The 56,146-nt window shown below is 45.0% G+C and carries 48 protein-coding genes, 1 pseudogene and 1 other annotated feature; of the genes and pseudogenes, 12 read left to right on the forward strand and 37 right to left on the reverse strand.

Going from position 1 to position 56,146, the window contains the following annotated elements:
• Positions 1 to 399: 399 nt before the first annotated feature.
• The 4 genes from PH235_RS13650 to PH235_RS13665 all read right to left on the reverse strand — a co-directional run bounded on the left by PH235_RS13650 (position 400) and on the right by PH235_RS13665 (position 3,411).
• Positions 400 to 1,746: a glucose-6-phosphate isomerase gene (locus PH235_RS13650; protein WP_272162846.1), complete on the reverse strand. Its 1,347-nt coding sequence runs from the start codon at positions 1,744 to 1,746 to the stop codon at positions 400 to 402.
• Between the two features lie 56 nt (positions 1,747 to 1,802).
• Positions 1,803 to 2,189, reverse strand: coding sequence for a hypothetical protein (locus PH235_RS13655; RefSeq protein ID WP_119092521.1), 387 nt, complete (start codon positions 2,187 to 2,189; stop codon positions 1,803 to 1,805).
• Positions 2,186 to 2,617 (reverse strand): CvfD/Ygs/GSP13 family RNA-binding post-transcriptional regulator, encoded by a 432-nt coding sequence (locus PH235_RS13660; protein ID WP_272162847.1) that lies wholly within the window; start codon positions 2,615 to 2,617, stop codon positions 2,186 to 2,188. Before PH235_RS13660 ends, PH235_RS13655 begins: the two co-directional genes overlap by 4 nt.
• A gap of 209 nt (positions 2,618 to 2,826) precedes the next feature.
• Positions 2,827 to 3,411, reverse strand: coding sequence for a peptidylprolyl isomerase (locus PH235_RS13665; RefSeq protein WP_272162848.1), 585 nt, complete (start codon positions 3,409 to 3,411; stop codon positions 2,827 to 2,829).
• Positions 3,412 to 3,577: 166 nt separating this feature from the next.
• Here PH235_RS13665 and PH235_RS13670 point away from each other — a divergent pair, with 166 nt between their 5' ends.
• The 3 genes from PH235_RS13670 (at position 3,578) to PH235_RS13680 (ending at position 5,820) form a co-directional block, all read left to right on the forward strand.
• Positions 3,578 to 4,087 carry a divergent PAP2 family protein gene (locus PH235_RS13670; protein ID WP_272162849.1) on the forward strand — a complete coding sequence of 170 codons (510 nt, stop codon included), beginning with the start codon at positions 3,578 to 3,580 and terminating at the stop codon, positions 4,085 to 4,087.
• 52 nt (positions 4,088 to 4,139) lie between these two features.
• On the forward strand, positions 4,140 to 5,129 hold the full coding sequence (locus PH235_RS13675) for an NAD(P)/FAD-dependent oxidoreductase (RefSeq protein ID WP_272162850.1): 990 nt from the start codon (positions 4,140 to 4,142) through the stop codon (positions 5,127 to 5,129).
• Positions 5,130 to 5,313: 184 nt separating this feature from the next.
• Positions 5,314 to 5,820 (forward strand): phosphatidylglycerophosphatase A family protein, encoded by a 507-nt coding sequence (locus PH235_RS13680; protein WP_272162851.1) that lies wholly within the window; start codon positions 5,314 to 5,316, stop codon positions 5,818 to 5,820.
• Positions 5,821 to 5,974: 154 nt separating this feature from the next.
• On the opposite strand, the gene PH235_RS13685 is transcribed toward PH235_RS13680, so the two are convergent.
• The 8 genes from PH235_RS13685 to PH235_RS13720 all read right to left on the reverse strand — a co-directional run bounded on the left by PH235_RS13685 (position 5,975) and on the right by PH235_RS13720 (position 12,561).
• A complete protein-coding gene (locus PH235_RS13685) occupies positions 5,975 to 6,607 on the reverse strand; it encodes a TIGR01906 family membrane protein (protein ID WP_272162852.1) in 633 nt (210 codons plus the stop codon).
• A gap of 2 nt (positions 6,608 to 6,609) precedes the next feature.
• On the reverse strand, positions 6,610 to 7,377 hold the full coding sequence (locus PH235_RS13690) for a TIGR01457 family HAD-type hydrolase (protein WP_272162888.1): 768 nt from the start codon (positions 7,375 to 7,377) through the stop codon (positions 6,610 to 6,612).
• Positions 7,378 to 7,393: 16 nt separating this feature from the next.
• On the reverse strand, positions 7,394 to 8,119 hold the full coding sequence (locus PH235_RS13695; RefSeq protein WP_272162853.1) for a YutD family protein: 726 nt from the start codon (positions 8,117 to 8,119) through the stop codon (positions 7,394 to 7,396).
• 9 nt (positions 8,120 to 8,128) lie between these two features.
• Positions 8,129 to 9,517 carry a bifunctional metallophosphatase/5'-nucleotidase gene (locus PH235_RS13700; RefSeq protein WP_272162854.1) on the reverse strand — a complete coding sequence of 463 codons (1,389 nt, stop codon included), beginning with the start codon at positions 9,515 to 9,517 and terminating at the stop codon, positions 8,129 to 8,131.
• Between the two features lie 39 nt (positions 9,518 to 9,556).
• Complete coding sequence (gene ybaK / locus PH235_RS13705; protein ID WP_334223644.1) at positions 9,557 to 10,054, reverse strand: Cys-tRNA(Pro) deacylase; 498 nt, start codon at positions 10,052 to 10,054, stop codon at positions 9,557 to 9,559.
• Positions 10,055 to 10,210: 156 nt separating this feature from the next.
• Positions 10,211 to 10,615, reverse strand: coding sequence for a MarR family winged helix-turn-helix transcriptional regulator (locus PH235_RS13710; RefSeq protein WP_334223645.1), 405 nt, complete (start codon positions 10,613 to 10,615; stop codon positions 10,211 to 10,213).
• A 193-nt stretch (positions 10,616 to 10,808) separates the two neighbouring features.
• Positions 10,809 to 11,906, reverse strand: coding sequence for an RNA-guided endonuclease InsQ/TnpB family protein (locus tag PH235_RS13715; RefSeq protein ID WP_272162856.1), 1,098 nt, complete (start codon positions 11,904 to 11,906; stop codon positions 10,809 to 10,811).
• Between the two features lie 256 nt (positions 11,907 to 12,162).
• On the reverse strand, positions 12,163 to 12,561 hold the full coding sequence (locus tag PH235_RS13720; protein ID WP_272162857.1) for a hypothetical protein: 399 nt from the start codon (positions 12,559 to 12,561) through the stop codon (positions 12,163 to 12,165).
• A gap of 169 nt (positions 12,562 to 12,730) precedes the next feature.
• On the opposite strand from PH235_RS13720, the gene PH235_RS13725 reads away from it, so the two are divergent.
• The gene (locus PH235_RS13725; RefSeq protein WP_272162858.1) at positions 12,731 to 13,093 is read left to right on the forward strand and encodes a YbaN family protein; all 363 of its coding nucleotides are present in this window, start codon (positions 12,731 to 12,733) and stop codon (positions 13,091 to 13,093) included.
• 29 nt (positions 13,094 to 13,122) lie between these two features.
• On the opposite strand, the gene PH235_RS13730 is transcribed toward PH235_RS13725, so the two are convergent.
• Positions 13,123 to 14,817, reverse strand: a complete 1,695-nt coding sequence (locus tag PH235_RS13730) for a peptidase M20 (RefSeq protein ID WP_272162859.1) — start codon at positions 14,815 to 14,817, stop codon at positions 13,123 to 13,125.
• Between the two features lie 11 nt (positions 14,818 to 14,828).
• Positions 14,829 to 15,674: a dimethylarginine dimethylaminohydrolase family protein gene (locus PH235_RS13735; RefSeq protein WP_272162860.1), complete on the reverse strand. Its 846-nt coding sequence runs from the start codon at positions 15,672 to 15,674 to the stop codon at positions 14,829 to 14,831.
• Positions 15,675 to 15,992: 318 nt separating this feature from the next.
• Between PH235_RS13735 and PH235_RS13740 the strand changes: the two genes are divergently transcribed.
• Positions 15,993 to 16,871, forward strand: coding sequence for a LysR family transcriptional regulator (locus PH235_RS13740; RefSeq protein ID WP_272162861.1), 879 nt, complete (start codon positions 15,993 to 15,995; stop codon positions 16,869 to 16,871).
• A gap of 79 nt (positions 16,872 to 16,950) precedes the next feature.
• On the opposite strand, the pseudogene PH235_RS13745 reads toward PH235_RS13740, so the two are convergent.
• From PH235_RS13745 to PH235_RS13755, 3 genes and pseudogenes are all read right to left on the reverse strand, one after another.
• Positions 16,951 to 17,368: pseudogene (locus PH235_RS13745) on the reverse strand (HD domain-containing protein).
• A 79-nt stretch (positions 17,369 to 17,447) separates the two neighbouring features.
• Entirely contained in the window at positions 17,448 to 17,687 is a 240-nt protein-coding gene (locus PH235_RS13750; protein ID WP_272162862.1) for a SemiSWEET family sugar transporter, read from the reverse strand.
• 22 nt (positions 17,688 to 17,709) lie between these two features.
• Complete coding sequence (locus PH235_RS13755) at positions 17,710 to 17,922, reverse strand: hypothetical protein (RefSeq protein WP_272162863.1); 213 nt, start codon at positions 17,920 to 17,922, stop codon at positions 17,710 to 17,712.
• Positions 17,923 to 18,050: 128 nt separating this feature from the next.
• Between PH235_RS13755 and PH235_RS13760 the strand changes: the two genes are divergently transcribed.
• Positions 18,051 to 18,944 carry a LysR family transcriptional regulator gene (locus tag PH235_RS13760; RefSeq protein WP_272162864.1) on the forward strand — a complete coding sequence of 298 codons (894 nt, stop codon included), beginning with the start codon at positions 18,051 to 18,053 and terminating at the stop codon, positions 18,942 to 18,944.
• A gap of 127 nt (positions 18,945 to 19,071) precedes the next feature.
• Here the strand turns inward: PH235_RS13760 and PH235_RS13765 are convergent, their stop codons facing one another.
• The 3 genes from PH235_RS13765 to PH235_RS13775 form a co-directional block, all read right to left on the reverse strand.
• Positions 19,072 to 27,840, reverse strand: a complete 8,769-nt coding sequence (locus PH235_RS13765) for a GH36-type glycosyl hydrolase domain-containing protein (protein WP_272162865.1) — start codon at positions 27,838 to 27,840, stop codon at positions 19,072 to 19,074.
• Positions 27,841 to 28,090: 250 nt separating this feature from the next.
• Positions 28,091 to 28,237 (reverse strand): lmo0937 family membrane protein, encoded by a 147-nt coding sequence (locus tag PH235_RS13770; RefSeq protein ID WP_143033135.1) that lies wholly within the window; start codon positions 28,235 to 28,237, stop codon positions 28,091 to 28,093.
• Between the two features lie 412 nt (positions 28,238 to 28,649).
• On the reverse strand, positions 28,650 to 29,090 hold the full coding sequence (locus tag PH235_RS13775) for an OsmC family protein (RefSeq protein ID WP_272162866.1): 441 nt from the start codon (positions 29,088 to 29,090) through the stop codon (positions 28,650 to 28,652).
• Positions 29,091 to 29,320: 230 nt separating this feature from the next.
• On the opposite strand from PH235_RS13775, the gene PH235_RS13780 reads away from it, so the two are divergent.
• Positions 29,321 to 29,941, forward strand: coding sequence for a metal-dependent hydrolase (locus PH235_RS13780; protein WP_272162867.1), 621 nt, complete (start codon positions 29,321 to 29,323; stop codon positions 29,939 to 29,941).
• Positions 29,942 to 30,215: 274 nt separating this feature from the next.
• On the opposite strand, the gene folE is transcribed toward PH235_RS13780, so the two are convergent.
• The 8 genes from folE to PH235_RS13820 form a co-directional block, all read right to left on the reverse strand.
• Entirely contained in the window at positions 30,216 to 30,827 is a 612-nt protein-coding gene (folE, locus tag PH235_RS13785) for a GTP cyclohydrolase I FolE (protein WP_272162868.1), read from the reverse strand.
• Between the two features lie 3 nt (positions 30,828 to 30,830).
• Positions 30,831 to 31,496, reverse strand: a complete 666-nt coding sequence (queE, locus tag PH235_RS13790; RefSeq protein WP_272162869.1) for a putative 7-carboxy-7-deazaguanine synthase QueE — start codon at positions 31,494 to 31,496, stop codon at positions 30,831 to 30,833.
• Positions 31,497 to 31,928 carry a 6-carboxytetrahydropterin synthase QueD gene (gene queD / locus PH235_RS13795; protein ID WP_272162870.1) on the reverse strand — a complete coding sequence of 144 codons (432 nt, stop codon included), beginning with the start codon at positions 31,926 to 31,928 and terminating at the stop codon, positions 31,497 to 31,499.
• 324 nt (positions 31,929 to 32,252) lie between these two features.
• Positions 32,253 to 32,582 carry a DUF2500 family protein gene (locus PH235_RS13800; protein ID WP_272162871.1) on the reverse strand — a complete coding sequence of 110 codons (330 nt, stop codon included), beginning with the start codon at positions 32,580 to 32,582 and terminating at the stop codon, positions 32,253 to 32,255.
• A 115-nt stretch (positions 32,583 to 32,697) separates the two neighbouring features.
• Positions 32,698 to 34,080: a glycoside hydrolase family 1 protein gene (locus PH235_RS13805; protein ID WP_272162872.1), complete on the reverse strand. Its 1,383-nt coding sequence runs from the start codon at positions 34,078 to 34,080 to the stop codon at positions 32,698 to 32,700.
• Positions 34,081 to 34,082: 2 nt separating this feature from the next.
• A complete protein-coding gene (locus PH235_RS13810) occupies positions 34,083 to 35,432 on the reverse strand; it encodes a PTS sugar transporter subunit IIC (RefSeq protein ID WP_272162873.1) in 1,350 nt (449 codons plus the stop codon).
• 89 nt (positions 35,433 to 35,521) lie between these two features.
• Positions 35,522 to 36,505 (reverse strand): AraC family transcriptional regulator, encoded by a 984-nt coding sequence (locus tag PH235_RS13815; protein WP_272162874.1) that lies wholly within the window; start codon positions 36,503 to 36,505, stop codon positions 35,522 to 35,524.
• Between the two features lie 415 nt (positions 36,506 to 36,920).
• Complete coding sequence (locus PH235_RS13820) at positions 36,921 to 38,435, reverse strand: glycoside hydrolase family 1 protein (protein WP_272162875.1); 1,515 nt, start codon at positions 38,433 to 38,435, stop codon at positions 36,921 to 36,923.
• 258 nt (positions 38,436 to 38,693) lie between these two features.
• Here PH235_RS13820 and PH235_RS13825 point away from each other — a divergent pair, with 258 nt between their 5' ends.
• The 4 genes from PH235_RS13825 to PH235_RS13840 all read left to right on the forward strand — a co-directional run bounded on the left by PH235_RS13825 (position 38,694) and on the right by PH235_RS13840 (position 42,970).
• Positions 38,694 to 39,305: a DUF1349 domain-containing protein gene (locus PH235_RS13825; RefSeq protein WP_272162876.1), complete on the forward strand. Its 612-nt coding sequence runs from the start codon at positions 38,694 to 38,696 to the stop codon at positions 39,303 to 39,305.
• A gap of 172 nt (positions 39,306 to 39,477) precedes the next feature.
• Positions 39,478 to 40,368, forward strand: a complete 891-nt coding sequence (locus PH235_RS13830; protein WP_272162877.1) for a MurR/RpiR family transcriptional regulator — start codon at positions 39,478 to 39,480, stop codon at positions 40,366 to 40,368.
• A 67-nt stretch (positions 40,369 to 40,435) separates the two neighbouring features.
• Positions 40,436 to 41,893 carry a glycoside hydrolase family 1 protein gene (locus PH235_RS13835; protein WP_443080892.1) on the forward strand — a complete coding sequence of 486 codons (1,458 nt, stop codon included), beginning with the start codon at positions 40,436 to 40,438 and terminating at the stop codon, positions 41,891 to 41,893.
• Positions 41,894 to 42,451: 558 nt separating this feature from the next.
• Entirely contained in the window at positions 42,452 to 42,970 is a 519-nt protein-coding gene (locus PH235_RS13840; RefSeq protein WP_272162878.1) for a CarD family transcriptional regulator, read from the forward strand.
• Positions 42,971 to 43,167: 197 nt separating this feature from the next.
• Here the strand turns inward: PH235_RS13840 and PH235_RS13845 are convergent, their stop codons facing one another.
• From PH235_RS13845 to PH235_RS13880, 8 genes are all read right to left on the reverse strand, one after another.
• Entirely contained in the window at positions 43,168 to 44,094 is a 927-nt protein-coding gene (locus tag PH235_RS13845; RefSeq protein ID WP_272162879.1) for an ROK family protein, read from the reverse strand.
• Complete coding sequence (locus PH235_RS13850; protein WP_272162880.1) at positions 44,091 to 45,254, reverse strand: helix-turn-helix domain-containing protein; 1,164 nt, start codon at positions 45,252 to 45,254, stop codon at positions 44,091 to 44,093. The genes PH235_RS13845 and PH235_RS13850 overlap by 4 nt, the downstream gene beginning before the upstream one ends.
• A gap of 28 nt (positions 45,255 to 45,282) precedes the next feature.
• Complete coding sequence (locus tag PH235_RS13855; protein ID WP_272162881.1) at positions 45,283 to 46,476, reverse strand: MFS transporter; 1,194 nt, start codon at positions 46,474 to 46,476, stop codon at positions 45,283 to 45,285.
• The gene (locus PH235_RS13860; protein ID WP_272162882.1) at positions 46,469 to 48,052 is read right to left on the reverse strand and encodes an alpha-N-arabinofuranosidase; all 1,584 of its coding nucleotides are present in this window, start codon (positions 48,050 to 48,052) and stop codon (positions 46,469 to 46,471) included. Before PH235_RS13860 ends, PH235_RS13855 begins: the two co-directional genes overlap by 8 nt.
• 350 nt (positions 48,053 to 48,402) lie before the next feature.
• On the reverse strand, positions 48,403 to 48,981 hold the full coding sequence (gene gfa, locus PH235_RS13865) for an S-(hydroxymethyl)glutathione synthase (protein WP_272162883.1): 579 nt from the start codon (positions 48,979 to 48,981) through the stop codon (positions 48,403 to 48,405).
• A 90-nt stretch (positions 48,982 to 49,071) separates the two neighbouring features.
• Positions 49,072 to 50,187 (reverse strand): S-(hydroxymethyl)glutathione dehydrogenase/class III alcohol dehydrogenase, encoded by a 1,116-nt coding sequence (locus PH235_RS13870; protein WP_272162539.1) that lies wholly within the window; start codon positions 50,185 to 50,187, stop codon positions 49,072 to 49,074.
• A 615-nt stretch (positions 50,188 to 50,802) separates the two neighbouring features.
• The gene (locus tag PH235_RS13875; protein WP_272162884.1) at positions 50,803 to 51,831 is read right to left on the reverse strand and encodes a 3-deoxy-7-phosphoheptulonate synthase; all 1,029 of its coding nucleotides are present in this window, start codon (positions 51,829 to 51,831) and stop codon (positions 50,803 to 50,805) included.
• 57 nt (positions 51,832 to 51,888) lie between these two features.
• Positions 51,889 to 52,131, reverse strand: a binding site (T-box leader).
• A gap of 87 nt (positions 52,132 to 52,218) precedes the next feature.
• Complete coding sequence (locus PH235_RS13880) at positions 52,219 to 53,595, reverse strand: 6-phospho-beta-glucosidase (protein WP_272162885.1); 1,377 nt, start codon at positions 53,593 to 53,595, stop codon at positions 52,219 to 52,221.
• Positions 53,596 to 53,860: 265 nt separating this feature from the next.
• Between PH235_RS13880 and PH235_RS13885 the strand changes: the two genes are divergently transcribed.
• Positions 53,861 to 54,754, forward strand: coding sequence for a MurR/RpiR family transcriptional regulator (locus tag PH235_RS13885; protein ID WP_272162886.1), 894 nt, complete (start codon positions 53,861 to 53,863; stop codon positions 54,752 to 54,754).
• A gap of 184 nt (positions 54,755 to 54,938) precedes the next feature.
• Here the strand turns inward: PH235_RS13885 and nadA are convergent, their stop codons facing one another.
• Positions 54,939 to 55,889 (reverse strand): quinolinate synthase NadA, encoded by a 951-nt coding sequence (gene nadA, locus PH235_RS13890; protein WP_272162887.1) that lies wholly within the window; start codon positions 55,887 to 55,889, stop codon positions 54,939 to 54,941.
• Between the last annotated feature and the right edge of the window lie 257 nt (positions 55,890 to 56,146).

Here is a 56,146-nt window from a genome sequence, read left to right on the forward strand (position 1 = left end):
GCAACTTTCATATGATAACATCGTTTTATCTTGCTGTCAACAATGATTCTTATCTTGCCGCTGCCTTACAAAAGACAACTTCATAATACTATCATCATTTCAAACCTGTGTCAAACAGATTTCAGAACAAAACGCATCGGATTACCGAGGAACTAAACTTTACCACAAAAATGTAAGCCTTGTCAACAGCAGTGCATCAGTATTATTATGGATTTTCCATTTGTTATTTGAAAAACAAAATCCAGCGGACTACTTAACTCCGGTAAAGCTATCCTCGTCGGGAATTCCAATACAATCCACTCACACTCCTCCGGAAAGCCGCCACTCTTTAGTGCAATTTAAACTTTTTCGGCACAAAAAAAGCGGACAACGAATCGTCCGCTCCAAGCAATTTGTATCTTATAATCTGTCGTTTAATTCCTTAGCCAATTCTTCGAATCCTGGTTTGCCAAGTAGAGCAAACATGTTTTTCTTGTAAGCTTCAACACCTGGTTGGTCGAATGGATTCACGCCATTCAGGTAACCAGAGATACCTACTGCGATTTCGAAGAAGTATACAAGATAGCCTAATGAATAAGCATCCATCGCAGGCATAGTAACCAACAAGTTTGGTACGCCGCCGTCTGTATGAGCCAACAATGTTCCTTGGTAAGCTTTTGTATTAACGAAATCAACATCTTTGCCTTCAAGGTAGCCTAAACCGTCCAAGTCTTCTGCGCTTAAAGGAATTTGGATCGTTTTGCGTGGATTCGAAACTTTAACGACTGTCTCAAAGATATTTCTTTGTCCATCTTGGATGGATTGGCCGATTGAGTGCAAATCAGTCGAGAAGTTCGCGCTGGTTGGATAAATACCTTTTTGGTCTTTACCTTCGGATTCGCCGAACAGTTGTTTCCACCATTCTGACAGATATTGCATGCCTGGCTCATAGTTAGCCAAAATCTCAGTCACTTTGCCTTTACGGTAAAGGATGTTCCGGATAGCTGCGTATTGGTAGGCTACGTTAGTTGTCAAATCAGGATTCATGTATGCTTCACGGGCATCAGCAGCACCTTGCATCAACGCATCGATATCAGCTCCGCTGACAGCGATCGGAAGAAGGCCAACTGGTGTCAATACAGTGAAACGTCCACCAACATCATCAGGAATTACGAAAGTTTCGTATCCTTCCATGTCCGCTTCATGCTTCGCTGCGCCTCTTGCTTTGTCTGTGGTAGAGTAAATGCGTTTTACTGCTTCTTCTTTACCATATTTTTTGATCAACAATTCTTTGAAGACGCGGAAAGCAATCGCCGGTTCAGTTGTTGTACCTGATTTTGAAATCATGTTCACTGAGAAATCACGATCCCCGATCACTTCGATCAAGTCAGCTAAATAAGTTGAGCTGATGCTGTTTCCTGCAAAGAAAATTTGTGGTGTTTTGCGGTCTGCAGTTGTCTGAACATTGTAGAAAGTGTTGTTCAGGAAATCAATTGCAGCACGAGCTCCTAAATAAGAACCTCCGATACCGATAACAACCAAAACTTCTGAATCGGATTGGATTTTTTTCGCTGCCGCTTTGATGCGCGCGAATTCTTCTTTGTCATAATCTTTAGGAAGATCGATCCAGCCTGTGAAGTCGCTCCCTGGGCCTGTACCTTCACGAAGCGCTTTGTCAGCAGCTGTTACTTGGTACTGGATGTAGTCCAATTCGTGTTGCGCAAAAAATTCCAAAGCTTTAGAGTAATCAAATTGAATGTGTGACATTTAATATCCTCCTAATTTGTTTATATAAAATGATTACTGATATGAAATACGGCACCTTAATGGTAGATAGGTACGCTGTCCAATTCCAAGTCAGTAAGTATTTCCGAGATTTCCGAAGATTTTTTCCATGCGAACTTGCCTGGTTCGTTCAGTAAGCTGTCCAAATCGGAAGGTTTTTCTAATGAATCGAAAACAAATAGAGGCATGTTTTTGCCATTCCCTCTCATATTCGTCAAGTCAAGCAATCGCAATGACTCAGATTCAATGTCAACATGGGCCAGCAAGACTTCCATTATAGATCCTAAAGGGGATTTTCCGCTTTCGGATAAGTTTACACTAGGTAGGCTGTAGGATTCGTTTTCTGTATTTACCAGAAAGTAAGTCGCCCCCGCCTCATTAGTGACCATAATAGTCCCTGCCACTATGTTTTCTTTTATCATCATGAATGTCCCCTTTCACCGGAAGTCGTATAGACAGGATTATTCCCTGTCGATTTCCTGACTTTCTCGTCTTCTTTGGCCTCTTCGATCCAGGTAGGCATCATTTCTTTCAAGGTCTCAAAACCAATTTGCGGTAAGTATCTTCTTTTTCTTTTCTTTCTTTTTGCCGGGTAACACGGTGTCGCCAACTTTTCCATAGCTCTGAGAGACAGGCTTATTTTCCCTGTGTACTCATCGATATCTATGATTTTGGCTTCCACTTCATCATCAATTTGAATGAATTCGTCAAGGTTGGTCACATACCCATGCCTGCATTCGGATATATGGATCAGGCCTTGCGTATTCTTGTCTAATGAAATGAACACGCCATATGATTGGATACCTGTTACATTGCCTGCAATTATGTCTCCGATTTTATATTCCATTTTCATTCATAATTCCCCTCACAGTACCATATAATTATACCACGTGCCTAGATGAAAGGATAGAATTTCTGATGCAACTTTGATCAGAAGCAACTCTTAGGCGGCGTCATAGCGATTACTACCTTGAAAACACTCCAGTAGTGTTAGGAGTGGCAGAAACAAGATAATCTTATCCATGAAGAAAAAGGGGCATTTTTTGTGCCCCTTCTATACTATTATAAAATCGTGATGCTCTCGATGACAACGTCTTCGACAGGTTTGTCTTGAGCGCCTTTTTTCACGCCTTCGATAGCGTAGACTGTGTCCATGCCGGCTTCCACTTGTCCGAATACGGTATGTTTTTGATCCAACCAAGGTGTTCCGCCGTTTGCAGCGTAAGCATCGATGATTTCTTTAGGCCATCCGCCAGCTTCCAATTGAGCTAGCATTGTCATGGGCACTTCTTTAGCGGTAACGATGAAAAATTGGCTTCCGTTTGTGTTCGGGCCAGCATTCGCCATCGACAACGCACCATTCAGGTTGAAAAGACTCGTCGAGAATTCATCTTCAAAAGATTCGCCCCAAACACTTGAACCGCCCATACCAGTTCCTGTAGGATCGCCGCCTTGGATCATGAAGTCATTGATGACGCGGTGGAAAATGATGCCGTCATAATAGCCGCTTTCAGCTAGACCCAAGAAGTTTTCGACTGTTTTTGGCGCCAAATCAGGGAACAAACGGATTGTGATATCCCCTTTATTTGTTTTCATAATGACTTTCTTATCGTTATCTGTTGCTTGTAATTGTGGAAATAAACTCATTATTCATCCTCCTTTTTTTTACATTTTACCACAATATGCAAAAGATTAATCCCCCGATTATCCAAAAATGAAAATTCAGCCCGTTTTTTCTTTTTCATTAGGATGTAAGTATCGATTCATGTTATCATAAATGAAAAGCAGATATTTAAGTGAAGGATGAAAAATAATGATGATCTTCGAGAATTTCCCCTTAATTTGTTCCCTGGCAGCTATCATGTTCACCCAAGCTTTAAAATATCCGATTGCAATTTTTTCAAAGGACAAGAAAACTTCCTTGTCGATTGTTACGACTACTGGCGGAATGCCCAGTTCCCACTCGGCGGCCGTCAGTTCGTTGATAACGGCACTCATTCTGCAATACGGCATCGGATCCGGTTATGTAGCCATCGCTACGACTTTTGGCGTCATCGTCATGTTCGACTCGATGGGCGTCCGTCGTCAAAGCGGTGAGCAAGGCATCGTCCTCGTCGACGCCATCAAAGAACTGACCCGCTTGTCACTCAAGTTCCCGAAGAACGCTCAGGAACTGATTGCCGAAGAAGAGGACGAGAAGATTTACCCTGAAGAAATGGCCGTCAAAAAATACCTTGGGCACAAACCTTCGGAAGTTTTTGTCGGACTGTTGACGGGCATCTTTGTGACATTCATCGTCAGAATGTTCTATGAGCAAATCTGATACCTCTCCGGGCGATGCATTCGCCCGGAACAGAAACAACGGAGGAAGACAATTGAAAGATAAAGAAATATACGACATCACCATCATCGGCGGCGGTCCTGTCGGCATGTTCACGGCGTTCTATGCCGGCCTGCGGCAAGCCAAAGTCAAAATCATAGAAGCCTTACCCCAGCTCGGCGGCCAACCCGGCATGCTTTATGCTGAGAAAAATATATATGACATCGCAGGCTATCCTGCGATTTCCGGTGGCGATCTAGTGACCAACCTGAAAGAGCAGATGGACCGCTTCGACACGAAGTTGGTATTCGGAGAGGAAGCGTTTGAACTCGAAAAAAATGCGGACGGCATCTTCGAAATCCAAACGACCAAAAATCGCCACTATTCGAAAGCAGTGATCATCTCTGCAGGAAACGGAGCTTTCCGGCCAAGGAAACTGGAAATCGAACACGCAGATAAGTATGAAAATACCAATCTCCACTATTTCGTGAACAACATCGAGAGTTTCCGCGATAAAACGGTCGCCATCTGCGGCGGCGGCGACTCAGCAGTGGATTGGGCGCTGGCATTGGAACCGATCGCTAAAAAGGTCTATCTGATCCATCGTCGCCCGCAATTCCGCGCCCAAGAGCACAGCGTCCACTTGTTGCAAGAGTCGTCCGTTGAGATCATGACGCCTTTCGTTCCTGTCAGTGTCAACGGAAACGAGGAGTTCTTGACGAGCGTAACCCTTCAGGAAGCCCGCAAGGATAATACGTTGGAATTGGACATTGATGACTTTTTGATCAATTACGGCTTTTCGTCTTCCATCGGCGGCATGAAGAAATGGGGATTCGAGGTCCTAGGAAATGCCATCGTCGTGAACTCGAAGATGGAGACCACCATCCCTGGGGTCTACGCCATTGGAGACATCGGTACCTATTCCGGCAAAGTAAAACTCATCGCCACCGGATTCGGTGAAGCGCCAGTAGCCGTCAACAATGCGATGGCGTACATCAATCCCGACACCCGCGTGCAACCGATGCACAGTACCAGCTTATTTTAGATTTTATGGAGGACTGTCTCTTTCAGAGATGGTCCTTTTTTCGTTTATCCCTAAATTTTTGGGTTGGACCTCCCTCAAATCCAATCACTGACGCAAATAATGAATCAAGAATGCCTCTTCTTTTGTTTTCCAAACCTGTTCCTCTATAATAAAAGTATCAAATACGAATCCAGGAGGCATTAATATGGTCAAATCAGACAGCGAGTTGCATGCACGAGCGGTAGCTTTGATGAAGGAACGCGGCGTGAGCGTCGAAGATATCGCCGACCTCGTTCTGCATCTCCAAAAATCCTATGTAGAAAATCTGACTATGGAGGAATGCATCGAGAACGTTACGGCTGTGTTCCTGAAACGGGAAGTTCAAAATGCAATCATTACCGGCATCGAAATAGATAAGCTCGCCGAATCGGGGCAACTCTCCCAACCGCTGGCGGATATTATCCTGAACGATGAAGGGCTCTACGGGATCGATGAGATCCTTGCCCTTTCCATCGTCAACGTGTACGGCTCGATCGGCTTCACGAACTACGGATACATCGATAAAGTAAAGCCGGGCATCCTGCAGAGACTGAACGACAAATCCGATTCAGAATGCCATACTTTCCTTGATGACATCGTTGGCGCCATCGCCGCCGCAGCCGCCAGTCGCATCGCCCACGACAACCCAAACAAAAGCGATATAATGAAATAGAGTGTGTGGGTTGCACTGTGGTCGCAAGCGCCCAAGTGTATCATGTCTCTAAGCGATTAAAATCGCAAGAGCCATGACAAAATCGAGCACCCAGTCAAAACAAAAACCAGCCTGAATTGCCATCAAACAAGATGGCAGCTCAGGCTGGTTTATTTTATGTTGTTTTGACTTTCCTGCGCACCCAGAAGTACAGCAGCACAAGCACTAGTTCAAGAAGCACGAAGACCAGCACAAAACAGTGCATGAAAAAGTCCTGCGGCAACGCCAGTATGATCGGATCTGTCCGGGCATCAAATATCCAAGCATCATTATTGAAGAAGACTCCGTGGAACGCGACAAACAAGCGGTCAAAGTTCATGAATATGACAGTCAAAGCCACTAATGGTGCAGCGATCATCAGGCGCAACGGATTCAGCATGCGCCAATAGCCCTGCTCTTTTTTCACCATCCGCAAAAACAATACGGTTGCGGCGGCCGATACGCCCAAAATAGCGTAATCCAGCAGGAACAGTCTTTTCACCTCATGAAAATGGAACAGTCCGCTTTCGGATGCCGGAAAATCAGGCATCTTCAATTCCGCGATCCATGGCAAATTCAGATACTGCATCAGGACTCGGTAATTATCCAGAATGACGTCTTTCGAAAACCCAGTCATTTGTTCAATGTTCAGGTAATCGATATCAAAACTGTAGAGCGGTGTGAAGTTTATCGTGAAGGCGATGCTTGCACTCAACACCAGCAAAAAGATTGCGGTGTATCCGAAGAAATATTTCAGTTTCTGCGCCATCACTACACTTCCCACTCGGACAGATCATTGACGATATAGGTCGGTTGCTCATCCTTGCCTTCGATGTCCACCAGTTGGGAGAATCCGGTCAAGACCATCAACGTGTCCACACCATAATGGATGCCCGCCAGGATATCCGTATTATAGTTGTCCCCGACCATGACGACATCTTCCTTCGCCAGTTGCATCCTTTTGATGGCGCCGGCCATGATTGTGGGATACGGTTTGCCGATGATCAACGGTTCTTTCTGCGTGCAAGCCTTCAGAAAGGCCGTCAAAGCACCAGCTCCCGGAATAAAGCCTCGTTCGGTCGGCAAATTGGTATCAGGGTTCGTAGCAACAAATTTGGCGCCTTTTTGGATGGCCAAACAAGCAGCCTCCAATTGCTGATACGTAACCCCGCGATCCAACGCCTGCAGGACAAAATCAGGATCTTTACCGACCATTTCGAAACCGGCAGCTTGCACTTCCTGTTTCAAAGAGGCTTCACCGACGACCAAAACCTTTTGGCCGATGTTCAATTCTTTCAGGTGATCCAATGCCGCCATCGCGCTGGTGTAGATGTGGTCTTCCGTCACATCGATCTGGAAGTTGTGCAGCAGATTCTCTTTGACTTCTGTAGCGGTCTTGGTTGCATTGTTCGTGACGAACAGGAACGGAATGTTTTTATCCTGAAGTTCTTTGACGAATATTTCCGCAGTCGGGATGCGCTCGGCACCTTTGTACACGGTCCCGTCCAGATCGATTAAATAACCTTTATACTTTTTGATGATGTTCTCCTCCTGATCACTGCTCTATCTTTTTGATTTGGAAACTTTTCTTCTCGCCCTTAGCAGATCTGGTTGTTGTCGTTTTTGGTTGGTCCTTTGGCTGGGAATCCTTTTCGTTCACATCTTTGATCACGAATCCTTTTTTCTTCCCTTGGCTTTTCGGCCTTTCGACATTTTTCGTTACTTTATTTTTGTTGGGTTGAGCCGGTGCGGGAATCGGAGTCGGCTGGGCAGCTGTTTGGACAGTTGCATCAGCAGGCAATTCCTCTCTGTTCGCTTCCCGGTTTTTGCGTTTGCGGTTGCGCTTTGTTTTTGTGATTTTTTCTTTCTCGGCGCGCGTTTTTTCGATAACGAAATAGGCACAGCCAAAATTGCAGTATTCGTAGAGATAATCCTCCAGGAAACTGATTTTCTTGTCTTGGGACACTTTGCTGTTGTTGTTCCTGTAAAAACCTTTCAGGCGCAATTGCTCATAGCCCCAATCCCCGACGATATAATCGTACTTGCTCAGAATCGACGTATATCTTCCAGCCAGCGCTTCAGCATCAAAGCCTTCACGGTGATCGATGCTCAATTCGTATTCTTGGGTACCTACCAAAAGACGCTTGTCGTCCAATAACTTTACAATTTCTTCCTCTTCGTTACGGTCGCTTTTTTCCGTTTCACTATCATCCGCAATGGTTTCCAGTAACGAGTCCACTTGCGTTTTCAATGATTCATCCAATAATTCCTTTTTATCCACGATAGCACCTCACTTTTCTCTCATTATGGGAAATTTATCTTCTAAATGCAGACCGAACACGTCCCTAAGGAAATATGGGAACAACAGACGGCTGCGGCCTTCGTTTTCGATTGTCGGGAAATAAGTGATGTAGCGGAAATGGTCCACCGTCACAAAGGTGATGTCCTCCTCATCGGAAAGCTCCCTGCCTTCCACCGTCACTCGTTTCGTGTGCGGATCGACTTCGAAGCCCCGGTAACAGAGCTCCCCGAATATCCTTCCCCGGAAACCCATGCCGGTTATTTCCTTCGTCATCAGTTCTTCGCGCTGCGATTCCATTTCATCGATCATGACTTTGAAATCCCGCCCCGTCAGCGTGCATTCCAGCAAACGCATCGGATGCGGCAGGATTTGATGCAGATGGTTTTTGGTGATGATTCCTTTCGGCAGATCCTCCAAGAACAGCCCGGAGTTCAGAATGCCGAATGGCGTATCGGCATATTCGGTCACAGCGTCCAATCCCAACAGCAACAAATCATTGATGTGGCCTTCATCCGCTTTGAGGCGAGCCGGGTTGTCCGCGATTGGGATGGCAGACAACAGTTCTTCACCGCGTTGCTGCAGTCCCTCGACTTCCGCTCGATCGCCAGGTTTTTCCGGCAGATCTCCTGCTTCGATCAATTCCGCTTTGCGATCCAAAATCCTGTCGGAATCATAGCTGACCGTCACATGACCGATATACTTCCCGAACTTACCCGCTCCCAGCAACAGGGACTCATCCACATGTTTGCCTTCCGGCAGCACATGATGGGTATGCGCTCCGATGATGATCGGAATGGAACGGTACATTTCGCCGATATGGATATCCTCGATGATGCCGACGTGCGACAAAAGGATGATCAAATCGACGGATGGCGCTACTTTCAACAAAATTTTCGGCAGGACTTCATCCGATTCCTTCGGGTCCCAACCGTTCGGGACATAGCTCAGATAGAGTGGTGCCGTCAATCCGATGATCCCAACCTTCAGGCCGCTGGACAAAGTCTTGATCAAATATGGCTGCGCCCAAGTCGGCAGAGCATCCGTTTCCGGATCATAGAGGTTCGCCAACACGACGGGAAATTCGGCATCATCATAGAGTTCGTCCAACTGGCGTTTGTCGTTGCCGATCCCTTCATTGTTGCCGATCGTCACTGCGTCGAAGGGAACTTGGTTCAACAATTCGATGTTTGCCTTGCCATTGGTGGCTTCCGTCAAAGGATGCACCCTGTCGCAGGCATCGCCGATGTCGAAGAGCAGAACCTCTTCTCCGTTCTTCTCATGAAAAGCCTTCTTTTCCAACAAAAAACGCCGAATTTTCGGCCAATTGTCAAAATGCGAATGCAGATCATTGATATGGTAGATGTGCAATTTCTTCATGATACGTTCTCCTTTTCCGTTGACAAAGAGGAACGTGCTTCATTCATCTTTCTCTTGTGTAATCTTTTCAATTTTAGCGTGCGCAACAGCAATCAGATCGGCCGGACTGAGCTCAATCTGCGTTCCGCGTTTGCCTCCTGATACGAGCACGCTCTTTTCATCAAGGATATGATGCGACAAATAGGTAGGGAAGGCTTTTTTCATCCCGATCGGCGAACAGCCTCCCCGGATATACCCGGTGGTTGCTTCCAGATCCTTCAAAGGCAACATTTCGATCCGTTTATTACCGCTGACTTTCGCAAAAGCCTTCAGGTCCAGTTCGTTCTGCGCCGGGATGACCCCAACGACAACGCCGGTCTTATCGCCGACCGCTACAATGGTTTTATAAACCGCGCCTGCATCCTGACTCATTTTTTCAAGGACGGACAGCGCATCGAGGTGGTCCTCCGACCAAGCGTATTCGTGGACTGTATAGGAGCACTTCTGTTTATCCAACATGCGCATCGCATTTGTTTTGGTTATTTTCTTATTTTTCACTGTCATCTTTCCTTTTTGTCTGATACTGCCTATTTTACCATATGTATAGGGATTGCATCCGTAAAAAGTGACGGTTCCTGCACAAAAAAGCGCAAAAAAAGGGACTTCCCAGCTCAATGCTGCGGCAGTCCCTGATATTTTGACGCTGGATTCTGATTAATGCTCCAAGTTTTCGGCATGGAGCCCTACTCGTTTGGCCAAGTCGATGAACGTTTCTACTTCTTTATCTGAAAGGACAGAAAATATATCTGCGATATACGCAGCATGCAATGGGAAAATGCGGTCCATCAATTTGCGTCCTTCTTCGGTAATGGCTGTAAAAATAACGCGGCGGTCAGTTGCACATGGGATGCGTTGCACTAGCCCTTTGCTCTCTAATTTATCGACAACGTACGTCAGACTGCTGCTGGCAAGCAAGACTTTCTTTCCGATGTTTTGGATCGGTTGCTCCCCTTTATGATACAACAATTCCATCACGGCGAATTCGGAAAAATTCAAACCTTGCTTCATCATATCTTTCTTCAGTTTGTCCTGTACATGTTGGGATGATTTAAATAACACAGTAAGGGCCTTCAAAGTATCGCGATCTGTTGCAGACATCGTAACACCGTTGCCATAAATCTAACTAAATCTAGTTTATGTTTGCTTCCCTGTTCTTCGTGCCCGATTTGGTCCTAACGGACTACTTTCGTTTGCTGTAGCACTCCAAGGGCGTAAATTCCGATACAACGAATCGTACATATCTGAGTTACCGTTAGGCTGCTTGGTAATCCCTCAGATTGTAGCTTGCGTTCAGATCTCTATCGCAATGGTGACCGCAGGTGCAGTGGTAGACCCTGTCACTACGTTTCAGGTCCTTTTTGAGCGTTCCGCAGTTGTTGCACAACTTGGAACTTGGGAACCACTGGTCCGCCTCCACAAAGACAATGCCATTCAGTTCGCATTTGTATTGCAAGCATTGTTTGAAGAAATAGAGTTTCTGATTTGCGATTGCCTTAGCCAAATGCTTGTTTTTCATCATGCCGCGGATGTTCAGCGTTTCCATCACAATGCGGGAGGGTTTGGATTTCACGATCTCCGCCGTTGCTTGATGGACATGATTGGTTCGGATGTTGGCTAAGCGTCTGTGTTGCTTTCGGATTTCACCTTCTAGTTTTAGGAGATGTTTAGATTTAGGCGTTCCTTTCTTGTATTTTTTACTTGCACGCCGTTGCAATCTCTTGAGGCGTTTCTCCGCTTTCCTCACGGAGGCTGTTTTGTTGATGTTTTCGTAAAAAACGTCATCGGAGGTGACAGCTAACTCCTTAATGCCGACATCTACCCCGACAATCCGCTCGTCCAATTCGACGATTTTCGGAATCACCTCGACGCCGACCGTCAGGTACCAATACTTGCCGTCGAACTTGATACGCGGATTGTAGTACTTGCAGTCCACGGGCAATGGTTCGTTGGTTTTCACCCAACCGATTTTTTCCAACAGGACGCGGTTGCCTTTCACTTTCAGCTTGACGCAGTCATTGTAGAAACTCGGTGTGGAGCGGCGTTTGGTCTTGAATCGGGGATGCTGGGTTTGCCCATTGAAGAAGGCTTTGTAGGCTTTGCAGGCATCCTTTACTGCCTGTTTGACGACATTGTTGGACACGTCGTTCAGCCAGGCGTATTTCTTGCGTTTCTTCATCTTGGTGATGTGCTTGCGCAGATCCTTGTCGCTGATGAATGTCCCACCGAAGCGACGATTCATTTCTTGCATCCGGATCGTGTAATTGTAGGCCCAGCGAGCAACGCCAGCCGCTTGGTAGAGTTTGAAAGTTTCGTCAATCAGAATCAAGCGGACCTTCTTCGTCAGCATCATGTCGGATCATCCCTTTCTACACGCAAAGTATAGAGTAAATGGAATCAAAAATAAAAGATCTGAATACGTCTGAAGAGACTGTTACGGACTATAAAAGCCTCCCTTTTTTATTTCGATTTCGAAGTAATAATAGCACGAAAGAAAAAGTTTGTCAAAATATACAAACGCTTGCATGATGGGAATAATAGCAATCGCTCCAAAACAAAAAACCGCACGGATGGACATCCAAAGTCGTCCCGTACGGTTTTGTAAATTGCTACGAAAGCTGCTCACTCCACCCGAAATACAAAACAGTCAGGTAAAGAATCAACGTCAACAACATGGCTACGGCAACATAATACCCGTAGAGCACGACGTCGAGGAATATCAAACCGTTGGATATCAACGGCGACAGGATGATTCCTGCCAAAAAAATCAGTTCCGCTGCCAATAAGAGCAATACATTGGTTTGTCTGAACCTGAATAGCAAAAAATACGTAAACAAACTCAGGACACATAGTGATAGCACGAAATAATTTTGTGAATAAAACCGATAGCCGGATGTCGGGTCCAACGCGAATGTTTCATAATTTGGGAGCAGGATCCAAGGCATAAACAGACTGATTCCAAAAACGGCAAACAGTAAACCCAAAATTACAAGAGATGTATTTTTCATAATAGCTCCTTCTAGGTGATGAATCAGGACTTCCCTAATACACACGCTCCGCCAAATGTAATATACTATCTGAATAGTATATCACAAACAATCTTCATTACGAGGATATTGTTAACTATAAGCAACAAAAATCATCTGGTTTTTGCCAGACTTGAAGGAGACTATCCATTTGAAAAAATACCTATACATCGGCATGGGTTTCTTGACGTTCGGTCTCGGGACTGTGGGGATATTCTTGCCGTTCCTGCCTACAACTGTCTTCTATCTGCTGACTGGCTTCTTCTGGGTCCGCAGTTCGGACCGTTTACATCAGCAATTCATCGAATCGGAAAAATACAAGCAATATATCGAAAATCCGTTAGTAAAGAAAAACATCACGAACCCAGGAATGATCCGGATGTTCGTGATGATGCTCTTTGTCTTTGCGATCCCTTTTGCGCTGACCGACAGCGCATTGTTGCGCATCGTACTGATAATCGTATACTTGGCCCACCTGATCGGATTAACTTGGCATTTGCGGTTCAGAAAATAACATTGATTGCGTCATTCTCTTCCATCAGATCAGGGCTTGCCAATAGTTCCGGATAATTGCTTGCCACTTTCCGAAGGGTCCGTCTCCTCGCGTGATAGATTCGAAATGACTTCACGGATCAGCCGCGGCAGGACTTCATAGGAATAGGGCTTGTGGATTCTTTCTTTCCAAGTGTGCGCCCCTTTCCCGAACACCCCCAGATTGACCGCCGGAATTGAAAGCTCCTGGATAGCATCGGTAGGCAAGGGATAAATGCTTTCCATGCCCGGAAAATTTTGGATCAATGTCAGGATTTCCTCTTTTGTTTCGCTCATGGACAGGTAGCTGCTGTCGGAAAGGAACGGAAAGAAGTGCCGTTTTTTGAATGTTTGGCCGTGCTCTTCACCGATTTTTCCCATTGCATCTGAAATGGCGTGGTCGACTGAAGAATCCGGTTCGATGCCATTATGTGGGCAAAACGGCGGTGCCAGGAACAAGATCACTTTGGCGCTGTCGTCCCCTGTCGCATGCTCCAAAGCGTCGATCAGCCGGAATCCGAATGCGCGTTTGTCCTCGCTGCCGTATTTGTTTAACGTTTCCGCGATAATTGCAGTCGTATCAACACCTTTTTGCGAACACTCCCGCAAATAATCTTCGAAAAGCAGGACTTTCACTTCATGCTCGACCGTACCGATCGGAACGCCAACTCTGGCACGGTATTCGGCAAGTCGGGCGTCCAATTTATCCGACACTTCCCGGACGGCTTCCTCGGCCGCACCGCGCAATACCGTCAGCACCTCCGTAACGGAGCGTTCGTACAGGAAAGTGTTGAAATACAGATGCGCCACTTTTGCCGTTTGGACATTGTAGAAGTCTTTGCAATCCCGCTGCTGGAGAGCGGATGACGGCAGGACCTCTTCGTCGTCGATCAGCTCGCACAAATTGGGGTTCGTGTTGATCGCCAAGTTGATGGCGCTGGACAGCAGCGTCGGGTCGATGCCCTGCAAGGTGCTGCCCACATGCGTTTCCCGGCCTTTGATGTAAAAACATGGGAGGATTTTCCCGGCAGCACCCGTATACAGATAGCGCGTGTTGTCACCCTCGTACAACGGTGAGACAAAATCTGTGTTGACTGCAATGACGAATTCATAGCCCTTCCGCTTGAACGCCAGCAGTTCCGGCAAAGAAGCGATGACGCCGGTATGATCGTTCTCCTCCACGGGGTTCCCCATCAACAGCAGGTTGAATGTGAGTTCTTCCGGATGTAACGAATAATGCAGCAGGTTCGCCAGATGCACAGCCATCCCGCTCTTCATGTCCAGCATGCCGCGCCCGAATGCCCACTCCCCGGACAATGCATCCCTTTGAAGCTCGGCATCCGCTTCGTAATTCTCAAAAAAACGCAGCAGACGATCCGGCGAAAAAGCATCTGCTTTCTGCTTTCCGAAGTCCTCGACGCCGACCGTATCGACATGGGCATGCAGCAGGACGATTTTCTTCGAATCAGCTTTGGGGAGAAAAGCGAACACATTTCTCCGCTGCAATGGATCATTTTCCATTGGTGCCTCCCAGACCAAATCGGGGTGATCCTGAAAATAAGGGAAACTCGACAGGATTTCAAACACCCGTCTGCTGATGTCCGCCTCGCCATGAGCAGAACTGTTCACACTCGGGATTTGGACGAGTTCTTTTGCCAATGCTTCAATTTGTTGCGGTTGCGACATATTTTTTATTTTCTCGTACATAATGTTTCCCCCTATGCGTTCACTCTTTTCAGTGGAAAGGTCATGCAATGGATGCCTCCTCCTAATTTCAGCAACTCCGTCAACTCGACTTCATGGACAGTTAATCCTTTCTTGCGCATTTTTTCATTGATGCCCCAATTCTGAGCCAAGGAAATCACTTCGTCACGTCCAATTGCTTGGACATTGTAGCCATGCCGGAAAATAGCGGGTTCGTCATCGGTGATCAATTCGATTTCCATTTTCTTCAACAACGCGACGAAAGCTTCAGGCAAGTCTGCATAGCCGATCGCCACCTTGGGAGCAACCAGGTTAAAGCACATATCCAAATGGAGGTAGCGCGGATCCATCTCAACGGGATGCACTTCATAACCCAAAGGCTTCAGGATATCCGTAATCTGTCCGAATCCCTCAGCATTCGTCCGATCCAACATTCCGATGGCGACGGTGCGTTCATCCAAGAAAGCAAAGTCCCCGCCCTCAAAGACGCCCGTCCCTGACACTTCCCCCAATAACGGAACGCCCAACTCGGCCATCTTCTCTTCGTAGGCTGCTGTTTCCGGCAAGCGGATCCCATTTTTGAATTTTCCGAGTATGTAGCCTTCGTTCACGCAGCCCCCAAAGTCCCGGGCGAACACGGCATGCGGAAGGATTTCATCCTTTTCCATCAGTTCGACGGAAATGCCCAAGCTTTCATATAACGCATGGAGATCTTGGAATTCCTTTTGGACGCGCCCTTCATCTATATGCTGCAGGTTCCAATGTTTTGAAATTTCATTGATTTGTTCGGCTTGATGGACATGATTGGGTTTTGAAAGCAAAACCTTCTTAAGCCTGCCTGTTCCGTTTGCGACGTACATAAGCTCCCTCCGTTCACTTGATGCATTTGCGGATCCGGATGAATAGCTAACTATTGCTGCCATTCAGAGCGGCCTTTGCTTTTTCCTTATCTGATTCAAAGTATAAGGAACATTTTCATGGCCGACCACTTGGTGTAAAGTGCTGAAAACGATGTCTTCCCATTCCTGTAAGCATTGGAAATGACTTTTGAATAGTTGCGTCTTTTCCCGACTGTGTGACATTTCCTGACAGGATTCACGGCTTTCTTACATACATACCCTTTTTTCATAACTAAGGGTTATACTGAATGGTAAATAACCTGACACGGAGGGATTGCGATGGGTTTATTACACCTACGGACGTTCCATTATTGCGCTACTTATTTAAGTTTCTCCAAAACCGCCCAACATTTCGAAATGAGCCAACCGGCGATCACCAAACAAATCAAAAAGTTGGAATCGGAGCTGGAGCAGGAGTTGTTCGTACGGGCAGGAAGGAAACTGTTTCTGACAGCAGCCGGGGAAGCCTTGTTCGAGTATTCTTCCCAAATATTCAGCCTTTATGAAGAAGCAATGGATTCGATGCGGAATCTTTCCGAGAAAAAGCGGCGGTTGCGGATCGTAGGGGATCTGAATTATATGAAGATGAACCTGTCGGAATTTTTCGCGATAGCCTACGAGCGGTTTCCTGACATCGAAATCGAGATCGATACCGCTGAGAACGCCAAATTGATATTTTCAGGCGTGCGCGATAAGCAATACGACATCGGCATCCTCAGCGCAAATTACACAACAATCGGCGTGCGCGACAGGCTGCTCCGGGAAGACAACATTTGCTTGGTCGCTTCGACCGCGTTGGCCAGCCGCATGAAACGAGAACCCGATCTGCAGCCGCCCTTACTGTTCTACAAATCGGAATCCTCCTACAGCAGTTTTCTGCAGGAATTCATGCACAGAAACGGCCTTTCCGACCAGAATCGGATGACATTCAACAGTCTTGAGATGATCCGCCAAGCCTTGTTGAAGGACGCGGGTGTCGCCATCCTGTCGGAAGACGTCATCAAAGAAGATATCCTGGCTGGGCGCGTCACCATCTTGTCGACGCCGGTCGAATCGTTGAAGATCAAGACGAGGGTGATCTACCGGATGGACAATCCAATGCTGCGAAGCATCGAAGAGTGTCTGAAGTTGATTGTCGCTGAATCAAGCAAATCCTAGCGATTAAGCCCCCAGATAGAGCAAAATGGACCAGCAAATCCGCCTTCCGGGGAATTCTGGTCCATTTTTTATTTTTCTTTCACTCCGATAAATATTCGATCGCCTTGCGGTATTTTTCTGCCCGCTCCCTGTCCTTTTGGGTGATCTTCTCCAAGCGGCTCAAATCCGAATTGTGCTTCAGATCCGCCAGTTTTACGGCAGTGGCCAACCGGTTTTTTTTTAACGCCAGCCAGATATGCGGCATAGTTTTGGTTATGCTTTTTGGTCAATGCCTTAACAGCTTCGACAACATTTTCCGGCAAGCCTTTGGCCAACAAGTCGCTGGCTGTCACGTCCGTATCCTCGATGATGTCATGCAGCAGCGCAACTGCCTTCTCCTCATCCGTCGTCACCATCGCAGCCACTTGTTGCGGATGCAGAATATAATCAAGCCCGGCTTTATCCGTCTGTCCGGCATGCGCCTCTTTCGCAATTTCAAACGCCAATTCTTCCAACATGATGGCACCACCTTTCTCATCCATTATAATCGACTTTACTGAAAAACAAAAAAGGATCAGCGTGAACTGATCCAACTGTTTATTTATATTTCAATTTGGCAATCAAAATGACCAAGGCTAAGCAGAATGTGACGACATTTGCGATGAACAGCGCCATATCTCCGATTCTGTAGCCATGCAGCATCCACAAGAAGATACCTGTCACTGACATGAGGTACATCCCCAACGAAATGGCCTTTGTGTCCTTTGTCTGCAATACTTTGATCACCTGCGGTAAAAATGCCAATGTTGTCAATATTCCTGCGATCGTTCCAATCATGTTTTTTCCCCCTATTATGTTTTTACTTTATTCTATAAAACAAGTAGTCCAGACAGTCGATTGCCTTCTGGTCCTCATGGATTTTATCCAACAAGCTGTTCCTGTGTTTCTTGAGCAAATCCATCTGTTTTGCCTGATCGTTCATTTGGCGGTATTGCAGAAAAGTAGCGATTGTTGTGTCATCGCAACCGGCATCCTTCAGATTTGTGATCAGCATTTCTTCAGTTATATCCACTCGTATCACTCCTCTTAACAATAGAATACATCGAATCTGTAGGAACATCAAATACCTATATCAGATAGCCTGATATACTTGTAAGGCATACCAGAAAGCGTTAAAATGGTGCTGAAGGAGTTGAGGACATGGAACTCAGAGTGCTGCAGTATTTTTTGACAATCGCAAGGGAACAGAGTATTTCGGGAGCGGCGGAATTTTTGCATATCACGCAACCGACCCTTTCCAGACAAATGAAGGAACTGGAGGAAGAACTCGGCAAGCAACTTTTTATCAGGGGTAACCGGAAGATCATTTTGACGGATGACGGCATGCTGCTAAGAAAAAGGGCTGAGGAAATCATCCAGCTCGTGGAGAAGACCGAGTCGGAAATGAACGCGGACACAGCTGAATTTAGTGGAGACATCTATATCGGCGGTGGCGAATCCAAAGGCATGCGGATCATAGCTCGCGCAATCAGCAAAGCCCAAGCAGAACATCCACTGCTCAAATTCCATCTGTTCAGCGGTAATGCCGAGGATGTCACAGACCGATTGGACAAAGGCTTGCTCGATTTCGGAGTTCTTGTAGAGCCGACGAACATGACCAAATATGATTTCATCAAGTTGCCGACCAAGGATGTCTGGGGTGTCCTGATGAGGAAAGACAGTCCGCTGGCTGATTTGGAAAGCATCACACCGAAGGATTTGATTGGTAAACCGGTCATTTGCTCGAACCAGCTGCTTGTCAAAAATGAACTCGCAGGTTGGCTAGGTGGCAATGAGCGCAGCCTGAACATCATCACGACTTATAATCTTCTCTACAATGCCTCCTTGCTCGTGGAAGAAAATAGTCATTATGCGCTGTGTTTGGATGGCATCATCCATACCGGTGAGGGCAGCGACTTGTGCTTCCGGCCATTGGAACCACGGCTTGAGGTCGGGCTTCATTTTGTATGGAAGAAATACCAGGTGTTTTCAAAAGCCTCGGACTATTTCCTGGGATTGGTGCAGGCCGAGGCCAAACCCCAAAGCAGGAAATGAAAAAAATATACGCTGCACAAAAGAAGCATAATGCCCTCTCACTCGCTTGGGTATTATGCTTCTTTGGTTTCTAAACATTCATTCTACTTTGCTGAATCCGGCAATCTGGAACTAAACCCCGTTTTACCTATTTCCCCATCAACACTTCAATATTGTGCACTTTTCCATCATTGACCAATTCCAAAATGTTTCCTTCACGCGTTTCGCTTCCTTCGGCTATCGTCTTCACTCCCTTATTGACGCCTTCCGGATTTTTGACTGTTATGTTATAGATGGACTCAAAATATTTGTACCTTATCGTGTATTCTGGCCATTTTTGGGGAATGCATGGATCGATCAACAGCTTATTCCCGAGTTTTTGGAACCCCAATATAGATTCTAAACCAGCTTTATACATCCATCCTCCCGATCCGGTATACCACGTCCACCCGCCTCGCCCAGAATGAGGGGGAACAGCATAAACGTCAGCAGCCATCACATAGGGCTCAACTTTATATGTAGAACATTCCCTCTGGTTCCTTGAATTATTGATGGGATTAATGAGCTCATACAGCTCATGAGCCTTGTCTCCGTCGCCAAGTTTGGCGAATGCGATGATGACCCATGCGGCTGCGTGCGTGTATTGCCCGCCATTTTCCCGGACACCTGGGCTGTACCCCTTAATATACCCGGGCTCCATTTCGCTGGTGTCAAAGGGCGGAGCAAGAAGTTTAATCACCCCGTCTTCTCTGGTGATGAGATAATCTTCCACCGACTTCATCGCCTGTCTGACTCTTTCGGGATTACCTGCTTCAGAAAGAATCGCCCAAGTTTGAGCAATTGAATCAATCTTACATTCGCTGTTTTCTATCGAACCAAGAGGCAACCCATTGTCAAAATAGGCTCTGATATACCACTTGCCATCCCAAGCGGACCTCTCGATAGATTCAGTAATCTGATTCATTATATTGAAGTATTTTTCTGAAAGTTCTGATTCTCCCATCTCAATGCATACTGGAATGATTTTTTTAAGCACAGTCACCAAAAACCAGCCCAGCCATACACTTTCCCCTGTCCCTTTGTTCCCAACCATATTCATACCGTCATTCCAATCACCTCCACCCATCAATGGCAGTCCGTGATTTCCAAATTTCAAGCTTTTCTCTATGGCTGCGATACAATGTCCAAATAATGAAGCAGACCTATTCGAAATAGAAGGAATTCCATATTTTTCCTGTTCCCCATTTTCAAGCAAGTCGCTTTCCAGATACAGCAATTCGGATTTCAATATGCCTTTATCCCCCGTTATGCTAACATATTCCATGGTCACATAAGGAAGCCAAAGAAGATCATCACTGAATCGGGTACGAATACCTTTCCCGCTGGGCTCATGCCACCAGTGTTGTACATCCCCTTCCACAAACTGATGCGCTGCATGAAGGAGGATCTGTTTTCTCGCAATTTCAGGGCTTATGTGAACGACAGCCAAAGAATCTTGAAGCTGATCTCTGAACCCATACGCACCGCTGGACTGATAAAATGCCGAACGCGCCCAAAGTCGGCAGGAAAGGGTTTGGTATTGAAGCCACCCATTCAGCATAAGATCCATTGACATATCAGGGGTCGTAACCTGAATCGCTTCAAGTTTATCTTTCCAGGATTCTTTTACAACTGTCAGCGCCCGATACGATTCCTGAACATTCCTGTATTTATTCGTAAGTTGATCCAAATCATTAGTTGTTTCAGCTGCACCAAAAGTAAGTACGATATCCTTTTCCTCCATTGGATTCAGTGAAACGGTGACTTGCATAGCCGCGCACGGATCAAAACCAATTCCAACCGTTCCCGTAAGCTTTTCTTTTCTCAGGCATTCAGGATTGGCCAGACTCCCTGAGCCAATAAACTCTACCCGGTTTCCTGTAACACTTCTGTTTTCCAACGAAATGTCCATGAAACCAATTTTTGCTTTATATTCTTCATTATAAGGATTTTCCATCAACAGGACTCCGGATGCGTTTGAGCTTGTTTTTATGTGCATCGCGTTAACTTGGTCTGTTACACCCATTACCGGTCTCACATAGTAGATCAGAGACAGGTTTCTCTGTTCGTTGGATGAATTCGAAAGTGTTAAAATGCTGATTTTAATGCTTTCATCTACAGGAACAAATTGGACCAATTTCTGCTCAATCCCGTGGCTTGCATGCCTAAATTCTGTATATCCAAACCCATGTCTTATTTCATAGGCTTCTTTTCCCCTGATAGGTGACGCTGTTGCTGTCCATGATTCTCCAGTATCATCATCCCTGAGATACAAAACTTCACCCGGATTGTCACTGACTGGATCATTGGACCATGTGGACAGCTTGTTTTCGCGGCTGTTTCCGTACCAAGTATACCCTGCTCCTGATTCAGAGACGGTAAAACCAAACTTGGGATTTGAGATCACATTAATCCATGGAGCAGGGGTGTTTTCTTCTTTTTCGAGTTGAATGACATACTCCTTGCCATCTTCAGTGAATCCACCTAATCCATTTGCATACAGCAGATCAGGTTCTTCAGCAGCAGGTCTGGCATATTCGCTGATTGCTTTGGAATATACACTGTCTTTTTGCTGTTCCGATTCTCTTTCAATTGGTTCTTCCATCTGCTCGTTCAGGGTTCCTCCATCGTCTCTTACTATCATTCTCGCCACGGCAAACATCAGGTAGATCTCCTCAAGACTCGTTTTGCTTTTGTCGACTATATATGCTCCCCCTGATTTCCCTATCATTTGATGAATATGGCTTGAATTTAAGCTCTCCATGATGGAGGCATGCAGCGGGAGGTGATAACTGTTGACTTCCTCGCATAATATGATCAAATCTACCTTTAACTTTTTGTACATCCAATATTCGTGGGCTTTTAACATTTGATTGAGTACCCTGATGCCATCGATATTCTTTATGACCAGCAAGACAACCGGATCGTCACCGGAAATACCGAAGCGCCAAAGTGAAGATTGCCCCAACGTGTTCCTTTCGATCAATTCACGGAATTTCCTTTTGGAAGGACTGTTGAACAGGAGGCTTGAAGTCATATTCTGATAGAGTTCCAGTTGGGAAGGCGCTATGTCCAGGTAAGCGGCTTCGAGTTGCCCACTTGTGTGCGCTAGAGTGAACGCCCGGTCAATGAATTCATACTGGGAATATTTCTCAATTAACATCAACAAATCTTCCCTGCTTTCGCTGACTGCAGTGATGTAAGCTATCTGCAAAGCCTTTCCGGGTAATATTCTTCCTTTCAGCCTCAGACTCATGACCGGATCGAGCACAGTTCCGTCCGTACCCGAAAGAACATGGTCATCATCCATAGCTGTAGGTGCCCCTAAATCACGGTTTCGCCCGATAAACTGCATCCTGTCAGTTTCGAATTGCATGTTCCCTATGGTATCCCCTTCAGTCACGGCAAAATTAGCAGTCCATAGTTTTTTATCTGAGGAAGACCTTGGCCGATTGGTGGCAATGATGCCATTGATTTCCTTAAGAACCTCAGTTTCCTTGAAAAGTTTATGAAATGCAGGGTGAGCTATATCTTCATTTTGTGTAGTCATCACGGCTTCAAAGTAGCTTGTCACTTCGATATCACATGAGCTGTCTCCGGCATTTCCTAAAGTCATTTTCCTGATTTCAACATTTTCCTTTGGAACAACGATAACTTCTGTTTTCGTGTGGATATCTCCATCTGTTCTTTTGAAAACGGCTTTGTCGTTTGTATAAACAACTTCATATTTTTCAGGAATTTTGTACAGCGGTGCATAAGCTGAGGACCACACTTTATTTGTGGCTACATTTTTGATATAGAAAAACATTCCGTACTTGTCCGCTGCATTGTCCTCTCTCCATCTCGTGATCGCTTTGTCGTTGCATCTGCTGTATCCGGTCCCTCTATCCGTGATCATAACGGAATAATTACCGTTCGATAGAAGATGAACTTTCGGTAAAACGGAATCAGCAGCCTTGAATGTCCTTGTAAGCCTGCTGTCTTTGTACACTTTACTTTTGTCAATTTGCATTTTCACTTTTTTTGCTTTCAAATTAAAGTTATAAACAACAGATGGAATCGGCTCTTGAAGTAAAAATCGAGAAGCATACATGGCAGGATCTTCGAAAAAACGTTTTTGCATGATAAAATCATGCAAAAAATTGTTGATGGCCATGAAACCCATACCTTGATGATGCGCCATGAATTCCCGGATGATACTTCTCTTATCGTCAATCATCAGCCTGTCGGGTGTGTAGTCGGCTGCTTCATAAAAACCGTAAGCTCCTTCCAGCCCTTCCTCCTTGAGGTATGCGATGTTTTGGGCTGCACTTTCGGGATCTATCTGGAGTGCCAACAATGTTGAATAGGGAGATACCACCGTATCTTCCACCAAACCTCTTTTTAAACCGAGCCAAGGCACACCGAAAGCCTTATACTGATAGCTTAAATTCACATCCGTGTCATTAAAGCCGGATTCGGATATTCCCCAAGGTATTTCATTCTGTTTGCCGTATTTTTTCTGACTCCGAATGACAAAATGATACGTTTCGTCAAGCATCGTATTTTTGTAGCTCTTCATGATCAAAACCGGCATAAGATATTCAAACATTGTCCCAGACCAGGATGCTAGCCCCTTATATCCGCTATCCACTGTTAAAGACCGGCTCAATTTGAGCCAATGCTCAGGAGGTATTTCATTTCTGGCTATGCTTATATAGCTTGCCTGACGTGCCTCCGAAGCAAGTAGGTCATAGTAAGAATCGGTCAGTTCCCCAACCTCCAGATCAAAGCCAATAGAGAACAAGTGTTTTTTCTCGTCATACAATGGTAAAAATTTTGTGTTATCTGAGAGTGAATCCACTCTGCGAATCAACTCTTCATAATCCGATAAAAAGCTGCTTACAGCATTAGAGGATACAGCCAAGCGCTGCTGCAGTTCAGAAAGGAAACCCAGGTCTTCAGGGAATTCTTTTTCAAGCTGCGCATTGCTAAACATAATTTTCCCGATGATAGCTTCCGCATGAGCATAAACATCCGGCAAATCCGCTAAAATCGGATTGTTTTTCAAAAGAACAGTAATCTCTTCAAAGTCATCTTTGTAATGTGAGAAGCAACCAGCAGACAGACTCTCCGGAAGTTTTTCAATCAATTCCACGGCCGGCATAAACTCTAGACGCTCATCGTTGAACGTTATTAACATTTCTTTGATTTTATTTCTCCAAGACTCATTTGTGATGCCATCAAATTTATCGCTTATTGAAAAATCCCTCACAATCCTGTTCCATGAGAACATGTCGATGGATTGAATTTGTTCAAATCCCAGCGATTGATAAATAGCCACTCCATCTTCCCCACCATTGTACAGGGTATCCCTGATTCCCTTTAGAAATTGCGGGTCAGTTAGCGGCATTTTAAGATACCCCTTTAAACCTTCAGACAAGGTTATCAGGTAGCCTACTAAATTACCGCTGTCGGCAGTGGAAATATAAATAGGCAGCAAGGGCCGCAGTGATTTCGTATCGTACCAGTTATACAGATGCCCGTTCCATTTTTCCATTTTTTCGATCGATGTGATCGTATTTGAGACCCTCTCTATCATTTCTTTTGTTCCGATGTATCCAAAATCCCGGGCTGTAAGGATAGCCATCAATCCTAGGCTGATGTTGGTTGGTGAGGTTCGGTGAGCGATGCCGTTAGGGGAATCTTCTTGATAGTTGTCCGGTGCAAGATAGTTGTTCTCAGCATTTGCAAATTCCTCAAAATAGCGCCAGGTTTTCCTTGCGATCCTGCTGATTTCGAAAAGCTGGTCTTTGGTGAGGGTGCATGGCTTTTCTGGCTTTTTCTGACTGATTGCATAGGCGATATAAGGCGCACTCAACGACAGAACAAAAAACAGGAAGCTTAAACCAACTGCTTCCGATTGAAAGGATAACGCCAAAAGAAAAACGGCCAGTCCTATCCAGATTGAAGACTGCATTTCCCGTATATAGCTTTTTAATGAATTGTTGTTTTTCCTTTCCTCAGCTGCTGAAGTTATCCATTCAAGCAAGTCTTTTTTGGTTATGAAAACGCGCCAAAGTGTAACCAGCACTGCACGTATGATCAAATAGGCTTGGTACGGCAAAAAAATGAGTTTCAGGGCCGCCTGGTAAAAGGTTGCTTTGATTCCCCCCATTGTCGGCAAGTACTTTTTTGTCCTTATGCGCTGGCTATGTCGGTTCGACTTCAAATATCTGGTTGAACTTCCCACTACATTGGAAATAAGGTACACCGCCAGGGTCAGCACATACAAACCTATCCAGTACATTTTGCTACCTGGCAGTATGGTCAATGCCAAGATAAGCAAAGCAATCAGGCTTGGTGCTACGACGCTTCTTCTCAAGTTGTCCAACATTTTCCATCTTGATAATGCCGAAAGGTGGTTTTTACCGAAGATAAAAGGAAGCAACTGCCAGTCGCCTCTGACCCAACGGTACTCCCTCTTAACAAAGGAATTGTACGTTGCGGGAAATGAATCCACTAACCTCACGTCAGAAACAAGTGCCGCCCTCAAATAAGATCCTTCCAGAAGGTCGTGGCTCAAGATGGCATTTTCAGGGAAAGTGCCTTTCAAAAGGGTTTGGAACACCTCCAAATCATATATGCCTTTTCCTGTAAATATACCTTCACCAAAAATATCTTGGTAGATGTCAAATTCAGCTTCAGCATAGGGATCTGCATATTTTTGCCCAGTAAATATTCTCGAGAAGAAGGTGGCATTGGTGCTTTCCATTTCAACATCAATTTTAGGCTGCAGAATGCCGTATCCTTCTGTTACAATCCCTTTCTTTTTATCAATTGCAGGTCTGTTCAAAGGATGTGCCATTATGCCTATCATTTTTTTGGCAGCATCCATGGGCAGTATGGTATCACTATCCAGCGTTATCACATATTTAATGTTTTTAGAGGCTGGAAAAGCTGGCGAAGCATAAACAATCGACGTTTCATTTGAACCCAGGATCATATCATTAAACTCAAGCAATGCGCCCCTTTTTCTTTCCCAACCAATCCATTTATTATTCTCCTTATTGAAGTGTCTGTTTCTATGGAAAAAATAAAACCGTTCAGTTATGGGATCACTGTATTTCAGGTTCAGCTCTTTTATGCCCTTTATTGCCTTTTCGATTATTTTTGAATCATCTGTTTCAACTGGAGAGTCCCCATCTCTAAAACACCCCAATAACGCAAAATATAAATGATTTTCCTTGTTTAGCAAATAATGTCTTTCCAGATTTCCCAAGAGTTCCTCAACCCTTTTCTCATCCGGAAGAATTGCCGGCACAACAATAATCGTCCCCATATCTTCAGGTATTCCATCTTTCAGTTCCAGTTTTGGGAAAAACGCAGGCCCTAGCCGGCTGCCAAAGATATGATTTGCTGCAGATAAGGCTATTTCTGAAGAAGGTATCAAAACCGCTAAACCAGCAAAGACTGCAATCAGAACTGTATTTTGTGATGCATTTGAAGCTGCATACCGAACCGTTGCCCAAATAATTGTCACCAACAGTAGACTCGTTGTGGCGAAGTATAGCAGTCCTAGATTTTTCTTGACCATTTTCTTTAGTTTGGGAATTATTTTGCTGCTTCCACCCAGTTTTTCGCCTAAAATTTCAGTTCCTTTGCCGATCAGATAGTAGCCCACATGATTGGTTCTCTGAAATTCGCTGCTTTCAGCATCTGAATCTTTCAATTCTGGATAGGCCTTTTTAGTTAGTTCAATCGCTTCTTTCGCTAGATATGTTTCTGAAACACCATAAATGGATGCAAGTTCCTCCACTTTTCCTTTATAATAATTTCTTGTGGCTATATCCATCAATGGATAAATTTCTGCGGGATCCTCTTTCAGTATTTTGCCGACAAAGCTGATTTCCTCAAAAACAGTTGCCCATTCCAAGGTTGAAAAATATTTAAGACTGGTTATATAATTCCCCATTGAGACTGCATTTGATGATTGGAACTCATTTTCCTTGCGGATGGATTTCTCAATGGTTGTTCCCTGCTTTTCAAGGGTCTTTTCAATGACATTTAAACAATCGGTATAATTTTTCCCCGATTTTCTGAGATGATATAGCAGATGATATAGCAAATGTTCTATGAACAAAAAATTGGTTTCATCAAATTCTATGATGCTTGTTCTGACTGAATCACATATTCCAACCATGTCCTCGCCATTGTTCCATCTCTCAAATATCTCTTCGGCTCGGTGTCGCTGGTTCTGCGTTTCTTGGATATCCTCGCAGATATGCCTTATATTCTCAATCAGTGCAATTTTCATCACCACAGGTATCGCCCATATCTCTCTATCAAAAAGAATATTCTCTTGCTGATATACCTTCATATATTTCAATAAATTTTCTTCATTTATTTTACCGTCCGTATGGGTCACCAGTTCCATGATCAACGCAAAGATTCGTGGATAATTTTTGAAATCCCCGCCCCTCAAATCCGGCAGTTTTGAAAATGATTTTTTTGATAAACTTCTCCGTAATTCTTCCACCAGTTCTTCAACAAAATAAAAATTGTCAAGCAGCCATTCCGAAACTGGAGAAAACTGTTCATTTAGCTGTATGTCTGAACTCAAATCGTTATAGACAGAGAGAATAAAATGATAGTTTTCAGCCAATCTTGGCACAGGCCAATTGGGAATATTGTTCGTCATGAAATTCGAATGTTCATCCGCCAAATCCTTTACATGCATCTCAATTTCTTGCTCATTGAGAGGTACTTTTTTCATGCGAAAGCTGTAAATATTCCTTAATTTTTTCAGCTCAATTCGGAATACAATAATTGTAATTATCGCAAGTATGAAGACAGCAACAATTATAACTGCAGTGTAAGCATTTAGATGTATTTCCATTGATTGGCACCTCCCCCAAAAATATAAAATAAAAAAAAGCACAATGACCAGAAAAACAAACCTATTGTCTTGTCCGGTCATCACTTTTTCTGAATTTTACATTGATCCATTTTTTTGGTTCGACTGTTGAAAATGCGCTCAGCTGTCAAGATAAAGTCGATTTAATGCATCGGAGTTTACTTTATCCATAAACACACGCCATATCCCAAAAAGCAGAGCGCACAGCCTTTCACGAATAAACTGCGGAATCTTACAATTTTTTGCCACTAACCAATTGCATCACTACCAGAATGACCGCAATCACCAAAAGAATGTGTATTAGCGAACCAGCCGCTGGTAGCAAGGTGAAACCGAGCAACCATAAAACCAATATTACAACCGCAATTGTCCACAACATTTGTCTCACTCCCTCTATTCATTTGTTTGGTTCTGTTCATTCTCTGCCACGCCCTTCATATGCTTAAGCTCCAGCGAGCTGAGAAGCTGTCCCCTATAGCAATTCCTGACCGCATCAAAAGTAAGCGGTTTCATTTACTTCCAAAGGAATTATCCCCAAACTTTTTTTATTACGTCTTTTTTATAGCCTATGGTCATTTTACCACTTATTACTAATTTTGCATAAAAATAGTGTTTTGTTGGAATACGTCAATAGTTTCACAGTAACCCCTGACGAAAACACCATAAGAATATTTGTTCTAGCTTAAAATATTTTGCATGTTGATCTGCCGCGTCGCGCTTATTTTATGACGTGAAATAAGCGCCCCGAACGATGTACTTACATCGTTTGAGGCACTTTTCCGTTTGGATTTTCAAATGATTGTGGTATCAAAGCTGATGCTGGCAGGATTGATCAAGGTGTCTCCGACTGGGCAATGCGATTCCACAAATTCCACGAAATGGCTGATCTCCGCTTCGGTATTATCGGCTTTGATGCGGTAGGTAGCATGAATGTCAGTGAAGCCGATTTTGACATTCTCGTCGCCCAAAAATCCGTCCGTGTTCAGGTTCCCACTCACTTCAACCTCGAGTTCATGGAGTTTGATGCCGAGCTTTTCCGCAAACATTCTACCGGCGATGGCTTTGCAGCTGCCCAATCCGGCAAGCAATGCCTCCACCGGACTCAAGCCGATGTCCGTACCTCCGAATGCTTCCGGTTCATCCAACACGATGGACTTGCCTCTGGCTTTGTTGATCACCTGGTAATTTTCGTGCAAACTTGTCGATGTCACTTTGAATAATTGATTTGGCATATCTGTTCCCCCTGTTTATTAAAATTTGATAAGGAAAGAGTATCATCTTCCGCGGGGTTTGGATAACACACAAAATCGAACAAGCTTGATAGCTAAAACAGAACATCCGTTGTCGGGTCGTGAATCATCAGATCGCGCAAGGTTTTTGTTTCATTTTGGTCCTAAATCGGATATGATAACAACGGTAGGAACAAACGTTCTTACTTATTTTATTTTTGAAAGGATTCAACATGACTGGAAAAACACACGTAGCGATAGGGACTGCTGCCAGTTTGCTGGTTACGCAACCCTCCACGCTGAAAGAACTATTTATCTGTCTGGGTGTAGCGATCGTCGGGTCTGTCATCAGCGATATCGATGTCAGCACCTCGGAATCCCATCAGACACTGGACTGGATTCTTGGTTTGATCCTGGCGGTATCGGTTCTGTTGGCATTCGCGGAGTCCAGATGGTCGCTCGGGATCTTTTCTGCCATCCTGAACGACAGCTCCTACTCCCGGATCTTTTTCGGAACCGTCATTTTTTTTGGTATCTGCATCTTCGGAAAGGAACAACCGCATCGGTCGTTTCTTCATTCCATACTCGGACTGGCCTTGCTGAGCATGGCGGTCTATATTCTGTCTCCGCTGTTGGTCACTTATTTCGCGGTCGCGATGGCATCCCATATTGCGATTGATATGCTGAACCACAAGCGCGTGAAGCTATTTTATCCGTTGCCCGGCGGCATCCGCCTCGGTTTGTGCAGCGCAAATGGCATCGTAAACGCTTGGTTGTTCAAAATCGGCAGTCTGGTAGTCATCATCGAAACGGTACTGCTGATCGGCAGAATGGGATTAGCATTCTTTTCATAGACGGTAAAACAAAAAACACAAGTATTCCGGCTACATATATGAGCCGGGATGCTTGTGTTTTTTGTTCATGATTGGCTTAGTTTTTCTGTCCTCCGGCGAGAGCAGCCTTGGACGGAGGTGCACTCTTGATCATCAGTTCTTCTCCGGTTAAGCGTTCTTCACAGGAGTTGAGGCCGCGTATTCCAAATGTCCTCCGGTGACAGAAACCCTCGCCGGAGATCCGGACCCTGTTCGCCCCGCTATCCTCCGTTCAACCACCCGTCACCAACTAACATCAGCCAAACTGATTCGTGCTATCTTTCGTATAGAGCATCATCAGCTTATTGTTCAGCATCGGATCGGTATTGAAACGTCCACGCAACGTGGTCGTGATGGTTTTCGCGCCCGGTTTCTGGATGCCACGCGTGGTCATGCAGCCGTGTTCGCCCTGGATGATGACGGCCACATCCTCCGATTCGGTGATCTTCTGCAGGATTTCCGCGATGTCGCTGCCGATTCTTTCCTGCAATTGCAGCCTGCGACCCGCCATATCGGCGATCCGGGCTATTTTGCTCAAGCCGATGACTTTTTGTTTGGGGATATACGCCACCGCAACCTTCATATTGTACATCAACGCCAGATGGTGTTCGCAGTGGCTGAATATCTCGATGTCCTTCATGAAGACCAAGTCATTTTCTGCATTGCCCAAGGCCAAGTCATCCTCGAAAGTGGTGTTCAGCATTTCGGCGATTTCGTCGTTCGTGTAGCACATCCCTTTGTAGATGTCTTCGTACATTTTGGCCACCCGTTTTGGAGTATCCTTGAGGCCTTCTCTTTCGGGATCGTCGCCCAAGGCAATCAGGATACCCTTTATATACCCTTCGATCGCTTGTACGTCAATTGCCATATCTTAAACCCCTCTCTCGTTCGGATCCCAAATGATTTTGTGGAGCTGCACCTGCATATTGACCCCATTCATCTGGTTGTCCTTCATGAAATCGACGATGCTTTCCAGCTCGATATCACCGAACACCGGACTGATGAAGATGCTGGTTTTTTCGGTAAGTTTGTATTTGTTGATCAATTCACGGGCTTTCTCCAAGTCCGCCATGCTTCCCGATACAAATTTGACCGTGTCCTTCTCAGTCAGCTGATCGAAATTTTCCAACGCCATCATCCGCTCCATCCCGCTGGAAGGAAGCTTGTAGTCCATCGTGAAGCTCGGCGGGTTTTCCAGATCCGAAAATTTGCTCAACAACACGCTGCCGTTCGTCTCGATTTCGACATAGAGTTCCGGATCCTGCGACAGCAACTCCAGAAGTGCTCCCATGTCTTGCTGCAGCAACGGTTCGCCCCCGGTCAGGGTGACATTGGTGACCTGAGTGTCCTTGATATACGCATAGACCTCCTCGGCAGTCATCGGATCAAACGCGACTTTCCTGTCGTTGGCCCAAGCGGTATCGCAATAGCCGCAGTTCAGATTGCATCCCGCGAAACGGATGAAGGTCGCCAATTGCCCGCACCTGCGGCCTTCACCGTTGATGCTGACGAATTTTTCAACTACCTGCAATACCATTTATCTTACCCCGCTTTCTTCATAAGCGGCGCTGTTTGTCGGTGTTTCATAAACGGTCGCACGCTTCACATCATAGCCGAAGCCAGCCAACGTTTTGTAGAAATATGCGGCGAAATTCTCGGCTGTCGGACGAAATGGGAATTCGATGACGGCAAAGCCGTCTTCCTTGATGCACTGAAGCGTTTGTTCCCGCATGGTCCCCTGCTCGATGATCAGCGCGTGGTCTAAGTGATCCACGGCGGCCTTGAGATCCTTTTTCAAATCCCCGAAATCCACTACCATTCCGTCCAGTTGGCCGGATGCGACCAATTCTTCCGCTTGCACCTCGATTTCAACCCGCCATCTGTGGCCATGGATGTTTGCGCATTTGCCTGCATAGCCAGCTAGAAAGTGAGCGCTGTCGAAGCTGTGTTCTGTTTTTAAAATATACATCTTTGTATTTCTCCCCCTAAAGTTGTCCGCAGCACCGCCACTTTTCAAGCGTTGCTGCCGTTCTGCCGATCCGTCTTCCCAGAACTTCCCTTGTCTTTGATGGCTTCGAAATATGCATATCACTTATATTTTTTGGCACAAAAAAAGGGCACACTATGCCCATCAACAATCGACCACTTCAAATAAGCAGCAGTCAGGTCCTAGTTTTGATTTGAGACAGGATGGTTTCGAACTGTCTTATTCTGTTTTTTGATACCCATACAGACTACTACAGGAAAAATGGATAGTCAAGCTTCGTCAGGAACAAAAGCAGGCGAAGTCAGCTCAAATCCGTTCAAATTGTCTGAACCATTTTCTTTTGTAGGTCAGCCTACCATAATCTCCGATGAAATATTTCCGGTATACCCCTCTACCGACACGGAAAGTGATGCGTTCGCCGCCGTCCGCTTCGAAGGTCAACACATAGGTTGTTGTCGTCATCAAAGAATCGCCATTAATGTGACTCGCGTTCTCCGTATCTTTCCCGATCAATTTGGCTTTTTCGTTAACCTCTACGGCAGTCAGATTCAAGACCATATTTATGATCAGATACCCAAATACACTGATGACTCCGATGCTCCCCAGAATCATAATCAACTCAAGATCCTCACCCATGCTCCATCACACTCCCTGTAAAAATAATAACACTCTTTGATGGAATATTATAACTTTCTTACACCAAAAAGACCGAGACGATTCCACACGGAAATCTTCTCGATCTTTTTTTCATTTATTTTTTATTCCAATCACTGATCAATTGCTGATACCAGAAATAACTGTCTTTCTTGTAGCGTTTCAGCTCCTTGAGGTCATCGTCCGTGCGGTCGACGTAGACCAATCCGTACCGTTTCGCGAACCCTTCCCTTCCGCTCAGGGAATCGAGGAACGACCAAGGCGAGTAACCCAATAGTGGGATGCCTTCTTCCACTGCCTGGAAGCATTGGTCCAAATGTTCTTTCAGGTAGCCGATCCGGGTTTCGTCATGGATGTGGCCATCGTCCTCCAGTGTGTCGCTGCTTGCATAACCGTTCTCTGTAATCATCAGCGGCAGGTTGTAGCGTTGCCACAATTTGTAGATGGAGAGCCTCAAGCCGGTCGGATCCGTGCCGAAGATCATCCACTCCGATTTGGCGCTTTCCGGATTTGCTACAATCCGGTAATGTTCGGATCGGAAAAACGGCGGCATGTTACTGTCATCCTTACCCGAGTAAGCCTCGGCACAAAGACTAAAGTAATAGTTGATACAAATCCAGTCCGCGCGCTCCGACAGCAGCAACTGCTCGTCTTCCTCACGAGTATCCGGATAAAGCCCTTGTTTTTTTAGCCTATGCGCGATGCGTGCCGGGATACTGCCGCGGACCGAGAGATCCAATTGCGTGAAGCTCAACAGTTCCTCCGCCGTCATCGCGGCTTCGACATTTGCCGGAGCTGCAGAAGCCGGATAAATATTTTGGAATGGTGAAGCAGGCCCAATCATCCCACCAGGCACCAATTCATGGCACCATTTGAAGGCAAATTTTTCGGCAAGTGCCATATGGTACATAATCTGATAGTTGGCCCGTTCATAAGCTTTTCCCTCAATGTCGCGGATACCATTGAAATCCTTCGAATACATCACCATCAAAGGCTCATTAATACTAACCCAATACTTGACTTTGTCGCCGAATGCTTCGAATAAGGTTTTGGCATACTTCTCGTAGGCGTAAATCGTCTCCCTTCCCAGCCAACCACCATAGTTGTCCACCAATTTTTGCGGCAGGTCGAAATGATAGATGGTGACGATCGGTTCGATTTTGTAGGCAAGCAAACGATCGATGACTTTCGTGTAAAAATCCAGGCCTTCCTGATTCAATTCACCTTCGCCATCCGGGAAGATCCGCGTCCAGGAAATCGAGAAACGGTAAGAGTTTACCCCCAGTTCGCGCAGCAGTTCGATGTCATCTTCCCATTGATTGTAGAAATCACTCGCGACACTGGTGTCGGCTATGCCCGGTCTGACAAACCGAGTATCTACGGTCGATAATCCTTTCCCATCTGTTTGGACCGCGCCTTCGATTTGGAAAGCCGAGCTGGATACGCCGAACATAAAATCCTTCAAGTCTGTATTTTTCATCATCAACCCTCATTGCTTTCGATATTACTCATACTGAAAATTTCCTGATTTTCTGTACTGTCCGTGCTTGCGGAACGCTCATTTGCCAAGGCTTGCTTATCCATCAGTTTGAAGAACGGATAGTAGATTACTCCTGATAACGCAACGGCAAATACTTGGAATACTGCGATTTTCCAGCCGCCCTGCATCAAACCAGAGAAAACGATTGGCGTGCTTGCCGGAATAAAAATACCCATCGGCGCAGGCATTAGACCGGTAACAATCGCAGCATATCCTAAAACAAGCATGATGATTGGAGTGAAAATGAAAGGGACGAATACCAATGGGTTCAAAATGATTGGCATACCGAAGATCAGCGGTTCATTGATATTGAATACGCCCGGCAAAAGCACCAGCTTTGAAAACTTCTTGTACTGCTGACTTTTCGCAAAAAGAGCAATGACAATCACAAAACCCAGGGTGGAACCAGCTCCACCAATCACCGTCAGATCATAAAGAGCGATGTTGAAGATATGTGGAATCGGCATGCCTGCTTGGTAAGCTGCGACGTTGTCTTGGATATATCCCATCCAAATCGGCATCAGGATAGGCAATATCGTGTAAGAACCGTGAATCCCGAAGAACCACAGCAATTGTGCGGCCAAAACCAGAATGATGAAAGCCGGAAGAGAACTGGTCAAATTCTGCAACGGGGTCTGCAGGCTCGCATAGACGAAATCAGTGGCAGAGCCAAAGCTGGTCAAAGAGAAGCCCCAGCGCACCAAAGCGAATGAAGTCAAGATAACAAAGGCAGGGATGATATCCAAAAACGCTTTGGCAACTTGCGGCGGCACATCTTCCCCCATCTTGATCGTCCAATTTTTATCTATCAAAATTTGATAGATTTTCGCTACCAACAGACCCGTGATTATTGCGGTGAAAGCGCCTCTCGATCCAAGGTAGGCTGTGTTCAAATAAATGATTGGCTGGAATGCACCCTCTTCCATCACTTCTGTTAATGGAATCAGCATCAAAAAACTGACAAGCGCTAAGATAGCTGCATTCACCGCGCCGTCCTTTTTGCCATAGATAATAGAACCTTGGTATGCAACAAAGAATACCATGTAAAGTCCGATAGCGTTGATCGTCACCGCTGGTACAAAGGCGAAGAGAGTCGACAGTCCTGTAGCAGCCAGAAATTCCTGATAAGCGGGAATATTGATGGTGTTCAATAAAGAAAAAATCGCACCTACGATGATGATCGACATCAAGGTCATGCTTCCGCCACTGACTGCTCGGACGACCTTATTATTGGAGATTTTTGTAGCGACTGGAATAAATCTATTTTCCATAAAATTGATAAAGTGCTTCATGTTATAATTCCTCCTGTCTTTTGATAGTCTAATGATAACAAGCGCTTCCATCATAGATAATCACAAAAAAAAAGAGGAAATTCCTCTTTTCAAAGATTCGCTCGGAATTTCTGCGGCGTCTCGCCATGAAAATCCTTGAACTTCTTGTAAAAGAACGAGACGGAAGAATAGCCGATTTCCGCAACAATCTCTTCCACCGACAAGTTGGTGCTCGAAAGCAGCACGGTGGCAATCGTCATCTTTTGGAGCTGAAGCAATTTCATATAACTTTTGCCCGTCTCACTTTTCAGCCGATTGGACAGGTAATTCGGATGGTAATTGAAATGAGCCGCCATGTTGTTCAGGCTATCTTGCTGGTAATTTCGTTCGATGTACTGAAGGAAATCGATGGTCGTATAATTATCGGCTGTTTTGCTCTCAGGTTTCGTGGCTTTTTCGATGAATTTCCCTCGAATCAATTCGATGAAGAACAGTGCCATGTAGGAATCAATGATTTCTTCAGAAAACTCCCGCAGATTATAGTATTCCAACAAAATTCGATCCAACAAATTAACCGGTTCGTCCTGTTTTTTGGTCAGAAACATCAGATAGCTCTTCTCAAACTTCTTGTTCTTGATCGATTGCAACATAAAATGTGTAATCAGGCTGTTCTTCGAAAGACGATTTAATAGATGTTTTGTCAGATAATCTTTTTTGATGACCAAATTCAAAATGATATTGCCCTTTTTGACCTCTTTCACGCGATGACAGGTCCTCTTATCAATAATCAAGAGGTTTCCTTCGTTCAAAGAAATCCTTTCATCCACCAGCAATACTTCACAGGAACCTTTGTAGGCATACATGATTTCCATATAATCATGGAAATGCCAAGGCACGAACGATCCATAAGCTTGTTGTGAAACATTGAGGCTATCATTCACCTGGTCAAGCTTGTGATCCATATTGAAGCGGAAGCGATAAATCTCTACCCCATCGATGACTTCCATATCATCCAAAGCGACATGCTTGATGTCTTTCCAAGATATCATTTTTTGGCGATTCTCAAAAAACAGGTCCAAATTTTCTACTTTCATCAGTGACACTCTCCATTATTAATAAATGTTACTGGAATCGCATGTACCAACAATCCTAGTTACGGACTCCGTGTTTCTATAATCGTTTTCCTTATTGTATAACAAAATTCGAAAGTGTCCACTTTGCGTATAGGCATTTTAATGTTTGGCAAAGAAATCCGGCATTCTGATCGGTCCGATTCGAGGCGAAATTGCCGAATATCGGACTAACATTCGATAATTTTATTCCAGTTTTGGGCGAAATTGTCGAATGCTGTATTGCATTCGACAATTTGACTCCTTTGCAGTTCGAGATTGTCGAATGCATCACGTACATTCGGCAATTTTGCCCCCAAATCCATCCCGCCTATATCCCCGCCGCGAAAAAGCTCTCCCACCAATTGAATTGATGGAAGAGCTTCTTTATGTTCAGTAATTATAGCTCGCTGCCGTTTGAAGCGATCACTGATTTGTACCAGTAGAACGAATCTTTCTTGATCCGGTTGAATGTCCCTTTGCCGGCATCGTCAAGATCGACGTAGACAAACCCGTAACGCTTCTTCATTTCGCCTGTGCCTGCCGAAACGAGATCGATGCAGCCCCACGGCATGTATCCGATCAGATCGACGCCATCGATCGTCACTGCGTCACGCATCGCTGAAATGTGGTCGCGCAGATACGCGATTCGGTAGTCGTCGTGGATTTCCCCGTCTTCGATCGTGTCGATGTTGCCCATCCCGTTTTCGACGCACATCAATGGTTTCTGGTAGCGGTCATACAATTCGTTCAGGACAAAGCGGAAACCTTTGGCATCGATCGGCCAGCCCCACGGCGTTTTTTCCAGGTACGAGTTCGCTTGTCCTTGCTGGCCGCCGGTTGTCGTGGTGATGTCGGAGTTTCTGTCGTATACCGTTGTGCGGTAGTAACTGAACGCAAGGTAGTCGGACGGGTGATTTCTCAATATTTCTTCGTCTCCATCCTCCATTTTCAGTTCAAAATCGTATTCATCAAAAATGCTCTTCGCATAGGCCGGATAATAGCCGCGCATCATCACATCCGAAAACAACAACGCTCTCCGTCTGAACAGATAGGCCCCGAAAACATCGTCCGGGTGGCACGTATTCGGGTAAATGCCGGACAGGGCCAACATGGTGCCGATTTTGACATTTGGAATCATTTCATGGGCCATCTTGTTTGCATAGCTGCAGGCTACCATCAGATGATGCAACGCCTGGTATTTGCCCGCTGCTTCTTCCGGCAAATATTTGGTCGGAAGGATCGGACCCTTGTTCTCCGTTTTAGCGTCATCTTTTTTATAGGTTCCCAAGGTCCAGAAACCGCCCAGAACATTGATTTCGTTGACTGTAATCCAATATTTCACCTTGGATTTGTATCGGTTGAACAACACTTCACTGTAGCGAAGATAGAAATCGATCATTTTCCGGTTTGCCCAGCCGCCGTATTTCTTTGCCAACCCCACCGGCATATCGAAGTGAAGGATCGTCACAATAGGTTCGATGCCATGTTTCAGGCATTCGTCGAACACATCATCATAGAATTGCAGCCCTTCTTCGTTCGGCTCCTCCTCGTCCCCGTTCGGAAAAATTCGCGTCCAGGAGATCGCCAATCGGTAACTGTTGAACCCCATTTCCGCCATCAGCCCGATATCCTCTTTGTAATGGTGGTAGAAATCGGTGGCGTTGTGGCTTGGGTAATACTCGCCCTCTTTCAGGATCGGCTCCGCGCCAAGCGGCAAAGATTCGCCCAAAGTGATGTGATCCATTTTACCATTGGCATCGGTAAAGTATATTTTTCTGGAAGAGGTATGACTTCCGGCTGTGATCAGGTCCGAAGCGGCCAATCCACGGCCACCTTCAGCATAACCGCCTTCGTATTGGTTTGCGGCGGTTGCGCCACCCCATAAAAATGTTTCTGGAAATGCTTTGTTCAAAACAATTACCACCTTTTATTTTTATTTGTGCCGATACGGCGTTACTGTATTCTTAATGATTGTCTGTTTTCATTATTCTTCTTTGAGCAAAAAAAGTAAATGCTTTCAGCGACTATTGGCATGCCGTTGCAGGTTTTCTTTTTGGACGCTCATTTGTTGAAACATAATTTCATCATTTGGCTCTGTTTTATTTAACTTTTGATTTAGGGTATAATTTAAGTATAAACAGTTGCGGAGGTTTAATAAGTGAGGAAAAATATGGAATTTAATATTAACGATTTAAAATGGATAAGAGAACCTAAAAACTATAGTATTACTGAAAATAAAATAGAAATTATTACAGAACCTCATACTGATTTATGGCAAAGAACATATTATAATTTTAAGAATGATAATGCTCCTGTTTTACAAATTAATACTGATGAAAAATACTTTTCTTTTATAGTAAAAACTGAATTTGAAAGCAATCATCGTTTTGACCAATGTGGAGTAGTTATGTATTTAGATAGTGAAAATTGGTTTAAATGTTCTATTGAATATGAAAATGAAGATATTCAACATTTAGGAAGTGTTGTTACGAATAATGGCTATTCTGATTGGGCTACTACAGTTATTGATGCATCTATTAAATCTATGTGGTATAGATTTAGTCGAAGAGAGGATGATTATTGTATAGAATCATCGATTGATGGAATTAATTATAGTCAGATGCGTATATTTCATATATGGAAAGGTAATGGTACTATTCAATTTGGTATTTATGCTTGTAGTCCAGAAAATTCATCGTTTAAAGCAATATTTACAAATATGGAGATAACAGATTGTAAATGGCTAGCTCATGACGGGCAAGCCTCAGATGGAAATGTATAAGGATAAATTTCAATTTGATAATTAGATTATTGTGAACAGTTTTAATATATTACGAATTAAAGACCAGTGAAAATTTCACTGGTCTTTTAAATTTATCATATATCATCAACATTATTTTTAAACAGAACCCATCATTTAAATCGACAAATGGTATAATTGGGGCAAAACGAGGGTGATAAATCTGAATATTATCAGCAGGATGAACCAAAGTCACTTTTTCTCAAATTCGGAGAACAGCATCATCCGTTTTCTGCTTGAAAACCCGGATGACATCAAAAACGCCACAACCAAGGATCTTGCCGCGAAAACCTTCACGAGCCCATCAACGATCGTGCGTCTGGCCCAAAAATTGGGCTTTCAAGGCTACAATGATTTCAGAATCGAGTTCCTCGCCGCTGTCCAACAGCTCAACAGCCCGTTGGTTTCGATAGATGCGAATTTCCCGTTCCAAAAAGCAGACGGCATCAGCGAAATATCTTCAAATCTATCCCAGCTTTTCGTGGATGCGATCAAGGAAACCAATTTCCTCGTCGATGAAGATAAATACGATAAAGTTGTGGATCTGCTAGACCAATCGACGTTCATCGATATTTATGGCGTCGGCTCGAATCAGCACCTGGCTTATAATTTCTCGCTCGACATGCGGCGCATCAACAAAGAGGTCACGACCTCAGCGAGCCATCAGGAGCAACTCATCAAAGCCGCCACTTCGAACAAAGACCGGGTTGCTTTGATCATTTCCTACACCGGCGAAACCAAAGACATCCTGGAAATCTGCCAACTGCTGAAAGATACAGAAACAGCGATGATCTGCATCTCCAGCGTCGGAAACAACAGCATCAGCGATTTGTGCGACATCGTTTTGAACATCGCCACCTGGGAAAAAATGTTCTCAAAAATCAGCACCTTCTCCTCCAGCATTTCGATCCTGCTGGTATTGGATATTCTGTATGCTGCCCTGTTCGCGCGAAACTATGATAAGAATAAGGAACGTTTGCTTCAGGTGAAGTCTAACACCACCGGTTTTCGATCCAAAATTCAGCCTCTGATGGAGGATGTTTAGCGTCAAATAGTTTTCTTATTCCTTAGGTATTTAAAATACAAATTTATATAAAAGGAGTGTTTTGATTATGATGCAAGGAAACAAAAATGCTTTTCCGAAGGATTTCCTGTGGGGCAGCGCTTCGGCAGCGTATCAGGTGGAAGGCGCGTGGGACGAGGACGGCAAAGGCCCTTCGATTTGGGATGAATTCGTGAAAGTGCCCGGCACCACCTACAAAAACACAAACGGTGACGTTGCGGTCGACCATTACCATCATCTCGAGGAAGATGTCCGCTTGATGGCGGAAATGGGCCTGAAAACCTATCGCTTCTCGATCGCTTGGTCGCGGATTTTCCCTACCTCCATGGATGAAGTGAACCAAAAGGGCTTGGATTTCTACCATAAGCTGATCGACCTGTGCTTGGAAAACAACGTCGAGCCGATGGTGACGATCTATCACTGGGATCTGCCGCTGTTCCTACAGGAAAAATACCGAGGTTGGGAAAGCCGGGAAATCATTGCCGACTTCAAGAAATACGCAGTGACTTTGTTCGAAGCGTACGGCAGTAAAGTGAAATACTGGATCACAATCAATGAACAGAATATCTTTACGCGGATGGGCTGGATGACGGCGCAGCACCCGCCGAAAATGACTGGCGAAGAAAAACTCTATTACCAAGTCAATCATAACGTGTTCCTGGCGCATGCCGAAGCCGTGCTTGCCTTCCAGGATCTGGTTCCGGACGGCATGATTGGTGCAAGCTTTGCTCTGCATCCAAGTTATGCCATCGACTGCAAGCCGGAAAATGTCGTAGCCAAGATGGATTACGACGATCTGAAGAACTATTGGTGGATGGATGTTTACGCTTATGGGCGCTATCCGAAAGCGGCCATGAAGTATCTCCAGACAAAAGGCGTGGCGCCAGAATTTGATCCCGGCGATGCGGAATTGCTGGCGGAAGCAGCCAAGCACGTCGACTTCATGGGCGTCAACTATTACCGGAGCGATACGGTCGAATTCAACCCGTTGGACGGCGTCGACAGCAGCGGCGTGTTCAACACGACCGGCGAAAAAGGTTCGATGACTGTTCCGGGCGTTCCCGGCTTGTACAAAAATCCGCTGAATCCTAATCTGCCGACAACCGATTGGGATTGGACCATCGATCCGGTCGGCATCCGCGTCGGTTGCCGCGACATCACCAGCCGCTACGACCTGCCAATCATCATTTCCGAAAACGGGCTCGGCGCTTTCGATACGCTTGAAGAGGACGGCAGCATCCATGACCCTTATCGGATCGCCTATCTGGCGGAACACCTTAAGGAAATCAAACTGGCGATCGAAGAAGGCTCGGAAGTGCTCGCCTACTGCACTTGGTCGTTCACCGATCTGCTCAGCTGGCTGAATGGCTACCAAAAACGCTACGGCTTCGTCTACGTCGACCAGTACGAAGAAGCCGTCGAACCTTCCCTGAAGCGCTACAAAAAAGACAGCTATTTCTGGTACAAGGATGTCATCGCCAGCGACGGAAAAGCGTTGTTCGATTAAGCTTAATGAAGCTTAATGAAGAAAGCATGACTGCACAAAGAATCCCCGACCAGGCTCAGTTTCGGCTCGGTCGGGGATTCTTTGTGGTTTTTGATATTTGCGTTTTTTCCCCGTCCACGGAAATACCCCGCCGAAACCGGTTTTGGCGGGCTAAAAGAAGTCTGATATCGAAAAATAAACCGCCAAAATGACTTTGAAGGGTTATTCGGTGTGGTCGTCTCGCAAAATAAACCGCCAAACTGTATTTGGCGGGGAAACTCAACCCTTCTGAAGAGAAATTAACCATCCACCCGCCTTCCTTGCTTCAACGGTATCATTCCGCGCACTCTCATCCCAGCCGCCTCTCCACTTCCCGCAGCACCAAGCAATAAAAACACCATATCCTCTCCATTTACAGTGCATCCCATATACTAAATACTTTTCTTGAAATCACCCCTTACAAAAACAGTCAAAATTTGGTATAATATCTATACAACGTGTAGTTATGACAAACGTAAGTCCTGTTGTCATATATCTGCGCGCTTTTTTGTTGCTTTTGGAAAAGATATGGAGGATTACATGTACAAAGTTAATGATTTGATAGTGTATGGAAACGAAGGGGTCTGCCGAGTCGAAGCGATCGAAGTTATGAATGTTACTGCTGTCGCAAATGATCGTCTATATTATGTTCTAAAGCCCCTGTATCGTAACGGAACAGTATACACACCCGTTGATACGACAGTATTTATGCGTCCCGTCATTTCGGCTGATGACGCACAAGAAATAATCGAACAGATTCCGTCAATCGAAACGGATATCCTATACAGCAGCGCGAATCTGCTTTCCGAACATTATGATAAAGCCATGGAACGTCATGATTGCAAATACCTGATCCAAGTGATCAAAACGGTATACCTCAAGAACCAAATCGCTGCCACAAAAAATAAAAAGGTTTCTGAAACCGACAGACGCTACATGAAAAAAGCCGAAGAAATGCTTTACGGCGAATTCGCTGTTGTGTTGGAAATGCCAAAAAACGACGTGAAAGCTTACGTCGAAGAAAAAGTTGCGGCAATTGAATTAAGTTTAAGCAAATAGAATACTGCAATTGAAAAACAGAAATCCACTGATTCGGATTTCTGTTTTTTTGTTTTCTGACATTCATTTTTCCGCGTTGTCTGTTCCAAAATGGATCGTATCATCTCTAGTAATCCTCTCCTGGAACGGCTGTTCAGGTTGAATTAACAGATGCATTACATTTTGTCCAAAGTTTCCTTAGACGCCCCGCTTTATAATCACCCTAACCTATTCACTACCATCTCTTCATCCGCATTCAACAACAGCTGATACAACGCTCCTAAAAGATTGGCATCATTCAGGAAGCGGCAGCTGTCGATTTCAACTTCCGTCAAGGTGCTGTCCAAGAAAGGCAGCCCGGTGCGGATGGCGCGGTATTGTTTCCGGATTTCTTCGATAACGATCGGTTGAGCGCTGATTCCGCCGCCGATGACGATTTTTTCGAGGTCAAGGATGGCTTGGACGTTGCAGATCATGAAGGCGATCTCTCTGGCGAAGGCTTCGAAAATCGGATAGACGCTCGGGTCATTTTGGTTGATTGCTTCGAAGGCAGCAGTGCCGTCCTTCGTGTCATTTGTCCCCAACTCGATGTTCACTTTTTTGACGAGTCCAACAGCCGAACCGGTCTTGCCGTACATATCATCAAAAGATGGCTTGAAGGATTGCTTCATCATGAAACTCAATTCACCGGCTTGGAAATTCTTGCCTTGGTACAACTTGCCATCCAGAATCAGGCCACCTCCGATGCCGGTTCCGAGCACAAGTGCAAGACCGTTTTCGATGCCATTTAGGTTACCGAGCCAAAGCTCCGACAAAGCTGCAGCCTTGCCGTCATTGATGACGGAAACCGGCACATCAAATTTAGGCTGGAATTCCTCGATAAAAGAAATGCCGTCCAAGAATGGCAATGCTCCGCCGAAGGAAATCATGCCCGTATCCGAATCAACTTTCCCTGGGCAACAGAAGGCGATACCGCGAATTCCATCCCGAACCAGTTCAATTTCATTTTCCAATGTGACGATGAATTCGCCATATTCATGAGGTGTCCGCACTTGCTTCTTGGACTGAATCTGCCCGGAGTGGTCAATCAAGGCCATTTTGATGTTCGTGCCGCCGATGTCGATGCTTAAGTAGTTTGATTTCAATGCTCATTCTGTCCCTTCTTTATGCCATGTTTCTGGCGAAATCTATTGGGAGTTATTTGATATTTCCTTTTGAATACATTTCCGAAATGGCTTTGGCTGGAGAAAGCCAAAAAGTTAGCGATTTCATCAATTGTGTAAGTCGAGTAAAGCAATAAATTCTCAGCCATCTTCAATTTTTCTTCGACAACAAATTCATGGATTGTCATCTCTGTTTCCTTTTTGAAAATTGTCGAAAGATACGTTGGGGTTGTATTCAATTCTCTGGCTATTTCTTCAGCTACAATTTTCTCATGCATTTTTTTCAGAATGAGATTTTTTGCCCGAAAAACGAGAGGATTTTCTACTTTTATTTCTTTTATCTCTGATACCAACTTCGTAAAGTAAATTTCGGCTCCACGTACAATATTATATACTTCATTTTGTGTTTTCGCTTCATCTACTTTCAAAATATAGCTGTCGCTCAAGAGAAAGGCCTGCTCTGAATGGACGCCACCTTCAATTGCCGACCTTGTGGAAATCGCCAATACGACGATGCCTAAATTTTTTATTGAGCGCAGTTCATCTTTCGATAAAGTTGCTAATCTGCCCGCATAGCTCTCTTGGAAACTAAGCATCAACTTGTCATGATTGCCTTCCCGGATGCTGGCTTGTTCGCGTTGTTCCTGATCGTAGGGATTATGCAGTTCACCCATTTCTTGATATTGAAAAGCCGTTTCGCCAAGTTTCTTGGAAATTTCTGCTTGAACGGAAGATTCATCCATGGATGAATAAAGAATATCAAATATAGAAATTTTTTGGTCATAAAGATAGTCATAAAAAAGGGATACGGCTTCACAAATCGTTTCCAGATCAGCGTATGAATGCCTTTGGATCATCTGATCGGCATGAGGAACCTTCACTCTCCCAAAAATAAAATAGCAGGATAGCTTCTCAACATAGAGGACTGCCGTAAATAATAAGTTTTTGTCAGAAAAAGCTACAGGCAAAGTCATTTTATTCAGCTCATCGTACATTTCCAGAGCATGACTGTCTTCTTCCAAGGAACTGGGGACCGCGTTAAAATCGCCAAACACATGTCTCAGCCTGTGATTACTATCGTACTCTCGAATCGGTACTTTAATTATTTTTGCCAAATGTTCGCACATGCTTTGATAATCCACGAATCCCGCCCCTTTTTAAAAGTGTAGCCTATTTTTGATTCTCCAAAACAACTGAAGTATTTTTCTTAAATCCACGAAGAAGAAAAACAAATGCCATTATCACGAATACGATTCCACCAATGGTAAAGGAAAATGCTGTGCTTGTATTTCCGACTAAATTGCCCAGCCATTGTACCACAAAAGGTGAGAAGAATGAGCCGAGATTGCAGGAAACCATCGCTAAAGAGATAGCTAAGTTAGTGGAATTTTCCGGAGCTCCCGGCAACAGAATATCGTACATGTAAGGGATAAAGATGGAAACAACCAGCATTCCACCAGACAGAATAATCGTAAGCATCAGCATACTGTTGACTGAAGGAATCAAGAAGTACACGATACCGATAAGGATCAGAGCAATCACGGGAGTGAATTGTTTAAGAACACTTCGGACATGGCCATAAGCAAAGCCTCCGATTGCCCCAATCAGACTGCTGATCGTGAAGGCAGTTCCCAAAAACCCTTGATTCGTATAGTTCATTTCTACAATCAATGTACTTGTTTTGGTGAAGATAGTCATTATTAGGATGAAGAATACAAACATCATGATGCATGAGAATATGACCAAAAAATTGACGCTTTGCTTTTGCCTGCTTGTGTCCGAATCCTGATTGCTGACTTCTTTTTTATCAGCAGGCAAGAATAAAGCAACTAAAATTACGATCGGCAAAGTAAGGAAATAAATGAGATACGAGTATTGCCAAGCAACGTTAACCAGAATACCTGCTAAGAAAGTGGCAAGGCTGGAGCCTAATGTTGCAAAAGCTGTCTGATAACCCAACATTTTTTGTTGTGTTTCCCCATCAAAATAATCGCCTATCAAACTGACTGCGAGGGAATTGTAGATACCTGTTCCTGCCCCAAGTATAAATCTGGAAATATAAATGACAGAAAAATTTGTTGCAAAAACCGGAATAACGCCGCCAACAAAAGCCAATGTCAATCCAAGCATGACCGTTTTCTTCTTACCAATTCCTTTGACAATAAAACTGCTGAGCAAGATAAATATCAACATTGTGAAAGAAGGTATTGTGACCAAAGATTCCACTGTCGCGGGAGCGATATCGGGGAATTGATTTTTTATCATCGGCAAGGTTACTGAAATTGCGCTTGCCGCACTGAGCATTAAAGAAATGGACAGAATGGTTAACTTCAAAATGCCAGCTTTATCTCTACTTTTAGTCATTTTGCTTTTCCTCCCAATTTTCATCCAGTTTAAATTGAAGAACAGTAACCGAAGATTTTGCCACTTCGAAGTCGATATTTGTGCCGTCAATTTCCGGTGCGACAGCAGCCTTAATATTAACTAGTTCTTCAACGCCGAACTCGTTATAATCATTCATGTTGTCGGAGCATAAGACGCTACCGGAAATATATTCGACCTTTTGATCAAAGTTGATCGTCATTTTCTCGGAATCATCAGCGGAAACATTCACAATATTCACTGTCACAACATCATCTTTGACAGATGCAAAACTGTATATTTTTTTCAAATCTTCTTTACAAACATTGCCTAAAGTATTTGTCTCTAAAGCTAGGTCGATTTTATGTCCGCCTTTATGCGCTTCATACATCTTGAATACATAATAATTCGGCGTTAGAACGGTCTCATTTCCATTTGTTAAGAACAGTGAATTTAGGACATTCACTGATTGTGCTACACAGGCCATCTGCACTTTATCACAATTTCTATGGAAAATATCCAGCGTCAATGCTGTAGTGATAGCATCCCTCATCGTGCATTGCTGCCAAAGGATGGATGGTGTAGTCAAATCAATGTTATGCCAATTGCCCCATTCTCCGACAATCAAATCAACATTAATCGGAGTAGCAAATGCCCCCTCTTCAACCGGCATCGCTTTCAATCCTTGCTGAATGAGACCATATTGCTCTTCGATGACATCCTCCAATTCAAAGGCGCCCTTGATTACACGATACCAAGCATCTTTACTGAATTCTGTCACTTTGTCGGTTTCATCCGACAGATTCCAGTTATAGAAATGCAGATCATAACCATCGATTCTAGGTTTGCGATACTTCGCAAGTTCTTTGAAGAAGTCTTTTGTCCACTCAACTCGTTCTTTCGGTTTGTTTCCATCGGGACCGACTGCAATCATTTTCAGCTCTTGAGTTGGCGTTGTCCATGGCAGTCCTGCTCCAAAAAGAGGCATGGCACTCGTATGTTTGCGGTATTCATTTGCATATCCTTCAGCAGTGAAATTTCCGCCACCTGCCCAGCTCTCATTGCCGATTCCCCAGTATTCAATATTGAATGGTTTGGGATGGCCATTATTGGCTCTTTCTTCAGCTAGAGTAGTAGCTGTCTCACGATTTACATATTCCACCCATTCTCTCGTTTCCCGAACAGTTCCGGACAACATATTGATGTTGAACCACGGCTTTGCTCCTACCAATTCGCATAGATGCATGAATTCGTGCGTGCCAAAATGATTGTTCTCCAACTGTTGCGTGCCAAAGTTCTCATTATAATATTTTGGACGTTGCTCTCTTGGACCAATTCCATCTCTCCAGTGATACGTATCAGCGAAACAGCCGCCCGGCCAACGTAATAATGGTGGGTTGATATCTTTTAAAGCGTCTACGATATCTTTTCTTAATCCTTCATAATTTGGTATGGCAGAATTCTCGCCAACCCAAATCCCATCATAGATACCGCTTCCAAGAAACTCCACGAATTGACCATGAAGATTCGGATTGATTCTTTCTCCTCTGTTGCTTGCGTTAATAGTTATCTTACTCATTCTCATCCCTCTTCCTTTTTGTAATCGTATTCAAATTCACTTGATGAACTTATTCTAATTTTTTTGGAAGCCTTTTTATATCACGTTCTTACTCGAAATATCAGAATCTTATTAAAGCTATAAAAATATGTGATCATATTCTCGAACGCTCTTCTTGCATATCAAAAGAAAACAAAAACCCGCGAACGGGGCACATTTTCGAGTGTCTCGTTCGTGGGTTTTGGCATTTATAATTATTCATATATTTACGTTATAACGCTTTGTGTTACGCCAAGCCAACAGTACATTCTGGTTCATTGTTCATAAACGGGTTCTATAAAGCAGCACCGGCGTCACTTCAAAAATAATAATTATTCTGTAAAGGTTCCTTTTAATTGAGCAGTCTTTATTGCAATCAAATCCATTAGTACCGGAGATAAACAATCATACGTGTTCAGTCCTAGTGCTTGTAAATCTGAACGGATTTCATTTATTTTTGAAGCTGCTGTCCCTGTTTCGATAACGGAGGAAACAAAGCCTGCAAATTCAGGAGCTGACCAACCTTTTTCATCAGATAGTTCTGTGTGAACGAAATCCAATCCGTAAAAAGCGTGGTCCGGGTTCTCAATTCTCCCATAAAGATGTGCGCCACAATCTTTGCATGCGTAGCGTTGGATTGCAGCAGTTTCATCTACAATTTCTAACTTATCTTCATTTTTCATTACTTTCACATTGTCTCTGCCAACAACCGAAACTAATGAAAAAGTAGCTCCCTCTGGTTTCCAACATTTTGAACATCCACAAGCATGATTATGCCCCGTTTGTGCGCCAATGTGTACTTCTACTGGATTGTGTTCACATAAACAATGTAAAGTACCTCCAGAAAAATTCGCATCTGCCTCGTATTGATAGCCATTGTCTAATCTTGGATGAAGTTTCACTTTTGTCATATTATTACCTCTGCTTTCTTATTGTACTGAATAGTTTTTCTGAAATTGAAGCTGTTCTTCTGTAATAGAAGAACTCGCACGGTCCTAGCTTTACTCTCCGTAAGTCAAAATCGTGCGGATGGATTCCCCTTTGTGCAACAGATCGAAGGCTTCGTTGATGTCGGTGAAATTCAGATGATGGGTGATGAAGCTGTCCAGATCGATTTCGCCGTTCATGAAATCCTCCACCATTCCGGGCAGTTCCGTGCGGCCTTTGACACCGCCGAATGCGGAACCTCTCCACACGCGTCCTGTCACCAATTGGAACGGGCGGGTATGGATTTCTTTGCCGGCACCGGCGACACCGATGATGATGCTTTCGCCCCAGCCTTTGTGGCAGGCTTCCAAAGCGGCTTTCATGACTTCTACATTTCCGATGCATTCAAAACTGTAATCCACGCCGCCGTTGGTCATTTCGATCAGGACTTCTTGGATCGGACGATCATGATCACTTGGGTTGACGAAGTCAGTGGCGCCCATTTTTTGGGCCAATTCCCATTTGGCGGGATTCATATCGACTGCGATGATGCGTTTGGCTTTGGCTTTTTTCAAGCCTTGGATAACGGCCAGGCCGATCGCTCCAAGCCCGAATACTGCGGTCACTGCGCCTTCTTCGACTTTTGCCGTGTTTTCGACAGCGCCGAGACCTGTAGTCACTCCGCAGCCGAATAAAGCGACTTTATCCAGGGGCGCTTCCTTGTCGATGTTCACCAGGTTGATCTCGTTGACAACCGTGTATTCGCTGAAAGTGCTTGTCCCCATATAGTGATAAATAGGCTCACCATTATAAGAGAAACGGGTCGTTCCGTCCGGCATCAAGCCTTTGCCTTGGGTTTCGCGCACGGCTGAACACAGATTTGTCTTCCCGGACAGACAGAATTCGCATTCCCCGCATTCCGGCGTGTAAAGAGGAATGACATGGTCACCGGGTTTGACGGAAGTGACTTCATCACCCACGGAAACGACAACGCCGGCGCCTTCATGCCCTAAAACGGCAGGGAAAACACCTTCCGGATCGTCACCCGACAAAGTGAAGGCATCGGTATGGCAGACGGAAGTGTAAAGAATCCTCACTAATACTTCCTTGGCTTTTGGCTCTGCCACATCTATTTCCACAATCTCCAACGGTTTGCCTGGTCCAAAAGCGACAGCTGCTCTACTTTTCATAATTTTATTTCCTTCTTTCTTGAATATGATATCTCGTGCTCAATTAGAATACTACACGTTGACAATCTTGTGAATACTGACATATTTGTCACCATGTCATTTTTTGTTGAGAAGAGAAAGTCAGACGACATTGTCCTGGATGGCACCTGTGGTTACTGCACTCTCCTGTGAAGACCCTTCTGCCGGAGGAGGACATCCCAAAAAGATGATTATCTCCGACCTCGGCAGCTTCGCCGGAGTACAGCCACCCGCAATGCAACCACCTCCGGCAAACATTCCCTCGTCGGAGGTAGTTAGTGGGCGCAGTGCTGTTCTCCGACGAGCGCTCTTCTCATCGGAGCTGACGGTTTCCTCCGGTTAGCGGTCCTTCTGCCGGAGGAGGACATCCCAAAAAGATGATTACCTCCGACCTCGGCAGCTTCGCCGGAGTACAGCCACCCGCAATGCAACCACCTCCGGCAAACATTCCCTCGTCGGAGGTAGTTAGTGGGCGCAAATTGTTCTCCGACGAGCGCTCTTCTCATCGGAACTGACGGTTTCTCTCGGCCGCCGCCCCTCTCAAAAACGCCACAACACAAAAAGGCCAGGATTTCTCCTGGCCCCACATTTATGCTCTTATGCGTTTTCTGCGATGTATTTAACCAATTCTTCTGTATCTGCCCAGCCTAGGCATGGGTCGGTGATGGATTGGCCGAAGACTGTTCCGTCGTCTTCCTGACGGCCGCCTTCAAGGAAGCTCTCGATCATGAAGCCGCGCGCCAATTTCTTGATGTCATCGTTCCAAGAACGGTTGAACATCGTTTCTTTGACGATACGGATCTGTTCCATGTGTTTTTTGCCTGAGTTGTCATGGTTTGTGTCGATCATGATGAACGGGTTTTTGTAATCCCCTTCTCCGTAGGCTTTCACGACTTTGACAAGGTCTTCGTAGTGGTAGTTCGGGATGTTATCGCCGTAATCGTTCGTTCCGCCGCGCAAGACAACGTGGGCCAACGGGTTGGAGCTGGACTGCACTTCTACGCCATTATGGATGAATTTTTGTACTTGTTGGGCAGCGTACACGGAATTGAACAACACTTTCAGGTTGCCGCTTGTCGGATTTTTCATCCCGGCTGGGTGATCGATTCCGCTGGCAACGAAACGGTGCTGTTGGTCTTCAACGGAACGCGCGCCGATTGCATGGTAGCTGACAAGATCATCAACAAAATCCAGGTTTTCCGGGTACAGCATTTCGTCAGCCGTCGTCAAGCCTGTTTCCGTGATGACGCGATTGTGCAGGCTACGCACAGCAGCGATTCCTTGGATCAGGTTGCTCTTGCCGGTTGGATCTTGCTTATGCAACAAGCCTTTGTAGCCGTCGCCGGTCGTACGCGGTTTGTTTGTGTAGATACGGGGAACCATGAACACTTTGTCTTTGACTTTTTCCTGCAATTTCGCCAAGCGACGCACATATTCCATTACCGCTTCTTCATCATGTGCGGAACAAGGTCCGATGACTAACAAGATGCGATCGTCTTTGCCTTCGATGATGTCGTGCAACTCTTTGTCGCGGGCTGCCTTCATCGCTGCTTGCTCAGGTGTCAGTTTGGATAATTCTTTGACCAATTCGAAATCGATTTTTTCACTCAATGCTTTGAAACTCATAGTAATCCCTCCATTTTCTCTTCAACAAAAAAAGCTTCGTCCATTCCAATTTTCATTGGAAAGGACGAAGCCTGTATAGACTCGTGTTACCACCTTTGTTCATAGACCACTCGCGCAAGTCTACCTCGATAGGTACATTATAATACCCTAGCGAAATAACGAACGCTATCACCCGTCGCAGCCTACTTGATTCAGTGCGAAGTTCAAAGATGAATTCGGCTATCTCGCATGTGTGCCTCGCATCGACCGGCACCTTTCTGGTCAGCTCAATAACTTACTACTTCTTATCATCACTTTTTATGTTGTTTCTCAGAATATACTCATTTTCCAAGGAAATGTCAAATGGTTTTTTGAAAAAAAGTGAATGATAGGGTTTTCTTGTCGTAATTAGTCCAAGTCTCTAGCGATTTCATCTTTAACAGTCACGCCTTCAGCTTCCAAGCGTGCGATTGTTTCAGCGAATTGCGGCAAGTGTTTTTTGTGTGCGATGAACAATTCGTTCATGATTTTGATTGCAGTTTCGCCTGAACGGATCAGTGGGTTGATTGTGAAGGCTTGTAATGCAGTACCGTAGTCGCCTGTTACAGCAGCTTCGATCGTCAACAATTCCATCGCTTTCATCACTTGCAACCAGCCTCTTTCAGCAGTCGGCAATTCACCGAAAGCCACGTTACGAGCGCCTTGTGCACCAACGTAAGCAGTGACTTCGACTACGCAGTCAGCTGGTAGGTCAGGAACAGCACCATTATTTTTAGTGGATACAACGATTTGCGTGTCTTTGTTGCCGTAGATGGCAGCGATCGTTTCGCAGGCAGCGTCGGAGTAGTAAGCTCCCCCACGTTTTTGCAATTGCTCCGGTTTGTGATCCAAGTTTGGATCTTTGTATAATTCGAACAATTCAGCTTCTGTCTCTTTTACTTGTTGCGCACGCGTGCCTACGCCATTGAACTCTTCCAGACCGTGTTCCAGCATTTCTTCTTCGCGGTAGTAGTAACGGTGGTAGCCGCAAGGGATCATGCCCATTTGTTCCAATTGTTCTCTGTAGAACGGAATGTCATGGATGTTTTTCGGAAGGCCTGCATCTTTGTCGAACATGGCATCGATTACTTTGTAAGTGACGTCATTGCCTTTGTCGTCAGCGACTTTATGCCAGTGGAAGTGGTTCAAGCCAGCAAATTTGTAGATAAGGTCCTCTTTTTCAACGCCTAATGCTTTCGGCTCAGTCATGGTAGCCATAACCGGAACGTTACACAAGCCCATTACTCTGTCCCATTTGCCGTAGCGGACGACTGCTTCTGTTACCATGCCGCTTGGATTTGTGAAGTTGACCAACCAAGCATTCGGGCAAAGTTCTTTCATGTCTTCAACGATCTGCAAAATGATAGGAATTGTACGGAATGCTTTGAACATACCGCCGGCACCGTTTGTTTCTTGACCCAGCATGCCGTATGAGAAAGGAATGCGCTCATCTTTGACGCGAGCATTCAGTAAACCGACACGGAATTGCGTCGTTACGAAGTCAGCATCTTTCAAAGCTTCTCTGCGGTCCAAAGTCATATGGATTTTCACGTCGTAAGGGGATGCATCCCACATACGTTGCGCCATTGTGCCAACGATTTCTAATTTTTCTTTCCCTGCTTCGATGTCCACTAACCAGATTTCGCGGATAGGCAATTCATCATAACGTTTGATGAACCCTTCCATTAATTCAGGTGTGTAGCTGCTTCCTCCGCCGATTGTTACAATTTTAACGCCTTTTGTCATTTGTATATTCCTCCTCGTTTCGTTTACAAGGTTATTATCCATCATGTAAATATCGATAACAAGGGTTCTGGGTACACTTCAAAACCTTTTTACAAAATTTGTGCAAAATCCGCCCAATAATTCAAATTCTTTTCGCTTTTTGGCCTTTTTTGAGCAAAATATCGTTTACATAACATTTACATTAATTTATAATTTTTGTAAATAAGGAAAAGTGATTCAAGCCTAATATGGATCGCTGGACTTGAGAAAAGGAGAAGCGCCAACTATGCTGATACGCGAAAAAATGGAAACCATCAAGTTTTCTCCGGCTGAAAAGGAGGTCGTGGAATACCTGTTGCGTTATCCGGAATTGCTGGATGAAAAGACGATGCAGGAAATCGCAGCCGAAACCTACACCCAGCCTTCCACACTGATCCGCATCGCCAAGAAATTGGGCTTCGACGGATGGGTGGACTGCAAAAAAGCCTACCAAGAAGAGCACGACTATCTGACCCGCAACTTTGTCAATATCGATGCCAATCTACCGTTCGAGGCGAACGACTCGATCATGACGATCAGTAATAAGATGGCTTCGCTCGGACAGTCGACAATCGAAGATACACTCTCGCTCATCCACCACGACACGCTCCAGCAGGCGAAACAAATGCTGCTGAAGGCAAAGCACATCCAAATCTTCGCCACCAACGCCAATATGCTCATCCCGCAGGATTTTGCCTTGAAGATGAACCGGATCAAGCATCACACCGCCGTCTCCACCATCAAAGGCGAAGACGTCTACACAGCCTATACCTGTCCCGAAGGCACCTGCGCCATCTTGATTTCCTATACCGGCGAAAGCAATGCGATGAAGCAGATCGCGAATATATTGAAAGCTGAAGGCATCCCCACAATCGGAATCACGAGCATCGGCGACAACTACCTTTCACGGGTGGTGGACTGCTACCTGCCGATCACGACGCGCGAGAAACTTTACTCCAAGATCGGCAACTTCACGGTCAACCTTTCCATCATCTACTTGCTGGATGTGCTGTATTCAGTAGTCTTTGCCGAAAATTACGAGGAAAATCTGGCCCATATCATCCGCTTGGGCAGAATAGCCGACAAAAGGAAGACCAGTTCGGATATCATGCAGGAGAATGCCAGCGGGGAAAAAGCGTAGCGATTACGTTGGAGAATTGATAACTATAATATTCCATGTTGTAATGGCTTTGCGATATGAAATTAAATCAGTGCAAACAGCACAAAAACCACTCCCTGACTGCGACGAAAGGGAGTGGCTTTTTTTACGTCTACTTCGACAATAGACGTGTAGGTTAGCGACAACTTGCGTGGCTATCTGCTAATCATCTAACCAAGTTCACCGAAAGTTCCATCATCTTTTCCAACGGACGGAGAGCTTGCTTCATCAATTCTTCATCCATCTTAATTTCCGGTGTCATAGTGTCCATCGCATCATACAATTTCTGTAATGTGTTACGTTTCATGCTGCGGCATGTCTGGGTACGCGTCGGCACGAGGAACTCCTTACCCGGAGCCGCCTTCTTCATCTGGTGCAAAATGCCCACTTCAGTACAGACGATATATCCAGGCGCATCATTCTTCTTCACTTCATCCAACAGCACCTTCGTACTGCCGACTACATCACCGCGCGCAACAACTTCCGCTTGCGCCTCCGGATGCACCAGTACTTTGTAATCCGGATGGGCCTCAATCATCTCTTGGACAGCCGCGACGCGAATCTTGTGGTGCACGCAGCAAAATCCGTCGTGCAGAATGACGTTTTTCTCCGGAACTTCGCTCTTGATGTACGATCCAAGATTGATATCGGGAATAAAATAGATGTTTTGCTGCGGCAGACTGCGCACGATCTCCAGGCAATTGGACGACGTCACACAAACATCGCTGTATGCCTTGGTTTCAGCCGTCGTATTCACATACGCGACAACCGCCAAATCATCATACAGTGCCCTGACACGCTCGATTTCATCGGTTGATATCATATCAGCCATCGGACAACCCGCTTTTATATCCGGCATGATGACCCTCTTGCCCGGACTCAAAATCTTCGCACTCTCCCCCATGAAATTTACCCCGCAGAAACAAATTGTCTGCTGCGGCGTAGTCTTCGCCAATTTCGCCAACTGGTAGCTGTCGCCAATGTAGTCTGCCACGTCCTGAATCTCGTCCTGAACGTAGAAATGGGCCAGAACAACGATATCCTTCTCCTGCTTCAGCCTCTGTATACCCGCGACTAATTCTGCATCACCCAACTGTTTATTCATCTTATTTATCAATACCATAACCTCCACGGCTTAACAGCTTAATTGTCTTGACACCTGTAAACACACTAAAGATTATCATGTTGAACAAAACCTGTCAATGTTCCCTTTCCCATCAACTAAAGCCAACCATTATTCCAAACCGATCGAGTAGGAGGAGCCAACAGGCTCCGACCTCTCACACCACCGTGCGTACGGTTCCGTACACGGCGGTTCAATAACTTAAGTATCTGTGCTGGTAAAGTTGATTAAGGTCTTTGAGACCCCAACTT

The sequence above is a fragment of the Trichococcus sp. K1Tr genome (genome assembly GCF_028309625.1).
Classification (GTDB): Bacteria; Bacillota; Bacilli; order Lactobacillales; family Aerococcaceae; genus Trichococcus.

Bases quoted from the DNA above. Each gene is read 5' to 3' on its own strand.
- PH235_RS13740 (WP_272162861.1), top strand. From the start codon at position 15,993: ATGGGTTTATTACACCTACGGACGTTCCATTATTGCGCTACTTATTTA.
- PH235_RS13875 (WP_272162884.1), bottom strand. From the start codon at position 51,831: ATGAGTTTCAAAGCATTGAGTGAAAAAATCGATTTCGAATTGGTCAAA.
- PH235_RS13775 (WP_272162866.1), bottom strand. From the start codon at position 29,090: ATGCCAAATCAATTATTCAAAGTGACATCGACAAGTTTGCACGAAAAT.
- PH235_RS13800 (WP_272162871.1), bottom strand. From the start codon at position 32,582: ATGGGTGAGGATCTTGAGTTGATTATGATTCTGGGGAGCATCGGAGTC.
- PH235_RS13870 (WP_272162539.1), bottom strand. From the start codon at position 50,187: ATGAAAAGTAGAGCAGCTGTCGCTTTTGGACCAGGCAAACCGTTGGAG.
- PH235_RS13840 (WP_272162878.1), top strand. From the start codon at position 42,452: ATGTACAAAGTTAATGATTTGATAGTGTATGGAAACGAAGGGGTCTGC.
- PH235_RS13715 (WP_272162856.1), bottom strand. From the start codon at position 11,906: ATGATGCTGACGAAGAAGGTCCGCTTGATTCTGATTGACGAAACTTTC.
- PH235_RS13760 (WP_272162864.1), top strand. From the start codon at position 18,051: ATGGAACTCAGAGTGCTGCAGTATTTTTTGACAATCGCAAGGGAACAG.
- PH235_RS13660 (WP_272162847.1), bottom strand. From the start codon at position 2,617: ATGAAAATGGAATATAAAATCGGAGACATAATTGCAGGCAATGTAACA.
- folE (WP_272162868.1), bottom strand. From the start codon at position 30,827: ATGGCAATTGACGTACAAGCGATCGAAGGGTATATAAAGGGTATCCTG.
- gfa (WP_272162883.1), bottom strand. From the start codon at position 48,981: ATGACAAAAGTGAAACTTCATCCAAGATTAGACAATGGCTATCAATAC.
- PH235_RS13815 (WP_272162874.1), bottom strand. From the start codon at position 36,505: ATGAAAGTAGAAAATTTGGACCTGTTTTTTGAGAATCGCCAAAAAATG.
- PH235_RS13885 (WP_272162886.1), top strand. From the start codon at position 53,861: ATGCTGATACGCGAAAAAATGGAAACCATCAAGTTTTCTCCGGCTGAA.
- PH235_RS13825 (WP_272162876.1), top strand. From the start codon at position 38,694: ATGGAATTTAATATTAACGATTTAAAATGGATAAGAGAACCTAAAAAC.
- PH235_RS13880 (WP_272162885.1), bottom strand. From the start codon at position 53,595: ATGACAAAAGGCGTTAAAATTGTAACAATCGGCGGAGGAAGCAGCTAC.
- queD (WP_272162870.1), bottom strand. From the start codon at position 31,928: ATGTATATTTTAAAAACAGAACACAGCTTCGACAGCGCTCACTTTCTA.
- PH235_RS13680 (WP_272162851.1), top strand. From the start codon at position 5,314: ATGGTCAAATCAGACAGCGAGTTGCATGCACGAGCGGTAGCTTTGATG.
- PH235_RS13650 (WP_272162846.1), bottom strand. From the start codon at position 1,746: ATGTCACACATTCAATTTGATTACTCTAAAGCTTTGGAATTTTTTGCG.
- PH235_RS13770 (WP_143033135.1), bottom strand. From the start codon at position 28,237: ATGTTGTGGACAATTGCGGTTGTAATATTGGTTTTATGGTTGCTCGGT.
- PH235_RS13685 (WP_272162852.1), bottom strand. From the start codon at position 6,607: ATGGCGCAGAAACTGAAATATTTCTTCGGATACACCGCAATCTTTTTG.
- PH235_RS13670 (WP_272162849.1), top strand. From the start codon at position 3,578: ATGATGATCTTCGAGAATTTCCCCTTAATTTGTTCCCTGGCAGCTATC.
- PH235_RS13835 (WP_443080892.1), top strand. From the start codon at position 40,436: ATGATGCAAGGAAACAAAAATGCTTTTCCGAAGGATTTCCTGTGGGGC.
- PH235_RS13730 (WP_272162859.1), bottom strand. From the start codon at position 14,817: ATGTACGAGAAAATAAAAAATATGTCGCAACCGCAACAAATTGAAGCA.
- PH235_RS13735 (WP_272162860.1), bottom strand. From the start codon at position 15,674: ATGTACGTCGCAAACGGAACAGGCAGGCTTAAGAAGGTTTTGCTTTCA.
- queE (WP_272162869.1), bottom strand. From the start codon at position 31,496: ATGGTATTGCAGGTAGTTGAAAAATTCGTCAGCATCAACGGTGAAGGC.
- PH235_RS13780 (WP_272162867.1), top strand. From the start codon at position 29,321: ATGACTGGAAAAACACACGTAGCGATAGGGACTGCTGCCAGTTTGCTG.
- PH235_RS13805 (WP_272162872.1), bottom strand. From the start codon at position 34,080: ATGAAAAATACAGACTTGAAGGATTTTATGTTCGGCGTATCCAGCTCG.
- PH235_RS13750 (WP_272162862.1), bottom strand. From the start codon at position 17,687: ATGATTGGAACGATCGCAGGAATATTGACAACATTGGCATTTTTACCG.
- PH235_RS13655 (WP_119092521.1), bottom strand. From the start codon at position 2,189: ATGATGATAAAAGAAAACATAGTGGCAGGGACTATTATGGTCACTAAT.
- PH235_RS13855 (WP_272162881.1), bottom strand. From the start codon at position 46,476: ATGACTAAAAGTAGAGATAAAGCTGGCATTTTGAAGTTAACCATTCTG.
- PH235_RS13860 (WP_272162882.1), bottom strand. From the start codon at position 48,052: ATGAGTAAGATAACTATTAACGCAAGCAACAGAGGAGAAAGAATCAAT.
- PH235_RS13700 (WP_272162854.1), bottom strand. From the start codon at position 9,517: ATGAAGAAATTGCACATCTACCATATCAATGATCTGCATTCGCATTTT.
- PH235_RS13720 (WP_272162857.1), bottom strand. From the start codon at position 12,561: ATGAAAAATACATCTCTTGTAATTTTGGGTTTACTGTTTGCCGTTTTT.
- PH235_RS13665 (WP_272162848.1), bottom strand. From the start codon at position 3,411: ATGAGTTTATTTCCACAATTACAAGCAACAGATAACGATAAGAAAGTC.
- PH235_RS13765 (WP_272162865.1), bottom strand. From the start codon at position 27,840: ATGGAAATACATCTAAATGCTTACACTGCAGTTATAATTGTTGCTGTC.
- PH235_RS13810 (WP_272162873.1), bottom strand. From the start codon at position 35,432: ATGAAGCACTTTATCAATTTTATGGAAAATAGATTTATTCCAGTCGCT.